Raw genomic sequence first — 55,053 nt, forward strand, 5'->3', positions numbered from 1 at the left:
TCAATTTCATCGACAGCTATTTCCGCACCGGGCTCTATCCGCTGCCCGAGCCGGCGATTCCCGGCGTCGAGGGCTGCGGCATTGTCGAGGCCGTGGGGGACGGCGTGTCGGGCTTTGCCATTGGCCAGCGCGTCGCCTATTGCGCCCAGCCCGGAGGGTTTGCGACGCAGCGGCTGCTGCCGGCATGGCGGGCGCTGCCGCTGCCCGATGCCATCGGCGCGGAGATCGCCGCCGCTTGGATGCTGCGCGGCATGACGGCGCATATGCTGCTGAGCCGGGTGTATCGGGTAGGGCCGCAAAGCACCGTGCTGATCCAGGCGGCGGCGGGCGGGCTCGGCGGGTTGCTGACGCAATGGGCAAAGGCGCTCGGCGCGACGGTGATCGGCACCGTGAGCACGCCCGAGAAGGCCGAGATCGCGACGCGGCTGGGGGCGGATCACGTCATAACCGGGCGCGATACGGCGCTGGAGCCGGAGATCGAGGCGCTCACCGGCGGTGCGGGGGTGGATTTCGCCATCGACGGGGTCGGCGGCGACCGTCTGCGCCAGAGCATCGCCTGCACCCGCGCGGACGGCACGGTGGCGAGCATCGGCCAGGCGGCGGGCGAGAGCCCGGCCCTCACCGTTGCCGAGATCGCGCCGAGGCGCATGATCCGCTTTGCCCGGCCCAGCATCATGGCCTTCGCCGCCGACCCGGAGGCCTATCGCGCGGCGGGCGCGGCGGTGTTCGAGATGATCGACCGCGGCATCGCGGTGGCGCCGGCGCGGATCTACCCGTTCGCCGAAGCCGCAGAGGCGCTGGCAGCGCTGGAAAGCGGCCAGGGCACCGGGGCGAGCATCCTGACCACCTGAGTGGCGGCGTGAGCCGGGCGCGGCCCCGCCGCCCGGCTCATCCGAAGGATTTCAGCCGTTTGATGAGGCTCGAGGTGTCCCAGCGGCCGCCGCCCATGGCCTGCACATCCTTGTAGAACTGATCGACCAGCGCGGTGACCGGCAGCGCAGCGCCGGTTTCCTCGGCGGTGGCGAGGCAGATCGCCAGATCCTTGCGCATCCAGTCCACCGCGAAACCGTGCTCGAACTTGTCGTCGAGCATGGTCTCGTAGCGGTTGACCATCTGCCACGACCCCGCCGCGCCGCCGCCGATCACCTCGACCACCGCGCGCCCGTCGATGCCCGCCTTTTCGGCAAAGGCCAGCCCTTCGGAGAGCCCCTGCACCAGCCCGGCGATGCAGATCTGGTTGACCATCTTGCATTTCTGCCCGGCGCCGCTGTCGCCGATGCGCTTGCAGAGCTTGGCATAGGCGTCGATCACCGGCTCGGCCATGGCGTAATCGGGCGCATCGCCGCCGCACATCACCACGAGCTGACCGTTTTCCGCCCCCGCCTGCCCGCCCGAGACCGGCGCATCGACAAAGCCGACGCCGTTCTTCTTGGCGACCGCATAAAGCTCCTGCGTGACCATCGAGCTAACCGTGGTGTGATCGACGAAGATCGCGCTCTCGGTCATGCCGGAAAACGCGCCGCTGGCGCCGAGGCAGACCGCGCGCAGATCGTCGTCATTGCCGACGCAGGCCATGACGAACTCCGCGCCCTCGGCGGCCTCGCGCGGGGTCGGCGCCATCTTGCCGCCATGCTCGGCGACCCATTTCTCCGCCTTGGCGGCGGTGCGGTTGTAGACCGTGACCTCATGGCCCGCCGCAGCCATATGGCCCGCCATCGGATAGCCCATCACGCCGAGCCCCAGAAACGCGCATTTCGCCATGGTTCAACCTCCCGTTATCGCTGACGTCCAACCCGTTGTCGCGTCTGCCCCGCCCCTTGGCAAGGGGGCGGCGGCGCGCTAAGCCCCGGAAAACCGGAAACCGCGGAGCATTCTTGATGGCGACACTCTTCCGATGGCTTCTCAGGCTCGCCTCGGCGGCGATCTTTCTGACCGTCATCGTAGTGGCGCTGGTCTATTACCTCGCCTCGCGCTCGCTGCCCGATTACGACAAGGAGCTGGCGGTGGACGGCATCGGCGCCGGGGTCGAGATCGTGCGCGACAATTCCGCGGTGCCGCATATCTTTGCCGAAACCGATGCAGATGCGTTTTTCGGGCTGGGCTATGCCCATGCGCAGGACCGGCTCTGGCAGATGGTGCTGATGCGGCGCACGGTGCAGGGACGCCTGTCGGAGATCTTCGGACGGCGCACGCTCGACACCGACCTGCTGCTGCGCCGGCTCGATCTCTACCCGCTGGCCGTGCGTTCGGTGGCGGCGCAGGATCCGCAGGCGCTGGCGGCGCTGCGCGCCTATGCCGCCGGGGTCAATGCGCGCATCGACGAGATCAATGCCGAGAGCCTCGGGCGCGGTGCGCCGGAGTTTTTCCTGTTCAACGCGCCGGTGGCGCCCTGGCAGCCCGCCGACAGCATCGCGCTGGTCAAGCTCATGGCGCTGCAACTCTCCGGCCAGTTCCGCGACGAAATCCTGCGCGCCCGCACCTCGCTGCTGCTGCCCGATCCGAACCGGCTGGCCGATATCCTGCCCGACGCGCCGGGCAGCGGCACCGCCGCCCTGCCCGACTACGCCAGCCTCTTTCCCGGCAAGACCCTGCCGCGCTACGCCGGCACGCCGCATCCGGAGGGCCCGCTCTCGCCGGTTCCCGAACGCGGCTTTGCCGGCGCCTCCAACGCCTGGGCGGCAGCGCCCGCGCGTTCGGCGGGCGGCGGCACGCTCATGGCCAACGACCCGCATCTGGGCTTTACCGCGCCCTCGACCTGGTATCTGGCGCGGCTGCAACTGGCCCAGGGCGGTGTGATCGGCGGCACCATTCCCGGCGTGCCGGCGGTGATGCTGGGCCGCTCGCAGCGGCTGGCCTGGGGGATCACCTCGTCTTATCTGGACGACCAGGATCTCTATATCGAGGAGCTGAACCCCGACAATCCGCAGGAATATCGCACACCCGACGGCTGGAAGCGCTTCGAGACCCGCCGCACCATCGTCGAGATCAAGGACGAGGCGCCGGTCACCGTCACCCTGCGCTGGACCGACAACGGCCCCGTGCTGCCGAAAAGCCGCTTCGATCTGGAGGCGATCACCCCGCCCGGCCATGTGGTCAGCATGAGCTGGACGGCGCTTTCGGGCGAGGATACGTCCCTCAGCGGCGCGCTGCGGTTGATGCGGGCGGGCAGCGTGGACGAGGCGCTGGACGCGGCACCGCTCTACGTAGCGCCTTCGCAGATGCTGACGGTGATCGACCGCGAGCATATCGGGCTGAAGCTGGTAGGCGCCATGCCGCGCCGCGATGCCGCGCATCAGAGCCAGGGCCGCCTGCCCTCGCCCGGCTGGATCGAGACCAACCGCTGGCAGGGCATGCTGCCCGACGCCTCCAACCCGGTCTGGACCGACCCGGCGGGCGGCATCGTCGGCAACACCAACAACAAGATCATCGACCGGCCCTTCCCGCTGCATGTGAGCTATGACTGGGGCGACAGCCAGCGGGTGATGCGCTGGACCCAGCTCATGCAGGGCCGGCAGGTGCACACCCGCGACAGTTTCATCGAAGCCCAGCTCGACACCGTCTCGCCCGCCGCGCGCACGCTCTTGCCGCTGATCGGGCGCGATCTGTGGTATACCGGAGAGGCCGCCCCCGCCGGCACGCCGGAGCGTCAGCGCCAGCGCGCGCTGGAGCTGCTGGCGAACTGGAACGGCGAGATGAACGAGCATCTGCCCGAGCCGCTGATTTATGCCGCCTGGCTGCGCGCGCTTCAGGAGCGGCTGATCCGCGACGAGCTGGGGCCGCTGGCCGATGCCTTCGACCATGTGGAGCCGCTGTTCATCGAGCGGGTCTATCGCAATGTGGACGGCGCCGGGGTCTGGTGCGACGTGATCCGCTCGGTCGCGGTGGAAAGCTGCTCGGACATCTCGCGCATGGCGCTCGACGACGCGCTGGTCTGGATCGGCGAGCAGTATGGCACGGCGCTGGAAAGCCTGCGCTGGGGCGATGCGCATCAGGCGATGCACAAGCATACGGTGCTGGGCGATATCCCGCTGCTGCGCTATTTCGTCAATATCCGCCAGAGCAGTTCGGGCGGCGATTTCACCCTTGAGCGCGGGCGCACCTCGGGCCGCGATCCCGAGCCCTTCCTCAGCGTGCATGGCGCCACCTATCGCGGCGTCTACGATTTCGCCGATCCCGACAGCTCGGTCTTTATCAATTCCACCGGGCAATCGGGGCATTTCCTGTCGCGCCATTACGACGATCTCGGCACGCTCTGGCGGCGCGGCGAGTATATCCCGATGTCGCTCGATGCCGGGCTGGCGCGGGCGGCCTCGATCGGGGTGACGCAACTGGTTCCGGTCGCGCAATGACCGGCCCTGCCGGCGCCACGCATCTCGACAAGCCCGAGGCGCGGGCGCTCGCCCGCGCGGCGCTGGCGGAGCGGCGGCCCGGGCGCGATTACGGGCTGGGCTGTCTCAAGAACATCGACAAGCCGCTGCGCGCACAGGTCTTTTGCGCGGCCCATCCCGAAGAGCGGCTGACGGTCAAGGTCTTCGCCCCCGCCGGGGCCGAGAAGGCGCGCGCGCAGACGGCGCGGCAGGCAGCTGTGGCCGGCGCCCTGCCCGGTCAGGCGCCGGAGGTGCTGTTCTTCGATGAGGCGCGGCTGGTGCTGGGCATGGCCTATGCGGACGGGCCGAGCCTCGCCGCGCTCTGGCCGCATCTGAGCGCCGATGAGGCCGAGCGGCGGCTGGAAGACGCCGGGCGCTGGCTGGCGGCGCTGCATGATTTGAGCGCCGAGGCGCATCCGTTCCGGCCCAAGGGCCAGATCGCCTGGCTACACCGGCTGCTCGGCTGGCATGCGGAGGGCAAGCGCGCCATCCCCGAGATCGCGGCGTTTCGTGACGCGGTGGCCGCGCTGGAGGCGATGGCCTTGGAACTGCGCGGCAAGCCGGCACGGCGCGCGGTGACCCATCGCGATCTGCACCTGTCGAATCTTGTCGCGACGGACACCGGGCTGGTCGGGCTCGATTTCGAGAATGACAGGCCGGACGAGCCGCTGCGCGATCTGGTGGCGCTGCTCGTCGATGCCATGGCGCAGCCCGGCGCGGCGGGCGATCTCCACCGCAGCGCAAGGGCCCTGAGGCGCGGCTATGGCGAGACCGGAACCGATCAGCAGGTGTCGCTTGTGCTGCAACGGCTCTTTGCGCTGGGGATCTGGGCGGCGACGCCGGACGCACCATCGTTACGACAGAGCGCGCGCCACCTTGCCGCGCGCGCGATCCTGGCCGCCGAAGCGCCGCTCTTCGCCTGAGGCGCCACAAATTCCTTCCAAGGAATTTGCAAGCGTTTTCAAAAACGCTTAGCCTCGCTCAGAGCGTTTCGAACTGTGCCCGATCCTTCGCCGACCAGCGTACCGTGAGGTGGAACCCGTCCTCCTCTTGACGCTCGTCCTGCACCAGCCCCTTGCCGAAGAGCCAGGACCGCCGGCGCCCGTCGTCGAAGCCCAGCACAAGCGCCTCTTCCACGGTCTCGCCCTGAAGCCACCCGGTCACCGCCTGCAACATCGGATCGAGCCCGTCGCCGGTCAGCGCCGAGACGGCAAAGACCGTCTCCTCGCGCTCGGCCCGCGTTGCGACCGCCGCGCGCGCCTCCGGTTCCAGCCGGTCGGTCTTGTTCCAGATCTCCAGCAGCGGCACCTCCTCGCGCACGCCCAGAGAGCTCAGGATCGCCGCGACATCGCGCGCCTGCTCCTCGGTATTGGGATGCGAGATATCGCGCACATGCAGGATGATATCGGCCGCCAGCACCTCTTCGAGCGTGGCGCGGAAGGCGGCCACCAGCTCGGTCGGCAGGTCGGAGATGAAGCCCACCGTGTCCGACAGGATCACCTCGATTCCCGTGGGCAGCCGCACCGCCCGCATGGTCGGGTCGAGCGTGGCAAAGAGCATGTCCTTGGCCATCACCTCGGCGCCGGTCAGCCGGTTGAACAGCGTGGATTTTCCCGCGTTGGTATAGCCCACCAGCGCAACGATGGGGTACGGCACCTTGGCGCGCGCCTTGCGGTGCAGATCGCGGGTCTTGACCACCCTATCGAGCTGCCGGCGCAGCCGCACGAGCTGTTCGTCGATGGCACGCCGGTCCGCCTCGATCTGCGTCTCGCCGGGGCCGCCGACAAAGCCCAGCCCCCCGCGCTGACGCTCAAGGTGGGTCCAGGCCCGCACCAGCCGCGTGCGCTGATAGGAAAGCGCCGCCATCTCGACCTGCAACACGCCCTCGCGCGTTGCCGCCCGGTCGGAGAAGATCTCTAGGATCAGCCCGGTCCGGTCGAGCAGCTTGACGCCCCATTCCTTTTCCAGATTGCGCTGCTGCACCGGCGTCACCGGCCCGTCGACCAGCACCAGCTCGATCTCGTCCTCTTCGAGCTGCGTCTTCAGCTCGGCGATCTTGCCGGAGCCGAAGAGCGTGCCCGGGTGCGGATCGCGCAACGGCACGACAACGCCCCCCGCGACCTCCAGGTCGGGGAGTGCGGCAGCCAGCGCCATCGCCTCTTCCAGAGCCATCTCGGCATCGCGCCGGTCGCGATCCGAGCGGATGTCAGGATGCAGGACCCAGGCGCGGGTCACATGCGTGGCGTGTTCCTTCAATCGTTGCCGTCGCCGTCATACAGGTTGATCGGCTGCGACGGCATGATCGTCGAAATCGCATGCTTGTAGACGAGCTGCGACTGGCCGTCGCGGCGCAGAAGCACGCAGAAATTGTCGAACCAGGTGATGACACCCTGCAATTTCACGCCGTTGATGAGGAATACAGTGACCGGAACCTTGGTTTTGCGGACATGGTTGAGAAACGCGTCCTGAAGGTTTTGTCTGTCCGAAGCCATTGAAATTGCCTTTGTTCTTGCCTTTTGCCGCTTTGCGGCTTTCCCTCTTCCGGGCGAGTATGTATCGCGGGTTCCGGAACTTCCAGTGCAAAAATCCCGTCGCTGCCCAAAAGCCGGGCGGCGTGCCGCTCACTGCCCGCCGGGCAGGCAGGGCGGCGCGGAGCGCGCTAGCCCGCTGCCGGCGTGCGCGCCTTCCAGTCGCTATGCCAGGCCCGTACCGCCTCACGCGACTCCCAAGTGTAGCGAGGATCCTCCTGCACCCGCGCCGACCAGAGCCGGCCCTGCCCCAGACGCCAGGGATCGAGGATCAGCCCCTGCTCCCAGCTCTGGCCGCGCGCGGTGACCACCACGGTCGCGTGTTCGAGGCTGAGATTGCGGGCATTGGCGATGGCCCGGTGCAGCTCCAGCGTGCGGAAGCCTTCCGCATGCAACGCGATCTCCAGCGCATCGGCCCAGTCCTGGCAGACGCCCTTGTCGCGGAACCCGTTCACCACCTTGAAATTATGCACGAGCGGCGGATCGACCACGCGCCAGTCTCGCGCCCAGTCGAGCGGCTTCAGCACCGCGATGCGCGCCGCGCGTTCCGCCTCTGCCGGATCGACCCCCGGCCCCAGCGCCCGCAGCTCCGCCGCGACCTCGGCGATCCGCGCCTCCTGCGCGCTGGCGCTCGCGCTTGTCTCGGAGGCCTGGGTCGAGACCACCGGCGCCGAACATCCCGCCAGCGCCGCGACCAGCATGCTCAGCGCAACTCCGCGCAGATGCCGCCCCTCACCCCGCCTGCTGAACATGATCCTCGTCCACATAAGCGATGCGCCCGCCGGATTTCGAGCCGGTCACCACGCCCAGCGATTTCAGCTTGCGGTGCAGCGCCGAGCGCTCCATGCCGACAAAGGCCGCGGTGCGCGAGATATTGCCGCCGAACCGGTTGATCTGGGTGAGCAGATATTCCCGCTCGAAGGCCTCGCGCGCCTCGCGCAGCGGCAGGGTCGCCAGCGTGCCCGAAAGCACCACGCGCCCCTCTTCGTCGCCGCTCACAGGCGCCTCCTGCGGCAGCTCGCGCGCCTCGATGGGGCCGGTGCCTTCGCCCAGGATCAGCACGCGCTCCACCAGGTTCTTGAGCTGGCGCACATTGCCCGGCCAGATCATCGTCTGCATCAGCGCAATCGCATCCTCGGAAAGCGGCCGCACCGGCAGGCCCTGAGACTTGTTGCAGGCCTCGATGAAATAGCCGGCGAGCAGCGGGATATCCTCGCGGCGGTCCTCCAGCGAGGGCACCGCGATCGGCACCACGTTGAGCCGGTGATAAAGCTCCTGACGGAAGCGGCCCGCGGCGATTTCCTCGTCGAGATCGCGATTGGTCGAGGAGATCACCCGCAGATCGACCCGCACCTTGTCGGCGCCGCCGACGCGGGTAAAGCTCTGGTCGACCAGCACGCGCAGGATCTTCGACTGGGTGCCGAGCGGCATGTCGGCGACCTCGTCGAAATAGACCACGCCGCCATGCGCCTGCTCCAGCAGCCCCGGCTCGATGCCACGTTCTGGGGTCTCGCGGCCGAACAGCACCTCTTCCATGGTCTCGGGCGCGACGCCGGCGCAGTTCACCGTCACGAACGGCCCCTGCGCACGGCCGGAATGGGCATGGATGTAGCGCGCCGCCACCTCCTTGCCGCTGCCCGCAGGCCCGGTGAGCATCACGCGTCCATTGGATTTCGTCACCTTGTCGAGCTGGCTGACCAGCGCGCGGAAGGCGGCGCTTTCGCCCACCATCTGCGCCACTTCGGTTTCGCGCCGCTTGAGCTGACTGTTCTCGCGCCGCAGCTGCGAGGTCTCCATCGCGCGCCGGATCACCACCAGCAACTGGTCGATATTGAAGGGCTTTTCGATGAAGTCATAGGCGCCCTGCTTGATCGCCGCGACGGCGATCTCGATATTGCCGTGACCCGAGATGATGATGATCGGGATATCGGGATTGTCGCGCTTGACGGTCTTGAGGATGTCTATCCCGTCCATCTTGCTGTCCTTCAGCCAGATGTCGAGGATCAGCAGCCCGGGGGGTTCTGCATTGACCTCCGTCATCGCCTCGGTCGAATTCGCCGCCAGCCGCGTGGTGTAGCCCTCGTCCTCGAGGATGTCCCCGATCAGCTCGCGAATGTCGCGCTCGTCGTCCACGATCAGGATATCGCTCATGTCTGCCCCTCTAATTCTGAAATCACTCTGGTCATATGGGCCGGACGCGCCGGCGCGAGCCCGAGCGGCAGGCGGATCACCGCCATCGCCCCGGCATGGGTGGCGCCGTCGAATAGCGGCGCATCCTCAAGGGCAAGGCTGCCGCCATGCTCCTCGATGATCTTCTTCACGATGGGCAGGCCGAGCCCGGTGCCCTTGTCGCGGGTGGTCACGTAAGGCTCGAAGAGCCGAGCGCGGTCCTCCGGCAGGCCGATGCCATTGTCCATGATGCGGATCAGCGCCCGCCCGTCCTCTTCGACGAGGCTCACGCGGATCTCCGGAACATAGCCCTCTGGCACGCCCTTTTCCTGAAGAGATTCAATGGCCTCTCCGGCGTTCTTGATGAGATTCGTCAACGCCTGGCCGATCATGGTGGCGTCGAGCTCGGCGGGCATCTCCATCGCCGGCAGGTCGATGACGAAACGCACATCCGGCTGCCCGGTCTCCTGCAACAGCGCCGCGCCGCGCAACAGCGCCACCACGTCCTCGGGCCGGCGTTCGGGCTCGGGCATGCGGGCGAACTTGCTGAACTCGTCGACGATGCGGCGCAGATCCTCGGTCTGGCGCACGATGACCTCGGTCATCTGCCCCAGCTTCTCGGCATCTTCGCCCTCGACCATGCGGCCGAACTTGCGCTTGATGCGCTCCGCCGAGAGCCGGATCGGCGTCAGCGGGTTCTTGATCTCATGCGCAATGCGGCGCGCCACGTCGCCCCAGGCCGCCATGCGCTGCGCGCTGACCAGATCGGTCACGTCGTCGAAGGCGATCACATAGCCCTCGAGCGAGCCGTCCTGACGGCGGCGCACCGAAAGACGCACCAGCAGGTGCTCCAGCCGGCCCTCGCGGCTGACTTTCACCTCTTCCTGCGCCGTCTCCTGCCCGCTGCCGCGCAGCTTGTCGAAAAGCGCGCCGAATTCCGGCACCGCGACGGTGATCGGCAGCTCGGATTTGGTCTCGTGCCAGCCCAGCAACCGCTCGGCGGAGCGGTTCACGAAGGTCACGCGCCCGCTATCGTCGAGCCCCACCACCCCGGAAGTGACCGAGGACAGCACGGAATCGAACAGCCGCTGCCGGCGCTCGATCTGGCGGGTGTTCTCCAGCAGCGTCTCGCGCTGCGCCTTGAGCTGCCGGGTCATCTGGTTGAAATAGCGCCCGAGCATGGAAATCTCGTCGTCGCCCTCGTCCTCGATGACCTGCACGTCGAGATCGCCGCCGCCGACCCGCTGCGCCGCGCCGGTGAGGCGCCCGACCGGGCGCGCGAGACGTTCGGCGAACCACAGGCCGAGCCAGGTGGCGGCGAGGATCAGCAGCACCGCAAAGCCCAGATAGAGCAGCGCGAAATCGAAAAGCCGCCGGCCCCGTTCGCTTTCCTGCTGCTGGTAGAACTGCGCGGTCGCCTGCGTTTCATCCAGCAAATTCAGTAGGTTGCCATCCACTTCTCGACTGACGTACAAGAAGCGGTCGGCAAAGGCGTCGAGCGGCACCAGCGCGCGCAGCTCGTGATTGTCCCAGTCGGGGATCAGCACGAGCCCCTGTTCGCCGGCCTGCGCGATCTGCGCGATGTTCGGCTGTTCGTAATCGAAGAGATAGGAGCGCTCGCCCCGGGCGCGGATCTCGCCCGCGCCGTCGATCACATAGGCCTCGCGCAGCCCGCGCTGGATCTGCCCCTGCCCTTGTTGAAGAATCTGCCGTATGTCCCCGTCATCCAAGGCGAAATTCGCCCGACGTGCAGCATCGAGAAAGCGCCCGAGCGCCTCTACGTCCTCACTCAGTCCGCGACGCTGCTCGGCCTCATAGGCCTCGGCGGCGGCGAGCGAGGCGCCCACCACATTCTGCACGCGGCTGGAGAACCAGGTTTCCAGACCGATATTGATGGTGAGCACGGCAAAGACAGCGACGGTCACCGTGGGCAGCAGCGCCATCAGCGCGAACACGCCTGTGAGCCGCAGGTGCAGGCGCGACCCCGCCGACTGCGCCCGCCGGTCCGAGATCATTCGCGCCACGCGGAAGAGCACCAGCGCCGCCAGCAGCAGCACATAGACCAGATCTGCCAGCAGCACGAGCCGCAGGCTCATCTCCGTGCCCTTGCCGCTGTCGAGCGGGCCCAGCACCATGAAGGTGGCAAAGGCCAGAACCGGCCCCAGCAGCACGAGCCCCAGCGTCGCCACGTTCTGCACCCGCCGCTGACGGCGCAGACGGCTCAGCCGGGTCCACGTCATGCTACGCGCCACAGATTTCCGTGCCCGAGTGGCCACAGAGATACCTCGCCAGGATGTGCTGCTCGAAGCAGCGGACCGCCATATTCTGTGGCTTCTTCGCAACTCCATCCGAAAACGAAGCAGCGCGGCCACATCTATGTGACCCTTTTACATCAGTTTGCGGCGGCGTGTCACGCGAATATCCAGATCGGTGATCTTCTTGCGCAAAGTATTGCGATTGATTCCCAGCAGATCGGCGCATTTCGCCTGATTGCCGCCGGTGGCCTCCAGCGCGATCTCGATCAGCGGCGCCTCGACCTCCTTGAGGATGCGGGCATAGAGCCCCGGCGGCGGCAGCATATTGCCGTGCAGATCGAAATAGCGGCGCAGGTGGCGGGCCACCGAGGTGCCGAGCTTCTCCGCATCGCCACCGCGCAGGATCGGGCCGGTATCGGGCTGATTGCCCAGCACCGCCTCGACCTCGGACCGGCTGATCTCCTCGGCGCGCGAGGTCAGGCTGAGCCGGCGCACGGAATTTTCCAGCTGCCGCACATTGCCCGGCCAGCTATAGGCGCGGAAAAGCTCGGCGGCGTCCTTGGAGAGCCAGCGCTTGGGCGCGCCCTCGCGCTCGGAGCGGGCGAGGAAATGCTCGGTCAGCAGGGCGATATCCTCGACCCGTTCGCGCAGGCTGGGCACGTTGATCGTGGCGCCGGAGAGCCGGTAATAAAGATCCTGCCGGACATGGCCCTCCTCCATCGCCTGGGCCAGATCGCCCTGCGAGGTGGCCATGAAGCGCGGCACATGCTCGCCCGGGATATCCATCATGCGTACCACGCGCGCCTGGATCTCGTCGGGGATGTCGGTGATCTCGTCGATCAGAAGCGTGCCGCCCTTGACCCGTGCCAGCACCCGCGCCGGGCCTTCGAGATCGGACAGGTCGGCGCCGGTCACGGTGATGAAGGGCAGCGTGCGGCGGTCGGAGAAATCATGCACCGCGCGGGCGATCAGCGATTTGCCCGTGCCGCTCTCACCCGAAATCAGCACCGGCAGATCGGTGTTCATCACCCGCGCCACGAGGCGGTAAAGCGCCTGCATCGCCGGGGTCTTGCCCACCAGCGGCAGCTCGTCCGGCCCGTCGGCACCGATCGTCGCCACCTCGTCGCGCTTCGGCGCGCGGTTGCGGTTGTCGAGCGCCTTGGCGGTGCGCTTCATCAGGTCCGGCAGATCGAAGGGCTTGGGCAGGTAGTCGTAGGCCTCGGCCTCGGCCGCCTGGATCGCCGTCATGATGGTGTTCTGCGCCGAGATCACGATCACCGGCAGGTCGGGCCGGTCCTGGTGGATCTTGGGCAGCATCTCCAGCCCGTTGCCGTCGGGCATGACCACGTCGGAAATCACCACGTCGCCCTTGCCCTCGCCGACCCAGCGCATCAGCGTGGTCAGCGAACTGGTGGCATGCACCTTGCAGCCCGCGCGGGTCAGCGCCTGGGTCAGAACCGTCCGGATCGTGCGGTCGTCGTCTGCGACTAGAACCGTGCCGTCCATTATCTCTTCTCCTCTGTCTCGCGCGGGGCGCGCGGAAGCGAAATGCGAAAGACCGTGCGGCCGGGAACGGAATCCACGGAAATCCAGCCGTCATGGTCCGAGATGATCTTGGAGACCAGCGCCAGCCCCAGCCCGGTGCCGTTCTCCTTCCCCGAAACGAAGGGGTCGAACACATCGCCCTTGATGTCGTCGGGCAGACCGGGGCCGTCGTCGATCACCTCGACCTGAAGGGGCAGCTTCTGCGTGGTGCCGTCGGCGCGGCGCATCCGGAAGGAATGTTCATAGAACGTGTGCAGCCGGATCGTTCCGCCCTCTTTCGGGTCGGCGGCTTCTGCCGCGTTCTTCAGGAGGTTCAGCACCACCTGCAACAGCTGGTCGGGATCGCCGAAGGCCAGCGGCAGCGAGGGGTCGTAATCCTCGATGAATTTCATATGCGCGCCGACGCCGAGCTGGGTCGAGCGGCGGGCACGGTCGAGCACGTCATGGATGTTGACGGGCTTCTTCTCGGGTGCCGAGAGATTGCCGAACTGCTCGACCTGTTCGAGCAGTTTCACGATGCGGCGGGTCTCGGCGACGATGAGGTCGGTGAGCTCGAGATCGTCTTTCGACAGGTTCATGCTCAGCAGCTGCGCCGCGCCGGTGATGCCGGCGAGCGGGTTCTTGATCTCATGCGCCAGCATTTCGGCCATGCCGATGGCGGATTTCGCGGCGGATTTCACCGAATGGCTCTGGGTCATGCGCCCCGCCAGCTCGCGCGGGGAAATCAGCATGATGAACCAGCCGGGATAGTTCTGCACCGGCGCGATCTGGAGGTTGCAGACCAGCGGCGGGCGCGATCCGGTGCCCACATCGACATCGTTGACGAAAAGCGGCGTGCCGTGTTCGCGGGCCCGCGCCAGGCTTTCCTCCAGCGGCGCGTCGACCGCCAGCCGGTCCCAGATCGGCTGGCCGATCAGCCATTTCGCCGAGTTGTTCATAAACCCCTCGGCCGCCGGATTCATGTCGGCGATACGCTCCTCGGCATCCAGCAGGATGGCCGGCACCGGCAGCGAGGACCAGAGCTGCATCTGAAGCTCGCTGTTCATGCCGCCTCCGCCAACGCGTCTTCGAGCGCCACGCGCAGCCGCGCCCTGACCTGCGCGGGGTCGCGCTCGGTCAGGATCTCGCGACGCATTTGCGGCTCCGTGCCGGCGGCATCCATGTACCAGCCCAGATGTTTGCGGGCGCATCTCGCACCCAGGTCGGCGCCGTAAAACGCGATCATCGCTTCATAATGCTCCAGCACGATTTCCGTCAGATCCGCGCCGCGCGGCACCACCGGCGCCGGGGCGCCGTAAAGCGCATGCGCGATCTCGGCCAGCCGCCAGGGCGCGCCCTGCGCGCCGCGACCGACCATCACCCCGTCGGCGCCCGAGAGCCGCAGCGCCTCGCGGGCGCTGGCGGCGTCCACGATGTCGCCATTGGCCACCACCGGCACCGAGACCGCCTCTTTCACCGCGCGGATCGCCGCCCAGTCGGCGCGGCCCTTGTAGAACTGGCAGCGCGTGCGACCGTGGATCACAATCATCCGCACGCCTGCCGACTCGGCCCGGCGCGCCAGATCGGCGGCGTTGCGGGTGCCGTCGTCCCAGCCGAGCCGCGTCTTCAGCGTCACCGGCACGTCGACCGCCCCCACCACCGCCTCGATCAGCCGCAGCGCGTGGTCGGGCTCGCGCATCAGCGCCGAGCCGGAGTAGCCGCCGGTGACCTTCTTCGCCGGGCAGCCCATATTGATGTCGATGACGCGCGCGCCCATATCGGCCACCATGCGCGCGGCCTCGGCCATCGGCTCGGGCGCGCGGCCCGCGATCTGGACGGAGGTGTTCTCGATTCCCGCCCCCAGCTCGGCCTTTTCGCGCGTGCCGGGGCGCGCGGTGAGAAACTCGCCGCTTGCGATCATCTCGGAGACCACGAGCCCCGCGCCCCAGCGCGCCACCAGAGAGCGGAACGGCAGGTCTGTAATGCCCGCCAGCGGGGCCAGCAGGACAGGAGGGGAGATCGACCGGTCGCCCAGAGGGAGTTTCAAGCGCCTATTCCTTGTGCAGATGCTTGGGAGGTAACCTGAGGCCCGAGTACATTCAATTGTTTGGGCACCGCCCCGCCCCATCACAATGCAGTTTGCCTATTTTTTGAGCGCGGCGCCAGAGCGCATTGCGCAGCCCCGGGGCAATGCCTAGAGAAGCCGGGAAGGAGCGAGGCCCATGGACACAGCCGTCATCATCGTTGCCGCCGGGCGTGGCACCCGCGCCGGGGGCGCTCTGCCCAAGCAGTGGCGCGAGATCGCCGGCAAGCCGGTGGCGCGCTGGACGCTGGAGGCCTTTGCCCATCTGCCGCGCCTCGTGCTGGTGATTCACCCCGACGACCGCGCACTGGCAGAGGCGGTCGCCGCCGGGCTGCCGGTGACGCTTGTCGACGGCGCGGAGGATCGCGCGGGCTCGGTGCGCGCGGGGCTCGCGGCGCTGGCCGATGCGCCGCCAGAGCGCGTGCTGATCCACGATGTCGCCCGCCCCTGCGTCAGCCGCGCCAGCATCGACGCGGTTGTCGCCGCGCTGGCCACCCATCCCGGCGCCGCGCCGGCGCTGGCGGTGACCGATGCGCTCTGGATCGGCGAAAACGGCCAGGTCACAGGCACCCGCGACCGCGCCGGGCTCTACCGCGCGCAAACGCCGCAGGGCTTCCGCTATGACGCCATTGCCGCCGCCCATGCGACGCAGACCGGAGCCGCCGCCGACGATGTGCAGGTCGCCCGCGCCGCGGGGCTGGACGTTGCCATCGTTCCGGGCGAGGAACGCAATCTCAAGATCACCGGCCCGGAGGATTTCGCCCGGGCCGAAACGCTGCTGAAGGGAGACGCGATGGATATCCGTCTGGGCAATGGCTATGACGTTCACCGCTTCGGCGCGGGTGATCACGTTGTGCTCTGCGGGATCAAGGTTCCGCACGGGCGCGGGCTTCAGGGTCATTCCGACGCCGATGTCGGCATGCATGCGGTGACGGATGCGCTTTACGGCGCCATGGCCGAGGGCGATATCGGCCGGCATTTCCCGCCCTCCGACCCGCAATGGAAAGGCGCCGCCTCCGAGATCTTCCTGCGTCACGCGGTAGAGCTGGCGGGCTCGAAGGGCTTCGCGATCTCCAATATCGACCTGACGCTGATCTGCGAACGCCCCAAGATCGGCCCGCATGCCGCTGAGATGACAGCGGAAATGGCGCGCATCACCGGGCTTGCCTCGGACCGCATCTCGATCAAGGCGACCACTTCGGAACGGCTGGGCTTCACCGGTCGCGAGGAAGGTATCGCCGCCATTGCAACCGCAACGCTGGTGAAACCATGAAAGCCATCGCCTCCTTCCTCTATATCGGCTTCCTGAAGCCCGCCCCGGGCACCTGGGGCTCGCTCGCCGCCCTGCCCGTCGCCTATGCGCTGCTGCTCGCCGGCGGGTTCTGGCTGCTGCTGATCGCCACGGCTCTGGCCTATGCGCTGGGTCTGGTGGCCACCCGCGCGCTGACCCAGAGCGGCGATCACGACCCGTCCTGGATCGTCATCGACGAAGTGGTCGGCCAGTGGATCGCGCTCTTCCCAGTGGGCTACGGCGCGGCGATGATGGGGGTGGAGCTCTGGCGGCTCTATCCCGGCTGGATCTCGGCCTTTGTGTTCTTCCGGCTCTTCGACATCTGGAAGCCCTGGCTGGTGGGCATGGCCGACCGGCGCGGCGATGCGCTGGGGGTGATGCTGGATGACGTGATTGCCGGCGTGTTTTCTGCTATTGTCACGATCATACTCGCCGCCCTTGCCCATGGAGTCCTGATGTGACCGAAGTCATCGCCCGCGATATCCTGATGCGCGCCCGCGAACGTGGCGTCACCGTCACCACCGCCGAAAGCTGCACCGGCGGCATGGTCTCGGCGGCGCTGACCGATGTGGCCGGCTCGTCGGACATCTTCCATCGTGGCGTGGTGACCTATTCCAACGCCGCCAAGCAGGAGATGCTGGGCGTGCATGCGGAGACCCTGAATGTGCACGGCGCGGTCTCCGAAGAGGTGGTGCGCGAGATGGCCGAAGGCGCGCGGCGCGCGGCGGAGGCCGATTTCGCGGTGGCGATCTCGGGCGTGGCGGGCCCCGGCGGATCGGAGCAAAAGCCCGAGGGCATGGTGTGTTTCGCGCTCGCCCGCGACGGCGAGACGCTGACCGAGACGGTAGAGTTCGGTGCGCTCGGCCGCGCCAATGTGCGCGCGGCCGCCACCCACCACGCCCTGGAACTTCTGCGCGACGCGCTGGCGGAAGATTAGGGATCGGTGGGCAGAATTGCCCACCCTACGGGATCCGCCCCGGACCTGATCCGGGGCCTCTGCGCGGGCTTCCTTGCAGGCCCATGCTCTTGCTGATCACCGATTGCCCCGGCACCTCTGGCCGGGCCTGCGGTTGCTGGATCGTCTTGCGCCGGACAAGCGCCTCGCCGGGCCGCGTGGCTACTCCATCGCCCCTCCGTCCGGCAGCGCCTTGAGGTAGGCCGCCACCGCTGCGCGGTCTTCCGGCGCGAGGCTGGCGAAATTCTCCACCACCTCGACCATATGCCCACCGACACTGTCGAACTCCGGTGTGAATCCGGTTTCGAGATAGTAGGCGATGTCGCTCGCCTCCCAGCTCAGGTGATCCGGTGTCAGCCCCGGGATCGTACCACGCCCGTTGGGGTTGGGCGCCCCGGTCAGCCAGCGCCCGGTGTCGAGCCCGCCGAGCGCGTCGCGCGGGGTGTGACACTCGGCGCAATGGGCCAGCGCCTCGACCAGATAGCGGCCGCGCACCAGCTCCTGGCCCTCGGCCTCCTCCATCACCCAGCCATCATCGAAATAGAGCAGTTTCCACAGACCCAGGCCCCGGCGGATATTGAACGGAAAGCCCAGCTCATGCGGCTGGCTCGGCGTATCCGAGGCGGGCAATGTCTGCATATACGCCCAGAGATCCACCAGATCGCGGTCGTCCATGCGCGCATAGGCGGTATAGGGGAAGGCCGGGTAGAGATGCGCGCCACCGGGCGAGACGCCGCGCATCACCGCATTGGCGAAAGCTTCCTGGCTCCAGCCGCCGATGCCCTGCTCGGGGTCGGGCGAGATATTGGGGGCGAGGAAGGTGCCGAAATCGGAGGCGAAGCGCTGCCCGCCCGCCAGCACGAGCTTGGCCTCGCCGTCGGCATCCGGCGCGTGATGACACGACGCGCAACCGGCGGCTGTGAACACAAGCTCGCCGCGCACGGCGTCGCCCTCAACACCGGCAAAGCTGCCCTCGGGCAACCGGTCGGGCGCCGTGACGATCCAGCCGATCCCGGCGGCGACGAGCCCCGCCAGGACGAGACCCGCGATCAGTCTGCGCATAGGCTCAGGATTCCGGCGCGCGATAGGTGTCGTGGCAGGCCTTGCAGGCGCCGCCCAGTTGCCCCAGCGCCGGCCCCAGCGCCTCCTGTCCGGTGCCTGCGGCGGCCTGCATGTTCAGCGCGGCCTCGCCGAGCCCGGACCATTTGGCGCCGAAATCGTCGAAATTGTCCCAGATCTCCGCTTTTGCGCGGGTGCCGTCGACGCCCATTTCCGAGCTGCCCTCGGGCCAGAGCGGGCCCTGATGGATCATCGACACCGCAACGACGGAATCGGCCGCCATCTGCGCGGCCTCGGCATCGTAGTCGATCTTGCCCTGAGCCATGCCGCCCAGCGTGCCGAGATTGATCGCCAGAATACGGAACTGGCCCTGCCGCGCCTTGAGCTGCGCGCTGTAATCCTGGGCATAGGCTGCGCCGGCGGTGCAAAGGGAAAGGGCCGCGAGGCCGGTCAGGAAACGGTTCATGCAAATCCTCCAGTGGCAAAAGCTGGCGCCGGTATGGCGACATAGCGAAGCTGCGGAAGAGTGTGCCGCTCTGCGACGATCTGACAACACCCTCTTGTGAGGAACGGCGGCGAGGGGCCGACTGACGTTAGGGCATCACCCTGACGGCCCAGGCAGGTCTCGGAGAGGGTTTTGTCACGGAATACAGACAGTTGAGCAACGTTTCCCTTGATTGAATAGACTTTCCGATACGCACTTTATACGGGCATACATGACATTCTCCTCGCGCATATGTGAAGGCGCGTCAGGGCGAAACGCGGTTCGGAACGCGCAGCCGTTCGGGGCTCAGCGCGTCGGGCCAGCCGACCCAGCGCTCGACCGCATAAAGCGCGAGGCAGAACGCGATCACCGCCAGCACCAGTTTCACACGTCCCGAAGAGGGCGGGTTGCGCGCCCATTTCGCCATGCGGAGCAACCAGAGCGGGTTCATGTCAGCCCTCCGGGAAGCGCACCTTGCCGATGAAGGGCAGGTTACGGTTGCGTTGCGCGTAATCGATGCCATAGCCGACCACGAACTCGTCGGGGATCTCGAAGCCCGTCCAGTCGGCCTTGAGCGCCACCTCGCGCCGCGCCGGCTTGTCGAGCAGCGCGATGGTGCGCAGCTTGCGCGGGCTGCGCGAGGCCAGCAGTTTCAATACGTGATGCAGGGTAAAGCCGGTGTCGACGATATCCTCGACCACCAGCACGTCGCGCCCCTCGATGGGCGAGCGCAGATCCTTGAGAATGCGCACCTCGCGGCTCGACTGCATGGCGTCGCCATAGGAGGAGGCTTCGAGGAAATCCACCTCCACCGGCAGGTCGAGCTCGCGCACCAGATCGGCGATGAAGACAAAGCTGCCGCGCAGCAGGCCCACGACGACCAGCTTGTCGGTGCCGCCGAAATCGCGACCGATCTCGCGCGCCAGCGCCTCGATCCGCGCGGCGATGGATTTGGCCGAGATCATCTCGTCTACGACATATGGCCGCTCTGTCATCCCGTCCCCCTTGCAAAGCCGCGCCCAGCATACGAAATGGGAACCCACTGTCACGCGATAAAGGGACGCCGGACCAGCGACATGCCGACCCATTCCGAGACCAAGCACCTGCCTTACACGGCACAGCAGATGTACGACCTCGTGGCCGATGTGGCCCGCTACCCGGAATTCCTGCCCTGGACCGCCGCCGCGCGCATCCGCTCGCGCGAGGAACATGGCGATCACGAGGTGATGCTGGCGGATCTGGTGATCTCGTTCAAGGTGTTCCGCGAACGTTTCGGCAGCCGGGTGACGCTCTATCCGCAGGAAAACCGGATCGACACGGAATATCTCGACGGGCCGTTCCGCCACATGATTTCGAAATGGCAGTTCGAGGACAAGGCGGAGGGCGGCGTCGACGTGCATTTCTTCGTCGATTTCGAATTCAAGAACCGCATTCTCCAGGGCGCGGCAGGGATGTTCTTTTACGAGGCGATGCAGCGCATCGTGCGCGCCTTCGAACGCCGCGCAGCGGATCTCTACGGCACTGCCTGAGGTTTTATGCCCCCCGGACCTGATCCGGGCAGAACGCGCGGTATTTCCAGAGCGTCTCAATCCTGCCATCGGGTGGCCAAATCCCTGCCCTTCTGGCGCAGAGCCAACGTGCTGCGTGCCGCGGCGCCCGCACTTCCGCCGCTTTCCCCCTTAACACCGCTCCTCCGATCCCCTATCTGCCCCGTCATGACACAGAGATTGCATATCGTCGGCGGCGGCATGGCCGGATCCGAAGCGGCCTGGCAGGCGGCGCAGATGGGCGTGAACGTGGTGATCCACGAAATGCGCCCCAAGGTGGAGACCTTCGCCCACCGCACCGGCAAGCTGGCTGAGATGGTCTGTTCCAACTCCTTCCGCTCGGACGATCACGAACAGAACGCCGTGGGCCTGCTGCATTGGGAGATGCTGCAAGCGAACGGGCTGGTGATGCGTCAGGCCTATGCCAATCGCCTGCCCGCCGGCGGCGCGCTGGCGGTCGACCGCGAGGCGTTCTCGCAATCGGTGACGGATGCGCTGGCCGCGCATCCGGGTATCGAGGTCTCGGGCGAGGAGATCTCCGAACTGCCCGAGGACGGCCAGTGGATCTTTGCCACCGGCCCGCTGACCTCGGACGCTTTGGGGCGCGCCATCGCCGCCGAGACCGGCGCCGAGAGCCTCGCCTTCTTCGATGCCATCGCCCCCATCGTCTATGCCGAGAGCATCGACATGGATGTCGCCTGGCTGCAATCGCGCTATGACAAGGGCGAGACCGAGGAAGAGCAGAAGGCCTATATCAACTGCCCGATGACGAAGGCCCAGTACGAGGCCTTCATCGACGCCCTGCTCGCCGCCGACAAGACCGAGTTCCACGAGGGCGAAACCGCCGGCTATTTCGACGGCTGCCTGCCCATCGAGGTCATGGCCGAGCGCGGTCGCGAGACCCTGCGCCACGGCCCGATGAAGCCCGTGGGCCTCACCAATCCGCACAAGCCCGAGGAAAAGGCCTATGCGGTGGTGCAACTGCGCCGCGACAATGCGCTCGGGACGCTGTTCAATATCGTCGGCTTTCAGACCAAGATGAAATACGGTGCCCAGACGGATGTGTTCCGGATGATCCCGGGGCTGGAGAATGCCAGCTTTGCCCGGCTCGGCGGCATTCACCGCAACACCTTCCTCAACTCGCCGACGCTGCTGGATGCGCAGATGCGCCTGCGCTCGCGCCCCAATATCCGCTTTGCCGGGCAGATCACCGGGGTCGAGGGCTATGTGGAAAGCTCTGCCATGGGGCTGGCCGCCGGTCGCATGGCCGCTGCCGAGCTCCTCGGCCACCCGCTGCCGCAGATCCCGCAGGACACCGCCCATGGCGCGCTGATCCACCACATCACCGGCGGCGCCGAGGCCAAGACCTTCCAGCCGATGAACGTGAATTTCGGCCTGTTCCGCCCGGTCGAGGGGCTCAAGGGCGGGCGCCGGGGCCGGCGCGACCGCTACAAGGCCTATACCGACCGCGCCAAGGAGGCCTGGTCGGGCTGGCTGGCCACGCAGGAGGTGCCCGCATGAACTATGTGCTCGCGCTCTTCCTGCCGCCGCTATCGATCCTGCTGACGGGCCGACCGATCCTGTCGATCGTGGTCTTCGTGATCTGGATCCCGGCGATCATCTTTTCCGGCGGGCTGACACATCCGATGTTCATCCTGCTGGCCTGGGTGCTGATCTATCAATCCGGCGAGGAACGCCGCACCCGCCGTATCGAGCGCAGCTACCGCGACGAGTGATGCGCAGCCGCTTTGCGCCCTCGCCCACCGGCCCGCTGCATCTGGGCCATGCCTATTCGGCACTGCTGGCCTCGGACATGACGCGGGCGGCGGGCGGCGCATTTCTGCTGCGCATCGACGATCTTGACCAAAGCCGCGCACGCCCGGAATGGGAGGTGCAGCTCAAGGAGGATCTGCACTGGCTGGGACTCGACTGGCCAGAGCCCTGCCGGCGGGAATCCGAGCATCTCGGCGAATACGAAGCGGCGCTGGACAGGCTCTGGCAGATGGGCCTGCTCTACCCCTGCACCTGCACCCGCCGCGACATCCGCGAGGCGCTCTCTGCCCCGCAGGAAGGCGCCCCGCTCACCGGGCCGGACGGGCTGATCTATCCCGGCACCTGCCGCCCGGATACGCCGCCCGCCGGCCCGCGCCCGAAGGATGTGACTCTGCGGCTCGACATGGCGCGCGCCTGCGCAAAGCTCACGGCGCCGCTCACCTTCGCCGAAACCGGCGCCGGACCCGATGGCCAGAGCGGCACGATCTCCGCCTCGGATGACGAGATGATCCGCGACATCGGCGATGTGGTGGTGGCGCGCAAGGATATGGGCGCCTCTTATCACCTCGCTGTGGTGGTGGACGATGCGGCGCAGGCGATCACCCATGTGATCCGGGGCCGCGATCTCTTCGAGGCCACGCGCATCCACGCGCTGCTGCAACGCCTGCTGGATCTGCCCACGCCGGTCTATCACCACCACCGGCTGATCCGCGACGAGCATGGCAAGCGGCTGGCGAAACGCGACGACGCCCGCGCCATCGCGCTCTACCGATCCGAGGGCAAGAGCCCGCAGGAAATCCGCGCCATGGTCGGTCTCTGACCGGCGCGGGCGCTCACGTTCAGCGGGTCTTTTCCTTTTTCCGCGCCCAGCCGATGAACAGCCCCGCCGCGCCGATAAAGGCGGTGAAATAGCCCACGGGCATCAGCCACCAGGGCGCATCGGCAACCTGTGTCGCGTCCACCGGCGCGGTGCCGAAGACAGGACCGAGCAGCGGATAGACCGCCACGATCGCCAGGCCGAGGATGAGAACGGCGGATGAAAGTCGCATGATAGGCATGATAAACCTCCCGGGTTTCTCCAGAGGAAACGCGCCCGCGCGCGATGGTGTTCCGCCCCTCGCGCAGCCGTGAGGCCTATGCCATCGGCGTCATGATCTCGACCTCGTCGCCCTCGCGCAGCGCCGTGTAGAAACACGAGCGCCGGTTGGTGTGACAGGCCGGCCCGGTCTGGTTCACCAGCGCCAGCAGGCAATCGCGGTCGCAATCCACCCGCAGCTCGACCAGCTCCTGCACATGGCCCGAGCTCTCGCCCTTCACCCAGAAGGATTTGCGCGAGCGCGACCAGTAGGTCACCCGCCCGGTCTCCAGCGTCTTTGCCACCGACTCGGCATTCATCCAGGCCATCATCAGCACCTCGCCGGTCTCCGCCGCCTGCGCGATGCAGGGGATGAGGCCGTTCGCATCATAGACCAAAGTGGCGGGATCGAAGCTCATTGCGCAAAAACCCTTTTGCAGTCTCGAAAACGCCCCCTATCTATGGGAGACGATCCGAAAGGGAAAGCCATGTCCGCCGAGACCGACCTGATCAAGCTCTACTCCCAGCGCATCCTCGCACTGGCCGCCGATATCCCGCGCACAGGCCGGCTGGAGGCGCCCGATGCCAGCGTCAAGAAACGCTCGCCGCTTTGCGGATCGACGGTCACCGTTGATCTGCGCATGCAGGACGGCAAGGTCGCCGATTACGCGCAGGACGTGAAGGCCTGCGCGCTGGGTCAGGCCTCCGCCTCGGTGGTGGGCTCGTCGATTGTCGGCTGCACCCCCGAAGAGATCTCGGCAGCGCGCGACGCGCTGCGCGCCATGCTGAAGGAAGACGGCCCCACCCCGCCCGCACCCTTCGACGGGCTCGAAGTGCTGCGCCCGGCACAGGCCTACAAGAACCGCCACGCCTCGATCCTGCTGGCGCTCGACGCCGCCAGCGAGGCGGCGGAAGAGGCGCGTCAGGCGCAGAGCGCTTAAGCTCATATTGAGGTTTTGCGGTTTATGCCGGTGCTGCAACAGCGCAGGGCCAGCATGCAACACGATCCCTCACTTGGCGCGCCGGGCGCGGCGCGGGAACTGACCAGCCTGACCCGGGGCGCCACCGCGCTCGGGCGCGAGGTTGTCGATATCTCGGGCTTTCTCCAGGCGCTCGACGCGCGCAGCCTCAGCCAGCTCTCCACCCTGACCGAGGTCGGCAAGGCGACAGAGAATGTCGCCGCCGCCAATGCCCGGGTCTCCGCCGATATCCGCGACGTGGCGCGGGGCGCCGACGAGGCCAGCGCGCAGGTCGAGGCCTCCATCGGCACGCTGGCGCGCTCAGGCACCGCCGCGCGCGAACTGGCACGCTGGGTGAAATCGGTACATGCGGAAAACGACGCGGTCGAGGAAATGCTGGGCGCGGTGAAAACCTCCAACAGCCAGATCGCCTCCATCGCCAGCCAGGTGAACATCCTCGCCGTCAATGCCAAGATCGAGGCGGCGCGCGCCGGCGATGCCGGGCGCGGCTTCGCCATCGTCGCCGAGGCGATCAACGAGCTCAGCCAGCAGACCGGCGCGGCGGTGCAGGCGATCTCCGCCACCGTGGCGCGCATGTCCGACTGGATCGAGGCGCTGAATTCCGGTGCGCTGCACACCTCTCAGGAGGCGGAGACCGTGCTTTCGGGCGCCGAGGCCGCCGATGCCGCCTTGTCGGAGATCCGCGAGCGCATGGGCACGCTGCAAAGCGCCACCGCCCGCATCGCCATGGATATGGACCGCGCGAGCAGCGCCGTGGAGGAGCTGCGCCCCACGGTCACCGGGCTGCAAGGCTCGGTCGGCGAGGTGACGCGCGGGGTCGACGAGGCCTCGCGCCGCTGCGAGCGGCTGGTCGACGGATCAGAGGCGATCCTGCAACATGCGGTGGCCATCGGCGGCACCGGCGAGGATGCGGCGATGATCGCGCAGGTCAAGGAGCTGGCGCTCCGCGTCTCGCAAAGCTTCGAGGCGGCGCTGGAGGCGGGCCGGATCTCGGGCGCGGCGCTTTTCGACAGCGATTACAAGCCGGTGCCCGGCACCGATCCGCAGCAGGCGCTGACCGCCTTCACCACGCTCACCGACACGCTGCTGCCGCCGATCCAGGAGCCGGTACTGTCGCAGGATCCGCGCATCGTGTTCTGCGCCGCGGTCGACCGGAACGGCTATCTGCCGACGCATAACCGCAAATTCTCCCAGCCCCAGGGCAGCGATCCGGTCTGGAACGCCGCCAACAGCCGCAACCGCCGGATTTTTGACGACCGGGTCGGGCTCAAGGCCGGGCGCAACACCAGACCCTTCCTGCTTCAGGTCTATCGCCGCGACATGGGCGGCGGCAATTTCGTCATGATGAAGGATCTCTCCGCCCCGATCACCGTGCGCGGCAAGCACTGGGGCGGCTTGCGGCTCGCCTACCGGTTCTGAGCGCGGCCCCACAAGAAAAAGCCGCCGCGCTCCGGGGGAGGAGGCGGCGGCGAGTGGCGTGTCTTTTTGGGGAAACGGACCGGTGCGTGCCGCCGGGTTTCAGGCAGGCCGGGGGCACATCAGCGGGGACAGTCGCCTTGCATCGGGACAGTGATGCGGGACCGGTCCGGGAAAAGACCGCAGGCAGAAACGGAAAACCTTTCAGAAGCTGGGCAGGTGCAACGCCCCCAGAAGAATGACCACCAAAGACACGCCGCCGATCATATCCTGAAGAAGGGTGGATTCGGCGCGGGTCAGAACCTTGCGAAGCGTGTCGATCATGGTGGCATTCCCTGTCTGGCGTTTTGTTACCCTTTTGTTCTCATACGCTTTACGATCTGTAAAGAACTTTTTGAGAACATTTGAGAACAAAACAGGTTTCAGCAGAGGCGCGCGCGGCTAACCCACTGAAATCAAACGGATCGCCTCGTCCTGCCGCATCAGCCAGAGCAGCACGCGCGCCGCCTGCCCGCGCTCGCTTTGCAGCGTCGGATCCTCGGCCAGCAGCTTGCGCGCATCGCTCTGCGCCATCGCCATCAGCCCCGCCTGATGCTCCAGATCCGCCACGCGAAAGCGCGGCAGCCCCGATTGCGCCGTGCCGATCAGATCGCCGGCGCCGCGCATCTCCAGATCGACCTCGGAGATGCGGAACCCGTCCTCCGTCTCGCGCAGGGTGGTCAGGCGTTTCATACCCGCCTCGCCCAGCGGCGGCTGATACATCAGCAAACAGGTGCTTTCCGCCTCGCCCCGCCCGACGCGCCCGCGCAGCTGGTGCAGCTGCGCCAGCCCGAACCACTCGGCGCGCTCGATCACCATGATCGAGGCATTGGGCACGTTCACCCCGACCTCGATCACCGTGGTCGCCACCAGCACCTTGGTCTCGCCGGCCACAAACCGCGCCATGGCGGCATCCTTTTCGGCGGGCGGCATCTGGCCATGCACCAGCCCCACGACGCCCTCGCCCAGCACCGCGCGCAGATGCTTGAAGCGCTCCTCGGACGCCGTCAGATCGACCGCCTCGCTCTCCTCGACCAGCGGGCAGACCCAATAGGCCTGCCGCCCCTCGGCCACCGCCTTGCGCAGATGGGCAACCACCTCCTCCATGCGCTCGGAGGAGATCAGCGCGGTGCGGATCGGCTTGCGCCCGGGCGGTTTCTCGTCGAGCAGCGAGACGTCCATGTCGCCATATTGCGCCAGCGCCAGGCTGCGCGGGATCGGCGTGGCGGTCATCACCAGCACATCCGCCGCCGCCCCCTTGCGCCCCAGCTCCAGCCGCTGGCGCACGCCGAAACGGTGCTGCTCGTCGACAATCGCCAGCCGCAGATCGGCGAATTCCACATCCGCCTGAAACACCGCATGGGTGCCCACCAGGATCTGGATATCGCCGCGCACCAGCGCCGCCAGCTTGGCGCGACGCTCGGCGCCCTTGTCGCGACCGGTGAGCAGCTCCAGCACCACACCGGCGCTTTCGGCAAAGGGTTTCAGCCCGTCGAGATGCTGCCGCGCGAGGATCTCGGTCGGCGCCATCATCACCCCCTGCCCGCCGGCCTCGACCGCGATAAGCAGCGCCATGAAGGCGACCAGCGTCTTGCCGGCGCCGACATCGCCCTGCAACAGTCGGTTCATGCGCTCGGGCCTGGCCATGTCGGCGGCGATCTCGTCCATCGCCCGGGCCTGCGCGCCGGTCGGGCGAAACGGCAACGATGCCAGCACCTTGCGGCGCAGCGCCCCGTCACCCATGGTCTCCCGCCCCTTGCCCTTGCGGCGGTGCACGCGGGCCAGCGCCAGGGTCAGCTGATGCGCCATCAGCTCGTCATAGGCGAGCCGCGCCCGGGCCGGCGCCGTGGGGGTCAGATCGCCCGCGCCCTGCGGCGCATGCGCCGACGCGAGCGCCGCCCGCCAGTCGGGCCAGCCCTCGCGCGCCTTCAGCGGCCCGTCGATCCATTCCTCGAATGCCGGCGCGCGCGACAGCGCATCCGCGACCGCCCGCGTCATCAGCTTTTGCGTCACGCCATGGGTGAGCGGATAGACCGGCTCATACTCCGGCAGGGTTGCGGCCTCCTCGGGGGGCAGCATATGGTCGGGATGCACCATCTGCGCCATGCCGTCGAAAAGCTCCACCCGGCCCGAGACCAGCCGCCGCGCGCCCTCGGGCAGCAACCGCGTGAGGTAATCCTCGCGCCCGTGGAAAAACACGAGCTGAAAGCCGATCTGCGCATCCTCCACATGGATGCGGTAGGGCCGGCCGCGCTGCACCGGTTTCATGTGGCGGCCCACCGTCACCTCGACGGTCACCACCCCGGGCAGATCGGCGCCCTGCACCGTGGCGCGCGGGCGGCGGTCGATCACCGAATGCGGCAGGGTAAACAGCAGATCGCGCGGCGCGACGATCTCCAGCCCTTCGAGCGCCTGCGCGGTCTTGGGGCCCACCCCGTCGAGCGTCTTCAGCTCGGCAAAGAGCGGCCAGAGCGCCTCGGGCCGCTGGGTCATGCCCCGATCAGCGCCAGCCAGGCGTCTTCGTCCATGATCTCCACCCCCAGCTCGCGCGCCTTGGTCTCCTTCGAGCCGGCGCCCGGCCCGGCCACGACGATATCGGTCTTCTTGCTGACCGAGCCCGAGACCTTGGCCCCCAGCGCCTCGGCCCGCGCCTTGGCCTCGGCGCGGGTCATCTTTTCCAGAGACCCGGTGAAGACCACGGTCTTGCCGGCCACCGGCGAGCCCTCGGTGGCCGGGCGCTCGGCCTCCTGGATGTCGAGATGGGCGGCGAGCCGGTCGATCGAGGCGCGCTCGGCCTCCTGCCCGAAGGAGGTGACCAGCGCCACCGCCACGGTCATGCCGATGCCGTCGACGCCGACCAGATCCTCCCAGGCGGCGCGGGCCTCGGGCGCGACCTGCGGCGCCTCGGACCAGACCGCATCGCGGGTTTCCTTGATGCGGGCGCGGCGCTCTTCGGCGGCGGCGGTCTTGCGCTCGGCCTCCACCGCGGCCTCGGCCTGGCGGTGGCGCGCGGCGGCGGGGCCGGCGGCATCGACGGCGGCGATCAGCGCGTCCCAGCGCAGGTAGTGCCGTGCCAGATCGTTCGCGACCACCTCGCCCACATGGCGAATGCCGAGCGCAAAGATCACCCGGCCGAGCGCGATTTTGCGGCGCTCGTCGATTGCGTCGAACAGGTTCGCCGCGCTCTTCTCGCCCCAGCCCTCGCGGTTCTTGAGCTGCTGCATGCCGGCGCCGTAGCGCGCCTTCAGCGTGAAGATATCGGCGGGTTCCCTGATCCAGCCGTCGCGGTAGAACTGTTCCACCTGCTTGGCGCCCAGCCCCTCGATGTCGAAAGCGGCGCGCGAGACGAAATGCTTCAGCTTTTCAACCGCCTGCGCCGGGCAGATCAGCCCGCCGGTGCAGCGGCGCACGGCGTCGCCCTCCTCGCGGATCGCCTCGGAGCCGCATTCCGGGCAGATGGCGGGGAAGGTGTAGGGCTGCGCATCTTCGGGGCGTTTCGACAGGTCGACATCGGCCACTTTCGGGATCACGTCGCCGGCGCGATAGACCTGCACCCAGTCGCCGATGCGGATATCCTTGCCGTCGCGGATCGGGTTGCCGGAGGCGTCGCGCCCGGCGATGTAATCCTCGTTATGCAGCGTGGCATTGGAGACCACGACGCCGCCCACGGTGACCGGCGTCAGCCGCGCGACGGGCGAGAGCGCGCCGGTGCGACCGACCTGGATGTCGATGGCTTCGAGCCGGGTCCAGGCAAGCTCGGCGGGGAATTTATGCGCGATGGCCCAGCGGGGGGTGGTCGAGCGGAAGCCCAGCCGCGCCTGAAGCGCGAGGTCGTTCACCTTGTAGACCACGCCGTCGATATCGTAGCCGAGCGTCGCGCGCTGCGCCTCGATCTCGGCGTAATGGGAGAGCATTTCCTCCGGCCCGTCGCAGAGACGGGTCAGGTCGTTGGTCTGGAAACCGAGCGCCTGCAACCGGTCAATGGCGCCTTTCTGGGTCTCGGCCAGCGGGGCCGAGAGCTCGCCCCAGCCATAGGCGAAGAATTTCAGCGGGCGGGCGCGGGTGATCTCCGAATCGAGCTGGCGCAGGGAGCCGGCGGCGGCGTTGCGCGGATTGGCGAAGCGTTTGCCGCCCTGCGCCTCTTGCCGCTCGTTGAGCGCCGCGAAATCCTCGTGGCTCATATAGACCTCGCCGCGCACCTCCAGCAGCGCCGGGGCGCCGTCGAGCCGTTCGGGGATGTCCTCGATGGTGCGGGCATTGGCGGTGACGTTCTCGCCCTCGCTGCCATCGCCGCGCGTTGCGGCCTGCATCAGCACGCCGTCCTCATAGCGCAGCGACAGCGACAGCCCGTCGATCTTGGGCTCGGCGGTGAAAGCCAGCGCTGCGCCATCGGTGAGACCGAGATAGCGACGGATGCGGGCGTCGAACTCGCGCACCTCCCCGGCGTCGAAGGCATTGCCCAGCGACATCATGCGCTGCGCGTGGCGGACCTTGGCGAATCCCTCCGCCAGCGGCGCGCCGATCTGTTCGGAGGGGCTGTCTTCACGTTTCAGATCGGGAAAGCGCGCCTCGATCGCGGCATTGCGCCGTTTCAGCGAATCGTATTCCGCATCGCTGATCTCGGGCGCGTCCTCGGTGTGATAGGCGCGATTGGCCTGCGCCAGCAGGTCGGCGAGCCGCGCCAGCTCGTCGCGCGCCTGCGCCTCTGTCAGCGCCTCGACCGCAAGTTCCGCTATTGCCTCATCCGCCATGGAAGCGCCCCCGTATCACGCCGTCTGGGGCAAGTGATAGGGCGCGGGGGCGGCGGCGTCCAGCCGCTCAGCCGTTGGCGGCGATGGCGGGCGGCTCGTCCGAGCGCGGCTCCGGATCGCGCAGCACATAGCCGCGGCCCCAGACCGTCTCGATGTAATTTTCGTCGCCCGTCGCCTCGGAAAGTTTTTTCCGCAATTTGCAGATAAACACGTCGATGATTTTCAATTCCGGCTCGTCCATGCCGCCATAAAGGTGATTGAGGAACATTTCCTTTGTCAAAGTCGTGCCTTTCCGCAGACTTAGCAATTCCAGCATCTGATATTCCTTGCCGGTCAGATGCACCGGCTTTCCGCCCACTTCCACGGTTTTGGCATCGAGATTGACCGAGATTTTCCCGGTACGGATCACCGATTGCGAATGGCCCTTGGAGCGGCGGATGATCGCGTGAATGCGCGCCACCAGCTCGTCGCGATGGAAGGGTTTCGTCAGGTAATCGTCGGCACCGAAGCCGAAGCCCTTGATTTTATTCTCAGTATCGTCGGCGCCCGAGAGGATCAGGATGGGCGTGTTGATCCGTGACAGGCGCAGCTGTCGCAGCACCTCATGCCCATGAATATCGGGCAGGTTGAGATCGAGAAGGATCAGATCGTAGTCGTATAACCTCGCGAGATCTATGCCTTCTTCGCCGAGGTCGGTGGCATAAACATTGAGATTGGCATGCGTCAGCATCAGCTCGATGCTTTTCGATGTGGTCGGGTCGTCTTCCACCAGAAGGATGCGCATAAGCTGTTCTCCGCTTGTTCTGTCCCTTATGCCGACCCTGTCGGAAATAGGTTAATGCTTCTTTACTGTAGACAAACGCGGAGTCATTTCAATCGCAGGTTGCTTTCATCGGAAGTTAACCTTCGGTCACGCCCTGCCCCGGCGCGCGGAACCGCTGCACCAGCGTCGCCTTCAGCGCCTCCTCGCCATGGCAGGCGACGGCGCGCATCCATTCGCCCAGCTCCTCGGAGCTGAGGCCGTAGCGATCCAGCGCCTGTTTTTCAGATAACAGCCCGTAGCGCACCGCCCTGACCACCGCTGCCTTGCGCGAGGCCACCCAGCGTCGTGTTTCCGGCGGCGGCAGGTCGGCGCGGGTCATGATTGTGCCGTCCGGGAGGGTCACCGCGCGCGGGCCGTCGATTTTCTTCAAATACATTGTTCTTGTCCCAGTCGTTCCGGCTGAGACGTATTTGACCGCGCACGATTTAACGCTGTCTAAAACCGCCCCTTGAGAGTGCTTCGCATTTTCCTATATTCCGGCGGTATTCCCCAGGAGAGACCAATGCCCCTCGACGCCCAGACTCTGAACTCGCTCGGCCTGCCGAAACCGCCGTCGGAGACGCGCGTGGTCGTCGCCATGTCGGGCGGCGTCGACAGCTCGGTCGTGGCGGCAATGCTGGCCGAGGAAGGCTATGACGTGGTGGGCGTGACGCTCCAGCTCTACGATCATGGCGCGGCGCTGGCCAAGAAAGGCGCCTGCTGCGCCGGGATCGACATTCACGACGCGCGCCGCGTGGCCGAACAGATGGGCTTTCCGCATTACGTGCTGGATTACGAGAACATCTTCCGTGACGCGGTGATCGACGAGTTTGCCGAGAGCTATCTCGGCGGCGCCACGCCGGTGCCCTGCATCCGCTGCAACGAGCGGGTGAAGTTCAAGGATCTGCTGGGCACCGCCAAGGATCTCGACGCCGATTGCATGGCGACCGGCCATTACATCCAGCGCATGCTGGGCGATCACGGCGCCGAGTTGCATTCGGCGGCGGACGCCAATCGCGACCAGAGCTATTTCCTGTTCTCCACCACGCCAGAGCAGCTCGATTACCTGCGCTTCCCGCTCGGCCACCTGAAGAGCAAGGCCGAGACGCGGGCGCTGGCGGCGAAATACGGGCTGAGCGTGGCCGACAAGCCCGACAGCCAGGACATCTGTTTCGTGCCGGACGGCAATTATGCGTCGGTGATCGAAAAGCTGCGTCCGGGCGCCGCCGAGCCGGGCGAGATCGTGCATGCGGACGGGCGCGTTCTGGGCGAGCACCGGGGCGTCATCCATTACACCATCGGCCAGCGCCGCGGGCTCGGCATCGGCGGGCTGAGCGAGCCGCTCTATGTGGTCAAGCTCGATGTCGACAACAAGCGCGTGGTGGTGGGCCCGAAAGAGATGCTTGCGACCCGCAAGGTGCCGGTGCGCGAGATCAACTGGCTGGGCGACGCGCCCTTCACCTCGCAGGCGGAATGGCCGCTCTCGGTCAAGGTGCGCTCGACCCGCCCGCCCCGCGAGGCGGTGATCCGGCCGATCTCCGAGACCGAGGCAGAGGTCGAGCTGATCGTCGCCGAGGAAGGCGTGAGCCCGGGCCAGGCATGCGTGTTCTACGACCCGAACGGCAGCCGCATCTTTGGCGGCGGCTGGATCTGGCGGGGGTATTGAGCGGCGGTTGACGGGAGTGGTGGGCAGATTGCCCACCCTACGAGTGCCGGCCCAGACAGAGCCGCGCCATCGCCGGCCCGTGGGGTGGCGACCTCACCTCTGAGCTTCTCGATTTATCCCAGCCACATCCGAAAGACCTCGACACTTCGCGCTGACGTCACCAAATCGCCAGCCCGTCACGCCAAAGGCGTGCCGATTATAAACGGCGCACCTTTGGTGCGACGGGACGGGTCATGCCAGAGGCATGCCTTCAGCATGACGATGGCGCGGCGGCCTTCGGCCTTGTCCCGCGCCAGGGCAATGCTCCGCCGTAGGCAGGGCACTCTGCCTACCGTCCCCTCAGAACCCGCACTTGTCCCGCAAGAAGGCCAGCGCCACCGACAGCCCGTCGGGCGCGATGCCGTGGCCGGTGCCCTTCATGATATGGGCATAGACCTCTTTCCAACCCGCCTCCTGCAAGGCCTCCGCCGCGTCGGGCAGCGATTGCGGCGGCACCACATCGTCGGCATCGCCATGCACCAGCAGCACCGGCGGGCGGCTCACCACCTCGTCGGCCAGCAGCTCGGGCTGCAACAGGCGCCCGGAAAACCCGACCACGCCGGCAACCTCATCCTCGCGGCGCGGCGCCACATGCAGCGCCATCATCGTGCCCTGCGAAAACCCGACCAGCGCCACCTGTTCGGGCAGCAGATCCTCGTCGACCATCAGGGCGTCGAGAAAGGCATTGAGATCCTCCACCGCGCGCGCCATTCCGGATTCCTGCTCCTCCTCGGAGGAGCCGTCGAGCCAGGGGATCGGGAACCACTGATAGCCGAAGGGCGCCCCGGCGCAGCTCTCGGGCGCGTCGGGCGCCACAAAGAGCGTGTCGGGCAGATGCTCGCCCAGCGGATCGGCCAGCCCCAGAAGATCGGCCCCGTTGGCGCCATAGCCGTGCAGGAAGACCACGCAGGAGCGTTTCTCACCCGAGACGGGCTCCTTGCGGCCGGTTTGCAGAACGCGGGTCATACGATCCCCTCTCGCTGTTTCGCCACATGGTAGTAGGCCCAGAGCGCCCGTGCTGCAACCGATCTCCAGGGACTCCAGGCCTCGGCCATCTGGCGCAGCGCGCGCTCCTTGGGCCGCTCCGGCAGATCGAAGAGCAGCCGGGCGGATTCCTGCAAGGCCAGATCGCCGGGCGCAAAGACATCGGCGCGGCCGAGCGAGAACATGGCATAGATCTCGGCGGTCCAGATCCCGATGCCCTTCACCGCGACCAGCGTCTCGACCACTTCTCCCGTGGGCGCGTGGCGCAGCGCATCGAAGTCGATGCCGGCCTCGGCCAGCGCGCGGGCATAGCCGGCCTTCTGCCGCGAGAGACCGAGCGCGCGCAGCCCCTCCTCATCGGTCGCGAGAATCGCGTCGGGCGTGGTCATGCCCGCCGCCTCCAGCTTGGCCCAGATCGCCCGGGCCGAGGCGACGCTGACCTGCTGGCTGACAATGGCCGAGAGAAGCTGCCCGAACCCGTCCGGGCGCAGGCGCAGCGGCAGCGGGCCGGTGCGCTCCAACGCCCGGGCAAAGCGCGGCTCGGCCTCGGCAAGCCAGCTCGCGCCCTCGGCAACGCAGGCGTCGCCCTCGATTATGCGTCCAATCTCAGCCATCGCCCCGCCCAGTCCATTGCCTCGCGCACCGTTTCGACCCGCGCGCCCTCTGGGCGGCGCGGGCGGGCCAGCATCGCCACCGGCAGCCCCAGCGCCCGCGCGGCGGCGAGCTTTGGCCAGCCGCCGGCACCGCCCGCATTGTGGGGAATCAGCCAGCCGATTCCCAGCCGCCGGATCAGCGCCGCCTCGCCGCGCGGCGTGAACGGCCCCTGTCTCGGCAGAAAGCGTCCGCGCCGCAGCGGAAATCCGCCCATCGCCGGCGACAGGGTTCGGGCATAGACAAAGCCGTCGAAATTGCGCAGCCCGGCCAGCCGCCCGCGCCCCAGCGAGGCCAGCACCGTGGCGCCGCAAGGCACGCAGGCCGCCGCCTCGCTGGCATGGCGCAGCATCGCCCAGCGGTCGCCGCGCCCGGGGCGCCATTCCGGGCGCACCAGTTGCAGATGCGGCAGCCCCAGCGAGGCGCAGGCGTGCGCGGTGGCAAAGGCGGTGTCGTCATCGCAGGGATGCGCCGCCTCGATCACTGCGCCCACCCCCTGCGCCGCCAGCCAACCCGCCGTCACCGGCCCGTGGCTCACCGGCGCCGGCCAGGGGCGCGGCATCCGCTCGGGCGCGGAAAGCCGCACGGCGCAGCCCGGCAGGCGCGAGGCCAGCGCGCGGGCCTCGGCAGAGCCGCCGACGATCAGAACAGAGGCGTGAAAATCCTTCATCCTCTCCCTCTTAGCCGCCCTGACTGTGCGCTGCCAAACATATTCCCCCCTTGCGATAGGTCGCGCCGCATCCTACGGCTTGCCCCCATGGATACCGTTCAAGACTCCCGCGCCAAACGCAACGTCACCGTGCTGGTGGCCGCGCAGGCCCTTCTCGGCGCGCAGATGCCGATGATCTTCACCATCGGCGGGCTGGCGGGACAGTCGCTTGCCGGCAATCCCTGTTTCGCCACGCTGCCGATCTCGATGATCGTGCTGGGCTCGATGCTGGCGGCGACGCCGGTCTCGGCCTTCATGCAGCGCTTTGGCCGCCGCGCGGGATTCGCGCTCGGCACGCTGGGCGGCGCGCTTGGTGGCGCAGTGGGCGCCTGGGGGCTCTATACCGCCTCCTTCCCGATCTTCCTGCTGGGCAGCCTGCTGACCGGCATCTACATGTCGGCGCAGGGCTTTTACCGCTTTGCCGCCGCCGACACCGCGTCGGAGGCGTTCCGGCCCAAGGCGATCTCCTACGTGATGGCGGGCGGGCTGCTGGCGGCGGTGATCGGGCCGCAGCTTGTGAAACTCACGGCCAATGCCTTCGTCATCCCCTTCCTCGGCACCTATGCGGCGGTGATCGCCGTGAACCTCGTGGGCTCTGTGATGTTCCTCTTCCTCGACATCCCCAAGCCGCCGGTGCCCGCCCATGACGCCCCCAAGGGCCGCAGCCGCTGGGAGCTGCTGACCACGCCGCGCATCGCCGTGGCGGTGATCTGCGCCATGGTGAGCTATGCGCTGATGAACCTGGTGATGACCTCGACGCCGCTGGCGGTGGTGGGCTGCGGGTTCGAGACCGGCGACGCCGCCAATATCGTCACCGCGCACGTTCTGGCGATGTATGTGCCCTCCTTCTTCACCGGCCACATGATCGGTCGCTTCGGGGTGGAAAAGGTCGTCGCCCTGGGGCTCTTCATCCTTGCCTGCGCCGGTGGCGTGGCGCTGATGGGCGTCGAGCTGGAGCAGTTCTTCCTGGCGCTGGTGCTGCTGGGCATCGGCTGGAATTTCGGCTTCATCGGCGCCACCACCATGCTGGCCGGCGCGCATGAGGCGCATGAGCGCGGCCGCATGCAGGGGCTAAACGACCTGCTGGTCTTTGGCGGCGTGACCATGGCCTCGCTGGCCTCGGGCGGGCTGATGAACTGCTCAGGCGGCACCGCGCAGGAGGGCTGGACGGCGGTCAACATGGCCATGGCGCCCTTCCTGATGCTCGCCGGCGGCGCGCTGATCTGGCTGGTGCTGCGCCCGCAGGAACAGGCGGCGGAGTAACCCGCCGCCGCGCTACCGTCCCTCGAAGCTCGGCGGACGCTTTTCGAGGAAGGCCACCACGCCCTCCTTGAAATCGCGGCTCTTGCCGCATTCGCCCTGAAGCCGCGACTCGAGCTCCACCTGGGTGTCGAGATCGTTCTCGAAGGCGCCGCGCAGCGCGGTCTTGATGCGGGCATAGGTCTGGGTCGGCCCATTGGCCAGATGCGCCGCCCGGGCGCGCCACACCGCCTCGAATTCCGCATCCGGCACCGCCTCCCAGATCATCCCCCAGTCATCGGCCTGCCGCGCGCTGATGCGGTCGGCAAAGAGCGCCGCCCCCATCGCCTTGGCAAGCCCCATCTGGCGCGGCAGTGCCCAGGTGCCGCCGGCATCGGGGATAAGCCCGATACGTGCAAAGGCCTGCATGAAGAACGCGCTTTCCGTCGCGATCACCACGTCATGGGCCAGCGCCAGATTGGCCCCCGCGCCCGCCGCAGCCCCGTTCACCGCCGCGATGGTCGGCAGCGGGCAATCGACGATGGCATTCAGCATCGGCGCGTATTCGTCGCGCAGCACCCGCTCCAGGTCGATATTGGCCGCCGTCTCGCGGTCGCCGAGATCCTGACCCGAGCAGAAGGCCCGGCCTTCGCCGGTCATCACCAGCACCCGGGCCGTGCGCCCGGCCTGGCGCACCGCGTCGGCGATCTCGGCGCGCATCTGGGTATTGAGCGCGTTCATCACCTCGGGCCGGGACAGGGTGATCAGCGCCACCCCCTCCGCCTCCTCCAGTTTGATCGTGTCGTAAATCATGTCCCGCCTCGCTGTCGCATCGGGCGCATGGAACACGGAACCGACCGGTTTGGCAAAGGCAAACCCCGCCTCAGAGCCGCGCCGAAAGCGCCGCGATCAGCGCCCGCGCCTCGGGCGGCGGCGCCTGCTCGCGGCGCAGATAGACCGCACCGTCCACGGTGCGCGTCACCAGCCCGGCCTCGACCATCGACCGGCGGAGCTGCGCGGCATCGCGGAACCCGGTCAGCGCGTCGATACGGACACTGATCTGGCGCTCGCTCATCTCCTGCCGCGCGGGAAGCTGCGCCCAGAGCGGCCAGAGGCAGAGCCATTGCATCCGCGTGCGCCCGGGAAAGCGCATCAGCCGCCCCTGCCCGTCGAAATGCCGCAGCGCGCGCTCGACCCGCTTGCGATCCGCCTGAGGCGCGGGCGCATGGCTGGCACGCAGATGCTGGTAATTGCGGTAGCCCGCCGCGCGGGCGATCTGCCCCAGCATCTCCAGATGCGAAGGCGGGCTGGCGAGCCCTGCGCGCAGGCTGCGGGCGAAATGCGACAGATCGTCGATCGTCAGGGATATCACGTCACGGGTCATCAGATCCTCCGGAACCGATACCGCGCCCCTCTCGGGGTGGAGATCCGCCCTTGTCCATCGGGTATCGCCGGGGAAAGGAAAAGCGATGAAGATGCAGGTTTAGCGACTGGCGGAGACTGGGTGAACTGCCGACCCTGCCCGTGCTTTAGCAGGCTCAGCCCTGCTCGTCCAGAATCTGCCGCAGCCGCGCGCGCTCTTCGTCGGAAAGCCCTGCCTCGCTCGCCGGCGTCGCGGTGGCGCGACCGCGCAGGTAGAACCCCGCCGTGATCAGCGCCAGCACAAAGAGGATCGGCCCCGCCGCCCAGAGCAGCCAATTCCAGCCGCCGGAGGTGGGTTTCAGCAGCACGAACTCGCCATAGCGATCGACGAGATACTCGACGACCTCTTCGTTGCTGTCGCCCTCGACCAGCCGCTCGCGCACCAGAAGGCGCAGGTCGCGTGCCAGAGAGGCGTTGGAATCGTCGATATTCTCGTTCTGACAGACCAGGCAGCGCAGCCCCTTGGAGATCTCACGCGCCCGCGCCTCCAGCGCCGGATCGTCGAGCATCTCGTCGGGCTGCACGGCGGCGGCGAGATTGGCCACCAGCAGGAACGCGAGCGTCAGCAGCGCCGGGGATCTGCCCAGCCAGACAATCAGCCGTCTCATTCCGCCGGCACCCCCTGCCGCAGCTTTGCGCTCTTGCGCGCACCGGCGGCGACGCGGAACCGCCGGTCCGACAGGCTCAGCGCGCCGCCGAGCGCCATGAGGATCGCGCCCGCCCAGATCCAGTTGGCCAGCGGCTTGATATAGACCCGCATGGTCCAGCCGCCGCCCTGCTGCGCGTCACCGATCACCACATAGACATCGCGCAGGAAACGGTAGTCGATGGCGGCCTCGGTGGTGGGCATCTGCGCCACTGGATAGGTGCGTTTCTCCGGGTAGAGATGGGCGATCTCCCTGCCCTCCTCGCGCACCGCGACCTCACCCATATCCGAGATGTAGTTCGGCCCCTGCACACGTTCGACGCCCAGCAGCTCGATCTCGAAACGGTCGACCGTGAAGGGCTCGTTCAGCTGCGCGACGCGGATATCCTCCTGCTCCCAGGCCATGAGCCCGGCAATGCCGGCCATGCAGACGCCCAGCCCCGCATGCGCCACCGCCTTGCCCCAGTCGGCGCGCGGCAGGCGCAGCAGCCGGCCGAAATCGCGGCTCTTGCCGAGGCGGCTGAGGATATCGGTGAGCGACCCGGCGATCAGCCAGGTGCCGAGGAACATGCCGATCGGCCCGAGCAGACTGCGCCCGGTCTGCATCGCCCAGAACAGCCCCGCCACGGCCAGTGCCAGGACAAAGGCCGGCGCCAGCTGGCGCATCACCCGCCCCGGCTTGCCGCGCTTCCAGCTCAGCATGGCGCCGATGGGCAGGATCGCCCCCAGCACCACCATGAAGGGGGTGAAGGCCATGTTGAAGAACGGCGCCCCGACGCTCAGCTTGCGGTCGAACAGCATCTCGGCCACCAGCGGCCAGAGCGTGCCGGTGAAGACCACGAAACAGGCCACCGCCAGCAGGATATTGTTCACCACCAGCGCGGATTCGCGGCTGACGATGCCGAACACCCCCTTGGCCTGCATCACATTGGCCCGCGCCGCAAAGAGCGTCAGCGCGCCGCCGGTGAAGAAGACCAGGATCCCCAGGATGAACACGCCGCGCTCGGGATCTGTGGCAAAGGCATGCACCGAGGTCAGCACGCCCGAGCGCACGATAAAGGTGCCGATGAGCGAGAATCCGAAGGCGAGGATCGCCAGCAGCACCGTCCAGCTCTTCAGCGCCTCGCGCTTCTCCACCACGATGGCGGAATGCAGCAGGGCGGCGGCCAGCAGCCAGGGCATGAAGCTGGCGTTCTCCACCGGATCCCAGAACCAGAACCCGCCCCAGCCGAGCTCGTAATAGGCCCACCACGACCCCAGCGCGATGCCGATGGTCAGGAACACCCAGGAGAGCAGCGTCCAAGGCCGTACCCAGCGCCCCCAGGCGGCATCCACGCGGCCCTCGATCAGCGCGGCGACGGCAAAGCTGAAACAGATGCTGAGCCCGACATAGCCGAGATAGAGGAAGGGCGGGTGAAAGGCCAAACCCGGATCCTGCAGCAGCGGGTTCAGATCCTGCCCGTCGAAGGGCGGCACCGCCATGCGCAGAAACGGGTTCGAGGTGAAGAGGATAAAGGCGAAAAACGCCACCCCCACCATCGCCTGCACCCCCAGCACCCGGGCGCGCAGCGTCGGCGGCAGATTGCCCCCGAACCAGGCCGCCAGCGCCCCGAAAAGCGACAGGATCAGCACCCAGAGCAGCATGGAGCCCTCGTGATTCCCCCACACGCCCGAGATCTTGTAGAGCATCGGCTTGGCGGAATGGCTGTTCTGCACCACCACCCGCAGCGAGAAATCCGAGGTGATGAAGGCATGGGTCAGCGCCGCGAAACTGAGCGCTGTCAGCAGGAACTGCGCGGTTGCGGCGGGCTCGGCCACGGCCATCCAGCCGGGCCAGCGTTTCTGCGCGCCCACCATCGGCACCACCGCCTGCACGCAGGCGACGAGGAAGGCGAGGATCAGGGCGAAATGTCCAAGTTCGGTAACCATGCCCTTGTGTATATTGAACCGCCCCCGCCCGGCCAACGGAAATCGCGGAACGGCCCTGTTCACATTGTCGCAATCCGATATGGCGACGGGGCGGCCCTGAAACCGCCCCGCCCCTTCATCTTTCTCTCAAATACTCACAAACCGCCCCGGCGGCCGGGACCCGCGCTCAGGACCGCGCGGCGCGCCACTCCGCCAGCGCCGGATTCGGCGCCGTCTCTTCCCGCTCCTCCGGCTCCGTCTGCGCGCGCAGCGCCTCGAGCCCGCGCAACTGCCCCATGACCTCGGGCACCGCCGCCACCGTCGCCGCCATCTCGCGGCGGAACTGTTGGCCCTTGGTCTGGTGCCGCGCGCCGAAATAGAACCCCACGATGACCGCCAGCAGCCACCAGAGCGGCTCCGGCACCAGCGCGATGCCGGTCATGCGCTCGGCGAACCACACCGGATCGACCATGGCCGAAACGAAAAGCCCCAGCGTTCCCAAAGCCATGGCCGGGCGCGGCACGCGGTTGAGCGCATCCATCAACCGGTCGAAGCGCGATGGCCGCTGGCCGAGGAACTCCGCCGCGAACTGCTCCAGCGCCTTGCCCTGAAGCCCCGCCTCGCGCGCCGCCTGCGCCTCGGCGTTGACGCGGAACACCTCCGCCGTGTCGCGGAGAACAGTGCCGCCGCCGCCAAAGAGCAGCCCCATGGTGCGGTCGATCATCCCCATGCCGCCACCCGGGCGCGGAACTGCGCCTCCGTCAGATGAAAGCGCGGCGAGATGAAATCCTCGGCCCGGCGGATCCAGCCGCCCTTGCCGCCGGCGCGGGTGCGGGCGTATTTGCGGCTCGCCGGGCGGGCATCGGCCAGGGCGAAATAATAATTCCGCCGCGCGATACCATAGGCGTCGGCCAGGTGATCCGGCGCGCCGGCATAGGCGCGCGCGGCGGCGGCGATGGTCTGCGGCCCGATGGCGCCGTCAACCACCACCCGCTCGCCCATCCGGTTGAGCAGCCGTTGCAGGATCTTCACCGCATTGCCGCCGGCATTCACATACATGTCGAACACCGTGGCATGCAGCACCTCGGGCAGATCGCCGATGCGCGGGCGGTCGAAATAATGCCGGATAAAGATCTCCACCGCCTGCGCCCGGCTCAGCCGCTGCACATCCCGCGCGTCGACATCGCCGTCCCCATCCAGATCCAGCCCCAGCCGGCGCATGGTGTGGATCGTCACCCCGTATTTCGTCGCCCCGCCGGGATCGTCGGGGTCGTTCACATAGCCGCCCTCGCGGGCGAGGATCTCTTCGGCGATCCGCCGTACCTCTGTTTCTGCGGTCATCTCTGGTCTCTCGCGCCTCTTTGCCTCAGGGTCGGGGGACAGCCCCCTTCCCGAAGCTCGCCAGAAACTGGTTAACCAAGCTTCAGACCACCGCACGGAGACCGCCATGACCCCGCCCCTCACCGCCGAGGAGATCATCACCCTGCTGGAGCTTTCGCCGCATCCCGAGGGCGGGTATTACCGGCAGACCTGGGTGGCCGAGGCGCCCGAGGGCGCGCGGCCGGCGGGGACCTGCATCTATTTCCTGCTGAAGGCGGGTGAGCGCAGCCACTGGCACCGGGTGGATGCCGCCGAAATCTGGCTCTGGCATGCCGGCGCGCCGCTGGTGCTGTCGATGGCGCCGGACGCGGACGGCCCGCGCCGCGACCTGATGCTCGGCCCCGATCTGGCAAGCGGCGCGCGGCCGCAGCTCGTGGTACCGGTCCATCACTGGCAGGCGGCGCGCAGCACCGGCGAGTGGACGCTAGTGAGCTGCACTGTCTCGCCGGGCTTCCGCTTTGACGGTTTCACCCTTGCCGAGCCGGGTTTCGACATTTCGTGAAACCCCGTACTAGCCTGCAATAAAATATCTTTTTCACAAAAAAAGACCGGGGCAGTGCTGCCCCGGCCTCTCATCCTGCGGCGATGTGCCGGATCAGTTCATGGCCGACTCATCGACATTTTCCATGTCCATCAGCTCTTGCTTGGTGAAGTTCGTCACCACGGCGTAACGGTCGTTATCCACCGGCACCAGCTTCACGTCGCTCATCGTGAGGTGGACATGCTTGTCGCCGATGTCGAGGAAGCCGCCGACCTCGGCCACGATACCCTCAAAGGAGCCGTCGGAGGTCAGCACGATATCTTCGATTTCACCGACATTGTCCCACTGGTCGGACACGGCGTCATAACCCATCGAGTCGTCCCAGTCGGTCATCTCGCCATCGGCGTCGATCGCATAGACGGTGCCGCCGGTGATATCGCGGGTGCGGATCATGCCGTCCGCGTCACCTTCGAAGAGCGCTTTCGCGTCGCTCGCGACGTTGCGCATGGCATCGCCGGTCTCGTCGGCTGCGGTCTGCATCGCGTCACCGGTCGCCTCGACACCGTCTTCGATAGCCTGACCGGCCGCGTCGGCAGTGTTCGAGATCGCGTCGCCGGTCTCTTCCAGAGCGTCTTCGCCTTCGGCCATTGCAGCGTCGGCGTTGTTCTCCATCGATTCCATGGCCCCGGTTTCCTGCTTGGGCATGGTCTTGGTTTCGTCGGTCTCGGCACTCTGCGCATAGGCGGTGCCGGCGGTCAGTGCGATGGCAGCAACGGTTGCGGTAAGGCGTTTCATGGTCTTTCCTCCGTGTGTTGTCTTCGTGACTTGATACAGCCACAACACGCCGGTGCCGGACACGTTCCACCCGGGCAAAAACCCGCTCATGACATTAATGTCAGGGAACAATTCCAGAGAAACCGGAATGCGATGACCGAGAGGAAACGGTGGGCAGATTGCCCACCCTACGGAACTCGGCGGTAGGGTGGGCAATCTGCCCACCGCCCGCTCAGCAGTTCCTGTGCACGAAGTCCAGAAGCTGCCGGGTCGAGCCGTCCTTGCCATCGGACGGCTCGTCGCCCGTCACCATCGGCCCCAGCGCCGTGGCCAGCTCCTTGCCGAGCTCGACGCCCCACTGGTCGAAGGAGTTGATGTCGAGGATCACGCCTTCGACAAAGACCCGATGCTCATAGAGCGCCACGATGCGTCCCAGCGTCTCGGGATCGAGCTGCGGATAGATCAGCGTGGTGGAGGGCCGGTTGCCCGGGAACACCCGGTGCCGCGCCTGCCGTTCGAGCTCCTCGCCCTCGAACGCACCCGCCACCTTGTCGCGCGCCTCGTCGAGCGAGCGCCCGCGCATCAGCGCCTCGGACTGCGCCAGACAATTGGCGATGAGCAGCGCGTGGTGATGCGCCAGGTCGGGCTCGTGGCCCTTTGCCGCCACCATGAACTCACAGGGCACCACCCGGGTGCCCTGGTGGATGAGCTGGTAAAACGCATGCTGGCCATTGGTGCCGGGCTCGCCCCAGACCACCGGGCCGGAATTCTGCGCCAGATCGGCGCCGTCCATGCTCACGCTCTTGCCGTTGCTCTCCATTTCCAGCTGCTGAAGATAGGCCGGCAGCCGCGCCAGGCGGTTGTCATAGGGCAGCACAGCGCGGGTGGCATGGCCGAGGATCTGATTGTGCCAGATCCCCACCAGCGCCAGCATCACCGGCATGTTTTGTGCCAGCGGCGTCTCGCGGAAATGCCTGTCCATCGCCTGCCCGCCGCGCAGGAAGGCGCGGAAATCCTCCGGGCCGATGGCGATCATCAGCGAGAGCCCGATGGGCCCCCACATGGAATAGCGCCCGCCGACCCAGTCCTCGAAGCCGAAAACGCGGCTTTCCGGTATGCCCCATTCCGCCGCCTTCTCCAGGTTGGAGGACAGCGCCACGAACTTGCCGTCGGTGCCCACGCCCTGCGCATCGAGCCAGTCCCAGGCGGTTTTCGCGTTGGTCATGGTTTCGATGGTGGTGAAGGTCTTCGACGCGATGATGAAGAGCGTGCTCTCGGGCGGGCAGCGTTTCAGCGTGTCGGCGATATCGGCGCCATCGACATTGGAGACGAAATGACAGCGCGGCCCGTCATGGAAGGGCGCCAGCGCAATCGCCCCCATCTTGGGGCCAAGGTCGCTGCCTCCGATGCCGATATTCACCACATCGGTGATGCCTGAGCTGCGGATCTCCGCAGCCAACGCCTCCATTCGCGTGAGCGTCTCCAGCACTTCCGGCATGACGTCCTCGCCATCCACCAGCACCGGCGCGCCGTCGAGATTGCGCAGCGCGGTATGCAGCACCGCGCGGCCTTCGGTCTCGTTGATCTTCTGGCCCGCAAACATCGCGTCGCGCCGCGCGGCGACCTCCGCGCCCTCGGCCAGCGCCACCAGCGCGGCGCTCACCTCACCGTCGATCTGCGTCTTGGAGAAATCGAAGAGCACCCCGTCGCTGGCGATGGAGAATGCCTGCGCGCGTCCCGGATCCTCGGCAAAAAGCGCGTCGATACGGCGCCCGTCGCGCGCGGCGGCGAGGCTCGTCAGCTCATCCCACATGATCAAATCCCATTTTCGCTTTATTCGGCCCAGTGCACGGTGGCCTCGTCGAGCACCGCGTTCACCGGTGCCTCGGCAGGCGGCATTCCCCGCGCGTTTTCCAGCGCATCGCGTTTTTCCTGACCGAAAATAAGCACATGCTTTTTCAAGGCGCCATCGAGAACCGGCGCGCTCAGCGTAATACGCGGCTCCGGTGCGCCCGGTGCCCGCATCGGCAGCAGGATCGGCGCATCTTCGTCCAGCGCATCCTTCAGCCGGTCGGCGCCGGGAAAGATGGAGGCGGTGTGCAGGTCGGCACCCATGCCGAGCAGCACCGCCGCCAGCGGCAGCGCCGGTTCGATGGCCGCGCAGAGATCGTCCATGGCATCTTCGGGCCGTTCCGCGTCGGCGTAAAGCGGCAGGTAGCGGGCGGCGGCCGCGCGCTCGATCAGCAGGCGCTCGCGCAGCAGCTTCGTGTTCGAGCGCTCCGAGCTTTCCGGCACCCAGCGCTCGTCGGTGAGCAGCACATCGACGCGCGACCAGTCGAGATCGGCGGCGCAGAGCACGTCGAAAACCGGCCCCGGCGAGGTGCCGCCCGGCACCGCCAGCGCCGCGCGCTCCTGATGGCCGAGCGCCGCGCGCAGCTCGCCGGCGATCTGGTTGGCAAGATCCATCGCCAGCATTTCGCGGTCGGGATAGACGCGGAACTCGTAGGTCACGTCTGTATCCTCCTCCATCGGCGACCGTCGCGGTTGATCAGGAAGGCCGCATCGTCCGGCCCGCCGCTGCCGGCGTCATAGGGTTTGGGCGAGTCGCCGCGCCGTTCCCAGCCCTCGATCAGCGGATCGGTCCAGGCCCAGGCGGCCTCGACCTCGTCGCCGCGCATGAACAGCGTCTGGTTGCCCCGGATCACATCCATGATCAGCCGTTCATAGGCATCGGCGGCCTCTTCGGCCTCCGGCCCCAGCGCCTCAGCAAAGGACATGTCGAGCGGCACGTCCACCAGCCGCATGCCGCCCGGCCCCGGCTCCTTGATGGTCACACCCAGCGTCATGCCCTCATTGGGCTGAAGCCGGATCGACAGCACATTGCGATGCCGCCCCGCGTCGATGCCAAAGATCGAATGCGGCGCGTCCTTGAACACCACGGCGATCTCCGAGGCCTGCGCGTTCAGCCGCTTGCCGGTGCGCAGATAGAAGGGCGTGTTGGCCCACCGCCAGTTGGAGATATAGCATTTCAGCGCGATATAGCTCTCGGTCTTGGAGGTCGGGTTCTCCGCATCCTCGCGATAGGAGGGCATCTGCCCGTCCGAGGTATATTGCCCGCGCACGATCTGGTCCGGGTCCACCGGATCGAGCGCCCGGATCACCTTGAGCTTTTCGTCGCGCACCGCGTCGGCCTCGAACCGCGCCGGCGGCTCCATGGCGATCAGGCACAGAAGCTGCATCAGGTGGTTCTGCACCATGTCCCGCATGGCGCCGGCGTTGTCGTAATAGGAACCACGACCGCCCACGCCCACCGTCTCGGAGACGGTGATCTGGATGTGATCCACGTATTGCGCGTTCCACAGCGGCTCGAACAGCATATTGCCAAAGCGCACCGCCATCAGGTTCTGCACCGTCTCCTTTCCGAGGTAATGGTCGATGCGATAGATCTGATCCTCGTGGAAATGCTTGGCCAGCTCCTCGTTGAGCTCGCGCGCGCTTTCGAGATCGTGGCCAAAGGGTTTCTCGACCACGATGCGCACGTCGCGGTGGCTGAGCCCGTTGACCTGGAGCCCCTCCGCGAGATCGCTGAAGAGGCTCGGCCCGACGGAGAAATAGAACGCGCGCACCACGTCGTCGTCATCGCGCAGGCGCTCCTTCAACTCTTTCCAGCCGCCCTCGCCCTTGGCATCGACCGGCACATAGTAAAGATGCTTGAGGAAGGCCTTCACCGCCTTCTTGTCGCGCCCCTTCTTGCGGCCGAACTCCTCGATCGCCTCGCGGGCGAGTTCGCGATAGCCGTCATCGTCCATCTCGGAGCGGGCGGCAGCGATGATGCGGCTGTTTTCGGGGATCTGTCCGGCGCAGAACCGCCGGAACAGCCCGGGCAGGATCTTGCGCCGCGCCAGATCGCCGGTGCCGCCGAAAATAACGAGGTCGAACGGATCGACCGGGATGACGCGGGAAACCATTTCTGGCGTATCTCCGATTCTCTGCATGCTCAGATGTTAGCGCTAATTGCGCCCTTCCCTAACCCTAACTGCCTGACGAGTCTAACACCCCGTGACAGGTCGGCAATGACAAGCGGCAGGAAAAGCGCGATGATGCTGTGATTTGCCTCTGGCCGGGCTTGGCGCTTGAACACCGCCAGCCTGCATGCCACCCCTGTCAGGTACTTAGTAAGGAAATATCATGGCGCAGCGCATCATCATCGATACAGACCCCGGCCAGGACGACGCGGTCGCCATTCTTCTGGCGCTTGCCTCGCCGGAAGAGCTTGAGGTTCTCGGCATCACCGCCGTTGCGGGCAACGTGCCCCTGGCGCTGACCGAACGCAACGCGCGCATCGTCTGCGAACTCGCCGGCCGCCCGGATATCAAGGTCTTTGCCGGCTGCGACAAACCGCTGAGCCGCGCGCTGGTGACCGCCGAGCATGTGCACGGCTCCACCGGTCTCGACGGCCCCGTCCTGCCCGCCCCTACCATGCCCCTGCAATCGCGGAATGGGGTGGATTTCATCATCGACACGCTTCGTCAGGAACCCGAAGGCACCGTGACGCTCTGCCCGCTCGGACCGCTGACCAACATCGCCGCCGCGTTTCAGCGGGCGCCGGATATCGTCGGCCGGGTCAAGCAGATCGTGCTGATGGGCGGCGCCTATTTCGAGGTCGGCAACATCACCCCCGCCGCCGAGTTCAATATCTATGTCGATCCTGAAGCGGCGGATATCGTCTTCCACTCGGGCGTGCCGCTCACCGTCATGCCGCTCGATGTCACGCATAAGGCGCTGGTGACCAAACCGCGCAACGATGCCTTCCGCGCGCTCGGCACACCGGTCGGCGAGGCGGTGGCCGAGATGACCGATTTCTTCGAACGCTTCGACCGCGACAAATACGGCTGGGACGGCGCGCCGTTGCATGACCCGTGCGTCACCGCCTGGCTGCTCGCGCCCGATCTCTTCACCGGCCGCTTCATCAATGTCGAGATCGAGACGGTCTCCGAGCTGACCCGCGGCATGACCGTCGCAGACTGGTGGGGGGTGACCGACCGTCCGAAGAATGCCACCTATATCGGCGACCTCGACTCGGATGGGTTCTTTGCCCTGCTGACGGACCGGCTGGCGCGGCTATGAAATCGCTGCATCTCGCCGGATCCGAGGACATCGACAGGCTCATGCCGCTGGTCTCGGCTTTTCACGCAGAAGAGAGTTACGGCACGGACGAGGCCCATATCCGCGCCGCGCTGGCCCCCATTCTCGACGGGCTGCCGCACGGGGCTATATGGCTCATAGGACCGCGCAAGGCGCCGGTCGGCTATATACTGGTGAGCTTCGGCTGGAGCCTGGAATTCGGCGGGCTCGACGCCGTGCTCGACGAGATCTTCATCCGCCCCGCCGTGCGCGGGCGCGGCATGGGCGGCGAAGCGCTGCACCAGCTGGTCACCGGGCTGCGCGACGCGGGTGTGAAGGCGGTGCATCTCGAAGCCGACCGCACCGACGAACCGTTGCAGCGCTTTTACGGGCGCAACCGCTTTCAGCTGCGCGAGGGCTACGCTCTGATGAGCCGCGTCCTCTAGACCCCAGGCCTCACGGCAGCGGAATGAACTCTGCGTCGTCGCCCGGCGGCAGGTGAAAGCGGCCGTTTTCCCAGTCGCCCCGGCGCCAGGCCTCCTTGGCCTCCTCTATGCGCTCCTTCGATGAGGCGACGAAGTTCCACCAGATATAGCGCGGCCCCTCCAGCGTCGCGCCGCCGAGCAGCATCACCCGCGCGCCCTGCGGCCCGGCTTTCAGCGACACCCGGTCGCCGGGGCGGAACACCATCATCTGCCCGGCCTCATAGCTGGTGCCGGCCTGCGAGACACTGCCCTCGACCACATAGACGCCCCGGTCCTCGTGATTGTCCGGCAGCGGGATCGCGGCGCCAGCCTCCAGCACCGCATCGGCATAGAACATCTCCGAGTCGGTCTCGACCGGCGCCCGCGCGCCCCAGGCATCGCCCAGCACCAGCCGCACCTGTTTGCCCTCGCCTTCGAGAAACGGCAGTTCGTCGGCGGCGGCATGCTGAAAGAGCGGCGCGCGGTCCTCGTGATCCTTTGGCAGAGCAACCCAGGTCTGGATGCCGAAGAAGGGCATCGGGTCGACCTGCGTCTTGTCGTCGGTGCGTTCGGAATGGGTGATGCCCTCTCCGGCCACCATCCAGTTCACCGCGCCGGGCTCGATCCAGGCATCGGTGCCCAGCGAATCCCGGTGATGCATGCGCCCCCGGAACAGGTAAGAGATCGTGGCGAGCCCGATATGCGGGTGCGGGCGCACATCCATGCCCCGCGTCGGCAGGAATTCCGCCGGGCCCATCTGGTCGAAGAAGATGAACGGGCCGACCATCTGCCGCTTCGGCGCGGGCAGCGCGCGGCGCACCTCGAACCCGCCGAGATCGCGGGCGCGCGGCAGGATCAGCGTGTCGATGGCATCCACCTCGTCTCCGGTGGGGCAATGCGGGTCAAGCGCAGGGTTCCAGCTCATATCGGCCTCCTCGTTCTCGGGCTATGACCTGAAGATAGCGCAATCGGCGCATGCGCAAACCGCCGGGTTTCGCGCGGGATATGCGCGTTTTTGCACAGGACAGTGACCGCCCCCGATTGGACGCCAAGGGAAATGCGGGTATCCTGAGGGCAAAGCCTCACCCTTCCCTTCGCGCCACGCATGATTATCTGAGTGCCATGACCCTGCACATCCCCTTCGACAACAGCTATGCCCGCCTGCCCGGCTATTTCTACACACGGCTGAAGCCCACCCCCGTGAGCGCGCCCAGGCTCATCGCCTTCAACGAGGCGCTTGCCGAGGAGCTGGGCATCACCGGCACCGAAGATCCGCGCCTCGGACCGGTCTTTGCCGGCAATGTGCTGCCCGAGGGCGCCGACCCGCTGGCGCAGCTCTATGCTGGGCACCAGTTCGGCGGCTTCTCGCCGCAGCTCGGCGACGGGCGCGCGCATCTGCTGGGCGAGGTGGTGGGTCGCGACGGCATCCGCCGCGACATCCAGCTCAAGGGCTCCGGCCCCACCCCCTATTCCCGGCGCGGCGACGGGCGCGCCTGGCTGGGGCCGGTGCTGCGCGAATATGTGGTGAGCGAGGCGATGCACGCGCTCGGCGTGCCGACATCCCGGGCGCTGGCCGCCGTGCGCACCGGCGAGGACATCTATCGCGAGCGTCCGCTGCCCGGCGCCATCCTCACCCGCGTGGCGCAGAGCCATATCCGTGTCGGCACCTTCCAGTTCTTCTCCTCGCGCGGGCAGTATGAGGATCTGCAAACCCTCTTCGACTACACCGCCGCGCGCCACTATCCCGGCGCCACCAGCCCCGATGCGCTGCTCCAGCAGGTCTGCGACCGGCAGGCGGCGCTGGTCATGCAGTGGATGAGCTTCGGCTTCATCCACGGGGTGATGAACACCGACAATTGCACGCTCTCGGGCGAGACCATCGATTACGGCCCCTGCGCCTTTATGGACAGCTACGACCCGGGCCAGGTCTATTCCTCGATCGACCGGCACGGGCGTTACGCCTATGCGGCGCAGGCGGATATCATCATCTGGAACATGGCGCAGCTCGCCACCGCGCTGGTGCCGCTGATGCCCGATGCCGACGCCGCGGTCGAACGCTTTACCGAGATCGTGCACGGCATGGCCGACACGCTGCGCCGCGAATGGCTGACGCGCTTTGCCGCCAAGATCGGCATCTCCGCGCCGACGCCCGACGACGGCGCGCTGATCGGCGAGCTGCTCGACCTGATGCACAAGGGGCAGGCGGATTTCACCAATACCTTCCGCGCGCTTGCCGATGGCGGCGCGCGCGACCAGTTCACCGACCCCACGGCCTTTGACGCCTGGGAGACGCGCTGGCGCGCCCGGATCGAGGGCGAGGACGACCCGCAGGCGCTGATGCGGCGCAGCAACCCCGCCTTTATCCCGCGCAACCACCGGATCGAACAGATGATCTCGGCGGCGGTGGAGGGCGACGAGCGCGCCTTTCACCACATGCGCGGTGTGCTCGCCCATCCCTTTGACGACCAGCCCGAGGCTGAGGAGCTGCGCCGCCCGCCGCTGCCCGCCGAGGTCGTTCCCGCCACCTTCTGCGGCACCTGACCGGCGAAGCCCGCGTCGGCGCGGGGAAATTTCCCTTCACGCGGGGGGCGGCTTTCTGCCAGAGTGGCGGCAAGATGCTCGATCACCGATGACGGGAGGAACCGGAAAATGGGTCTTATGGGAACGCTGGCGAAGGTCGCCATCGGCTATGCCGCGGCGCGCGGCGTCGACAAGATGTCCGGCGGTCAGGGCCTGGGCGCCCTGCTCGGCGGCGGTGCGCAGGTCAAGGGCAGCGAGCCCGGCACCGCGCAGCAGGCGCAGCTCGGCCAGATGCTGGGCGGCGGCCAGTTTCAGGAGATGATGGAGAAGATGCAGCAGGGCGGGCTTGGCGCGATGATGGCCGGAGCCGGGCTCGGCGGCACCGGCAGTGGCAGCGGCGACAAGGGCGGGCTGCTCTCGGCGCTCGGCGGTCAGGGCGGTGCCGGCATGGCCGGGCTGTTTGCCATGATGGGCGGCGCGGCGGCAACCGGCGGCAAGGGGGTCGGCGGCATGCTCGACCAGATGGGCGCGGCCGGCGCCCCGCCCGAAGCCGAGGAGGCCGCCGGCCTGATGCTGCGCGCGATGATCCAGGCGGCCAAGGCCGATGGCGGCATCGACAAGGCGGAACAGGCCAAGATCCTCGAAACCGTCGGCGACGATGCCACGCCCGAGGACATCGCCTTCGTCAAGGCGCAGCTCGCGGCGCCGGTCGATGTGGCCGGGCTCGCCGCCGACACGCCCGAGGCGCAGAAACCGCAGGTCTATGCCGCCTCGCTGATGACCATCCGCGTCGACACCCAGCAGGAGGCCGATTACCTCGACACGCTGGCCAAGGCGATGGGGCTCTCCGAGGTGGTGGTCAATCAGCTCCATATGCAGATGGGGATGCAGCCGCTCTATTCCTGAGCGCATCCCCTGCCCTTTTGCCCCCGCCCGGACGGTTTCGGGCGGGGCTTTTTGTGTTCCCCCCCCAGGAGACCGCCCATGTCCCGCTCCCCCTATTTCGGCCTCGCGCTCGCGGCGTTCGGCGCGCTGGCGCTGACGCCCGATGCGCTGCTCATGCGGCTTTCGGGCATGCATGGCTGGCAGATGCTGGGCTGGCGCGGGCTCTGCGTCGGCGCGGTGTTCTGGAGCGGCTGGCTATTGAGCCGGCGGACGCCGGGCGCGCTGCGCCCGCTGCTGAGCCGCGCCGGGCTGGTGCTGATCCTGGCGCAGTTCTGCAACGCGACGCTGTTCCCGCTGGGCATCGCGGCGGCGCCGGTGGCGGTGGTGCTGCTGGCGGTGGCAACGGGGCCGGTCTGGGCGGCGCTGCTGTCGCGGCTGCTGCTGGGCGAGCCCACCAGCCGCGCCACCTGGGCCGCCATCGCCGCCGTGCTGGCGGGCATCGCGCTGGCGGTCTCGGGCAAGGGCGATGTGGCGGTGAACCGCACAGCCCTCACCGGGGCGCTCTGCGGGCTGGGCGTGGCGCTGAGCCTTGCCAGCACCTTTGTCACCCTGCGCCGCGCGCCGGCGCTGCCGCTGCTGCCGGCGCTCGGCACCGGCGCGGCGCTGGCCGGGCTGACCGGGGTCGCGCTCACCGGCCCCGCAGCGATGACAGAGGGCAATGTCGCGGCGATCCTTGTCACCGGGCTCGCCATCCTGCCGGTCTCGTTCTTTTCGCTGTCCTCCGCCTCGCGCCACACGCAGGCGGCCAATGTCAGCCTGCTGATGCTGCTCGAAACGGTGCTGGGGCCGCTCTGGGTCTGGATTGGCCTCGGCGAGGCGCCGAGCCTGCGCATGCTCGCCGGCGGCGCCATCGTGATCGCGGCGCTACTGCTCTATATCCTCGCGCCGCGCCGGCGGGTCACCGCGCCTCGCGTCGGGTGAGGACGGTGTGCAGCCCCGCCGCCGCCACGGTCAGCAGAATGATCACCGTGCCCACCGCATTGATCACCGGCGGGTGGCCGTTGGGGTTGCGCGCCATGGCACCGATCTCGGTGGCAAAGGTGCAGGCGCCGCCTTTGGCGAACATCGTGGTGTTGTAATTCTCCATGCTGGCCATGAAGGCGATCACCGCCGCCGAGGCCAGCGCCGGCGCCAGATAGGGCAGCGTCAGCCGGCGGAACACCCGGAACGGCGTGGCGCCGAGATCCAGCGCCGCCTCCTCCAGCTCCACCGGCTGGCGTTGCAGCCGCGCCATCAGGATCAGCATCGGATAGCCGGCGATAAAGGTGGTCTGCGCCATGACGATGGTGAAGAGCCCCGCATCCACGCCGAGCCGTCCCCAGAACACCAGCGCCGAGAGCCCCAGCACGATCCCCGGCGCCAGCATCGGCGACAGCAGCACCCACCAGAGCACGCCATTGGCGCGCGACCGCCAGCGGGTCAGCAGCACCGCGCCGGCCAGCCCCAGCATCAGCGACAGCGGCACCACGAGCGCGGCCACCAGTACCGAATTGCCGAAACAGCCGACAAAGCGGTCGCGGTCGAGCGCGCGCAGCACCGGGTCTGCCCGCAGCGCCTCCTCGGGCATCCAGAAGAACGCGTACCATTTGCCGGTGATGCCCCGCCAGTCGGTCACCGAGGGCGGCGAGACATCGTTGAATGACGACAGCACCATGAGCAGCAGCGGCAGGAACATGAAGGCGAGGAACGCCCAGGTGTATAGCGTCAGCAGCCCGTCGGCGCTGATGAGGCGCGGCAGGCGAAACACCGGCGCGCCGCTGCGTGTATCGGCAAGATCGCTCATTGCACCCTCGCGAAATCCTTGAGACGCGTCCGCATCAGCCACATGAAGAGCGCCACCAGCGCGAAGCAGACCAGCGTATAGGCAAAGCTGTAGGCGGCGCCGGTATTGGCGTTCGGGCTCTCGAAGAACTTGTTGTAGATCGTCTGGCTGAACCATTCGGCCTGAAGGCCGCGGCTGATAATGCGCGGCACCGAAAACGCCCCCGCCGCCAGCATGAAAGTGGCGATGGTGCCCACGGCAATGCCGGGTTTGGAATGCGGAATGATGATGCGGCGATGCACCCGCCAGGGCGAAGCGCCAAGATCGCGCGCCGCCTCGATCTGGTTGCGGTCGAGCGTGCTCATGACGTTATAGATCGGGAACACCATGAACAGCACATAGGTGTAGACGATCACCAGAAAGACCGTGCCGGGGAAGCGCTTGAACTGGATCGGCTCGGCGATCAGGCCCAGCCATTGCAGCAGCCCGTTCAGCAGCCCCGCATTGTCGATGATCGTGGTCCAGGCATAGATCCGCATCAGCTCGACAATGGCATAGGGGATCACCAGCCCGAGGAAGAGCCAGACCGCCCGGCGCGGCGGCGTGGCCAGCGCCACCTTGTAGGCGATGGGATAGCAGAGCAGCAGCGCCAGCGCCGTGGCGATCACCGCCTGCACCAGCGTGCGGGTCAGCGTCACCAGACCGATGCGTTCATAGGTCTGACCGTCGGCCTCAAAGCGCAGCCCGATCAGTGCCAGCAGCCTGTTGGAGAGCTTCGCATTCTCCTCCGCCCGCCGCGCGTCGGATTGCGGGATCAGCCTTGCGCTCGCGAGCGTGGCGAAATTCTCGAGCGTGTAGAGGTTGGCCTTGGCCTCGCGCTCTTTCAGCTCGCCGTAAAGGTTCAGCGCCAGCGCGCCGATTTCCTCGGCGGTGGCTTTCTGCTCGGCGATGGGCGCGCTGTCGGAAACGCTGAGCAGCGGTAGACCGTAGGTCTCGTCGAGCCAGGCGCGCGGCTCGCCGGCGGAGCGCACCAGCGCGGTATGGGTGGTGGCGCGGTCGCATTGCAGAATATAGGGACGCGCGGTTGTCTCCGCGCCGCTTACCGAGGGCAGCGCCAGGCCGGAGGTGGGTGCCGCCGGGCCGGAGAGCGAGGGGATGGCCAGCCCGCCGGAGGGCCTGGCCGCGTCGGGCGCATAGCTCTCCAGCACCGAGATACAGGTGCGAGCGTCGCGCATCAGCAT

55 protein-coding genes (2 of these 55 running past the window's edge) are annotated in these 55,053 nt (G+C 67.4%); 20 read left to right on the forward strand and 35 right to left on the reverse strand.

All coding sequences use genetic code 11. The annotated features are described in order from the left end of the window. Positions 1–851 carry the 3' portion of a quinone oxidoreductase family protein gene (locus I6N89_RS17140; protein WP_207019742.1) on the forward strand. Its footprint begins 118 nt before the window's first position, so only the last 851 of its 969 coding nucleotides appear in the window; its start codon lies beyond the left edge, outside the window; the stop codon is at positions 849–851. 37 nt (positions 852–888) lie between these two features. Here the strand turns inward: I6N89_RS17140 and I6N89_RS17145 are convergent, their stop codons facing one another. Next, entirely contained in the window at positions 889–1,761 is an 873-nt protein-coding gene (locus tag I6N89_RS17145; protein WP_076703779.1) for an NAD(P)-dependent oxidoreductase, read from the reverse strand. 116 nt (positions 1,762–1,877) lie between these two features. Here I6N89_RS17145 and I6N89_RS17150 point away from each other — a divergent pair, with 116 nt between their 5' ends. Next, complete coding sequence (locus I6N89_RS17150; RefSeq protein ID WP_207019744.1) at positions 1,878–4,349, forward strand: penicillin acylase family protein; 2,472 nt, start codon at positions 1,878–1,880, stop codon at positions 4,347–4,349. After that, positions 4,346–5,290, forward strand: a complete 945-nt coding sequence (locus tag I6N89_RS17155) for a phosphotransferase family protein (protein ID WP_207019746.1) — start codon at positions 4,346–4,348, stop codon at positions 5,288–5,290. The genes I6N89_RS17150 and I6N89_RS17155 overlap by 4 nt, the downstream gene beginning before the upstream one ends. A 58-nt stretch (positions 5,291–5,348) precedes the next feature. On the opposite strand, the gene hflX is transcribed toward I6N89_RS17155, so the two are convergent. From hflX to dusB, 8 genes are all read right to left on the reverse strand, one after another. Next, positions 5,349–6,602: a GTPase HflX gene (hflX, locus tag I6N89_RS17160; RefSeq protein WP_207019837.1), complete on the reverse strand. Its 1,254-nt coding sequence runs from the start codon at positions 6,600–6,602 to the stop codon at positions 5,349–5,351. A 17-nt stretch (positions 6,603–6,619) separates the two neighbouring features. After that, positions 6,620–6,859, reverse strand: a complete 240-nt coding sequence (gene hfq / locus I6N89_RS17165; RefSeq protein ID WP_007800966.1) for an RNA chaperone Hfq — start codon at positions 6,857–6,859, stop codon at positions 6,620–6,622. 167 nt (positions 6,860–7,026) lie between these two features. After that, positions 7,027–7,647, reverse strand: coding sequence for a hypothetical protein (locus I6N89_RS17170; RefSeq protein ID WP_236016698.1), 621 nt, complete (start codon positions 7,645–7,647; stop codon positions 7,027–7,029). Continuing rightward, entirely contained in the window at positions 7,628–9,046 is a 1,419-nt protein-coding gene (locus I6N89_RS17175; RefSeq protein ID WP_207019748.1) for a sigma-54-dependent transcriptional regulator, read from the reverse strand. Before I6N89_RS17175 ends, I6N89_RS17170 begins: the two co-directional genes overlap by 20 nt. After that, positions 9,043–11,304 carry a sensor histidine kinase gene (locus I6N89_RS17180; RefSeq protein ID WP_207019750.1) on the reverse strand — a complete coding sequence of 754 codons (2,262 nt, stop codon included), beginning with the start codon at positions 11,302–11,304 and terminating at the stop codon, positions 9,043–9,045. The genes I6N89_RS17175 and I6N89_RS17180 overlap by 4 nt, the downstream gene beginning before the upstream one ends. 147 nt (positions 11,305–11,451) lie before the next feature. Continuing rightward, entirely contained in the window at positions 11,452–12,825 is a 1,374-nt protein-coding gene (locus I6N89_RS17185) for a response regulator (protein ID WP_207019752.1), read from the reverse strand. Further along, entirely contained in the window at positions 12,825–13,910 is a 1,086-nt protein-coding gene (locus tag I6N89_RS17190; protein ID WP_207019753.1) for a two-component system sensor histidine kinase NtrB, read from the reverse strand. The genes I6N89_RS17185 and I6N89_RS17190 overlap by 1 nt, the downstream gene beginning before the upstream one ends. After that, a complete protein-coding gene (gene dusB / locus I6N89_RS17195) occupies positions 13,907–14,890 on the reverse strand; it encodes a tRNA dihydrouridine synthase DusB (protein WP_236016699.1) in 984 nt (327 codons plus the stop codon). The genes I6N89_RS17190 and dusB overlap by 4 nt, the downstream gene beginning before the upstream one ends. Before the next feature lie 175 nt (positions 14,891–15,065). Between dusB and I6N89_RS17200 the strand changes: the two genes are divergently transcribed. From I6N89_RS17200 to I6N89_RS17210, 3 genes are read left to right on the forward strand one after another with little or no spacing between them, the layout of a single operon-like run. Next, entirely contained in the window at positions 15,066–16,199 is a 1,134-nt protein-coding gene (locus I6N89_RS17200) for a bifunctional 2-C-methyl-D-erythritol 4-phosphate cytidylyltransferase/2-C-methyl-D-erythritol 2,4-cyclodiphosphate synthase (protein WP_207019754.1), read from the forward strand. Continuing rightward, positions 16,196–16,678 (forward strand): phosphatidylglycerophosphatase A, encoded by a 483-nt coding sequence (locus I6N89_RS17205; protein ID WP_207019755.1) that lies wholly within the window; start codon positions 16,196–16,198, stop codon positions 16,676–16,678. Before I6N89_RS17200 ends, I6N89_RS17205 begins: the two co-directional genes overlap by 4 nt. Further along, the gene (locus tag I6N89_RS17210) at positions 16,675–17,154 is read left to right on the forward strand and encodes a CinA family protein (RefSeq protein WP_207019756.1); all 480 of its coding nucleotides are present in this window, start codon (positions 16,675–16,677) and stop codon (positions 17,152–17,154) included. Before I6N89_RS17205 ends, I6N89_RS17210 begins: the two co-directional genes overlap by 4 nt. Positions 17,155–17,334: 180 nt before the next feature. Here the strand turns inward: I6N89_RS17210 and I6N89_RS17215 are convergent, their stop codons facing one another. The 4 genes from I6N89_RS17215 to hpt all read right to left on the reverse strand — a co-directional run bounded on the left by I6N89_RS17215 (position 17,335) and on the right by hpt (position 19,710). Next, the gene (locus I6N89_RS17215; RefSeq protein ID WP_207019757.1) at positions 17,335–18,234 is read right to left on the reverse strand and encodes a c-type cytochrome; all 900 of its coding nucleotides are present in this window, start codon (positions 18,232–18,234) and stop codon (positions 17,335–17,337) included. A 4-nt stretch (positions 18,235–18,238) separates the two neighbouring features. Continuing rightward, entirely contained in the window at positions 18,239–18,697 is a 459-nt protein-coding gene (locus tag I6N89_RS17220) for a c-type cytochrome (protein WP_207019758.1), read from the reverse strand. Positions 18,698–18,980: 283 nt separating this feature from the next. Next, positions 18,981–19,166 carry a hypothetical protein gene (locus I6N89_RS17225; RefSeq protein ID WP_207019759.1) on the reverse strand — a complete coding sequence of 62 codons (186 nt, stop codon included), beginning with the start codon at positions 19,164–19,166 and terminating at the stop codon, positions 18,981–18,983. A gap of 1 nt (position 19,167) precedes the next feature. Then, complete coding sequence (gene hpt / locus I6N89_RS17230; protein WP_076703754.1) at positions 19,168–19,710, reverse strand: hypoxanthine phosphoribosyltransferase; 543 nt, start codon at positions 19,708–19,710, stop codon at positions 19,168–19,170. An 81-nt stretch (positions 19,711–19,791) separates the two neighbouring features. Here hpt and I6N89_RS17235 point away from each other — a divergent pair, with 81 nt between their 5' ends. The 4 genes from I6N89_RS17235 (at position 19,792) to gluQRS (ending at position 22,855) form a co-directional block, all read left to right on the forward strand. After that, positions 19,792–20,244, forward strand: coding sequence for a type II toxin-antitoxin system RatA family toxin (locus tag I6N89_RS17235; protein ID WP_207019760.1), 453 nt, complete (start codon positions 19,792–19,794; stop codon positions 20,242–20,244). Between the two features lie 186 nt (positions 20,245–20,430). Beyond that, complete coding sequence (trmFO, locus tag I6N89_RS17240) at positions 20,431–21,783, forward strand: methylenetetrahydrofolate--tRNA-(uracil(54)-C(5))-methyltransferase (FADH(2)-oxidizing) TrmFO (RefSeq protein ID WP_207019762.1); 1,353 nt, start codon at positions 20,431–20,433, stop codon at positions 21,781–21,783. Continuing rightward, a complete protein-coding gene (locus tag I6N89_RS17245) occupies positions 21,780–21,998 on the forward strand; it encodes a hypothetical protein (protein ID WP_076703748.1) in 219 nt (72 codons plus the stop codon). The genes trmFO and I6N89_RS17245 overlap by 4 nt, the downstream gene beginning before the upstream one ends. After that, entirely contained in the window at positions 21,998–22,855 is an 858-nt protein-coding gene (gluQRS, locus tag I6N89_RS17250) for a tRNA glutamyl-Q(34) synthetase GluQRS (RefSeq protein WP_207019763.1), read from the forward strand. Before I6N89_RS17245 ends, gluQRS begins: the two co-directional genes overlap by 1 nt. Before the next feature lie 19 nt (positions 22,856–22,874). Here gluQRS and I6N89_RS17255 read toward each other — a convergent pair whose 3' ends face one another. Both I6N89_RS17255 and hisI read right to left on the reverse strand, forming a co-directional pair. Further along, positions 22,875–23,093 carry a hypothetical protein gene (locus tag I6N89_RS17255; RefSeq protein WP_207019766.1) on the reverse strand — a complete coding sequence of 73 codons (219 nt, stop codon included), beginning with the start codon at positions 23,091–23,093 and terminating at the stop codon, positions 22,875–22,877. 76 nt (positions 23,094–23,169) lie between these two features. Next, a complete protein-coding gene (gene hisI / locus I6N89_RS17260; RefSeq protein ID WP_207019767.1) occupies positions 23,170–23,529 on the reverse strand; it encodes a phosphoribosyl-AMP cyclohydrolase in 360 nt (119 codons plus the stop codon). A 69-nt stretch (positions 23,530–23,598) separates the two neighbouring features. Here hisI and I6N89_RS17265 point away from each other — a divergent pair, with 69 nt between their 5' ends. Both I6N89_RS17265 and I6N89_RS17270 read left to right on the forward strand, forming a co-directional pair. Beyond that, positions 23,599–24,051, forward strand: a complete 453-nt coding sequence (locus tag I6N89_RS17265) for an iron-sulfur cluster assembly scaffold protein (RefSeq protein ID WP_207019768.1) — start codon at positions 23,599–23,601, stop codon at positions 24,049–24,051. A 54-nt stretch (positions 24,052–24,105) separates the two neighbouring features. Continuing rightward, positions 24,106–25,509 (forward strand): methyl-accepting chemotaxis protein, encoded by a 1,404-nt coding sequence (locus tag I6N89_RS17270; RefSeq protein WP_207019769.1) that lies wholly within the window; start codon positions 24,106–24,108, stop codon positions 25,507–25,509. Between the two features lie 438 nt (positions 25,510–25,947). Here I6N89_RS17270 and recG read toward each other — a convergent pair whose 3' ends face one another. The 4 genes from recG to I6N89_RS17290 form a co-directional block, all read right to left on the reverse strand. Then, positions 25,948–28,038, reverse strand: coding sequence for an ATP-dependent DNA helicase RecG (recG, locus tag I6N89_RS17275; RefSeq protein WP_207019770.1), 2,091 nt, complete (start codon positions 28,036–28,038; stop codon positions 25,948–25,950). Continuing rightward, positions 28,035–30,296 carry an NAD-dependent DNA ligase LigA gene (gene ligA / locus I6N89_RS17280; RefSeq protein WP_207019771.1) on the reverse strand — a complete coding sequence of 754 codons (2,262 nt, stop codon included), beginning with the start codon at positions 30,294–30,296 and terminating at the stop codon, positions 28,035–28,037. The genes recG and ligA overlap by 4 nt, the downstream gene beginning before the upstream one ends. Before the next feature lie 67 nt (positions 30,297–30,363). Further along, a complete protein-coding gene (gene ctrA, locus I6N89_RS17285) occupies positions 30,364–31,080 on the reverse strand; it encodes a response regulator transcription factor CtrA (protein ID WP_076703734.1) in 717 nt (238 codons plus the stop codon). A 115-nt stretch (positions 31,081–31,195) separates the two neighbouring features. Then, positions 31,196–31,495, reverse strand: coding sequence for a DUF1153 domain-containing protein (locus tag I6N89_RS17290; RefSeq protein ID WP_207019772.1), 300 nt, complete (start codon positions 31,493–31,495; stop codon positions 31,196–31,198). Positions 31,496–31,621: 126 nt separating this feature from the next. Here I6N89_RS17290 and mnmA point away from each other — a divergent pair, with 126 nt between their 5' ends. Then, complete coding sequence (mnmA, locus tag I6N89_RS17295; RefSeq protein WP_207019773.1) at positions 31,622–32,764, forward strand: tRNA 2-thiouridine(34) synthase MnmA; 1,143 nt, start codon at positions 31,622–31,624, stop codon at positions 32,762–32,764. Between the two features lie 339 nt (positions 32,765–33,103). Here mnmA and I6N89_RS17300 read toward each other — a convergent pair whose 3' ends face one another. The 3 genes from I6N89_RS17300 to I6N89_RS17310 are packed head-to-tail and all read right to left on the reverse strand — an operon-like array spanning position 33,104 to position 35,108. Then, positions 33,104–33,769, reverse strand: a complete 666-nt coding sequence (locus I6N89_RS17300) for an alpha/beta hydrolase (RefSeq protein ID WP_207019774.1) — start codon at positions 33,767–33,769, stop codon at positions 33,104–33,106. Continuing rightward, a complete protein-coding gene (locus I6N89_RS17305; protein ID WP_207019775.1) occupies positions 33,766–34,401 on the reverse strand; it encodes a DNA-3-methyladenine glycosylase family protein in 636 nt (211 codons plus the stop codon). Before I6N89_RS17305 ends, I6N89_RS17300 begins: the two co-directional genes overlap by 4 nt. After that, positions 34,380–35,108 (reverse strand): precorrin-6A/cobalt-precorrin-6A reductase, encoded by a 729-nt coding sequence (locus I6N89_RS17310; RefSeq protein WP_207019776.1) that lies wholly within the window; start codon positions 35,106–35,108, stop codon positions 34,380–34,382. Before I6N89_RS17310 ends, I6N89_RS17305 begins: the two co-directional genes overlap by 22 nt. Before the next feature lie 87 nt (positions 35,109–35,195). On the opposite strand from I6N89_RS17310, the gene I6N89_RS17315 reads away from it, so the two are divergent. Continuing rightward, positions 35,196–36,410 (forward strand): MFS transporter, encoded by a 1,215-nt coding sequence (locus I6N89_RS17315; RefSeq protein ID WP_207019777.1) that lies wholly within the window; start codon positions 35,196–35,198, stop codon positions 36,408–36,410. 12 nt (positions 36,411–36,422) lie between these two features. On the opposite strand, the gene I6N89_RS17320 is transcribed toward I6N89_RS17315, so the two are convergent. The 6 genes from I6N89_RS17320 to I6N89_RS17345 form a co-directional block, all read right to left on the reverse strand. Next, a complete protein-coding gene (locus I6N89_RS17320; RefSeq protein ID WP_076703721.1) occupies positions 36,423–37,199 on the reverse strand; it encodes an enoyl-CoA hydratase-related protein in 777 nt (258 codons plus the stop codon). Between the two features lie 70 nt (positions 37,200–37,269). Further along, positions 37,270–37,770 carry a DUF2087 domain-containing protein gene (locus I6N89_RS17325; protein WP_207019778.1) on the reverse strand — a complete coding sequence of 167 codons (501 nt, stop codon included), beginning with the start codon at positions 37,768–37,770 and terminating at the stop codon, positions 37,270–37,272. 154 nt (positions 37,771–37,924) lie between these two features. Next, complete coding sequence (locus I6N89_RS17330) at positions 37,925–38,416, reverse strand: cytochrome c-type biogenesis protein (protein ID WP_076703717.1); 492 nt, start codon at positions 38,414–38,416, stop codon at positions 37,925–37,927. Then, positions 38,413–40,383, reverse strand: coding sequence for a heme lyase CcmF/NrfE family subunit (locus I6N89_RS17335; protein ID WP_207019779.1), 1,971 nt, complete (start codon positions 40,381–40,383; stop codon positions 38,413–38,415). Before I6N89_RS17335 ends, I6N89_RS17330 begins: the two co-directional genes overlap by 4 nt. A 166-nt stretch (positions 40,384–40,549) precedes the next feature. Further along, positions 40,550–41,092, reverse strand: a complete 543-nt coding sequence (locus I6N89_RS17340; RefSeq protein WP_207019780.1) for a holin family protein — start codon at positions 41,090–41,092, stop codon at positions 40,550–40,552. Then, on the reverse strand, positions 41,083–41,703 hold the full coding sequence (locus tag I6N89_RS17345) for a holin-associated N-acetylmuramidase (protein WP_207019781.1): 621 nt from the start codon (positions 41,701–41,703) through the stop codon (positions 41,083–41,085). The genes I6N89_RS17340 and I6N89_RS17345 overlap by 10 nt, the downstream gene beginning before the upstream one ends. Before the next feature lie 106 nt (positions 41,704–41,809). Here I6N89_RS17345 and I6N89_RS17350 point away from each other — a divergent pair, with 106 nt between their 5' ends. Then, entirely contained in the window at positions 41,810–42,244 is a 435-nt protein-coding gene (locus I6N89_RS17350; protein WP_207019782.1) for a cupin domain-containing protein, read from the forward strand. 93 nt (positions 42,245–42,337) lie between these two features. Here the strand turns inward: I6N89_RS17350 and I6N89_RS17355 are convergent, their stop codons facing one another. The 4 genes from I6N89_RS17355 to zwf form a co-directional block, all read right to left on the reverse strand. Then, positions 42,338–43,018, reverse strand: coding sequence for a PRC-barrel domain-containing protein (locus I6N89_RS17355; protein ID WP_207019783.1), 681 nt, complete (start codon positions 43,016–43,018; stop codon positions 42,338–42,340). A gap of 211 nt (positions 43,019–43,229) precedes the next feature. Beyond that, the gene (pgi, locus tag I6N89_RS17360; RefSeq protein ID WP_207019784.1) at positions 43,230–44,810 is read right to left on the reverse strand and encodes a glucose-6-phosphate isomerase; all 1,581 of its coding nucleotides are present in this window, start codon (positions 44,808–44,810) and stop codon (positions 43,230–43,232) included. Between the two features lie 20 nt (positions 44,811–44,830). Then, complete coding sequence (gene pgl / locus I6N89_RS17365; protein ID WP_328805897.1) at positions 44,831–45,508, reverse strand: 6-phosphogluconolactonase; 678 nt, start codon at positions 45,506–45,508, stop codon at positions 44,831–44,833. Beyond that, positions 45,505–46,965, reverse strand: coding sequence for a glucose-6-phosphate dehydrogenase (zwf, locus tag I6N89_RS17370; RefSeq protein ID WP_207019786.1), 1,461 nt, complete (start codon positions 46,963–46,965; stop codon positions 45,505–45,507). Before zwf ends, pgl begins: the two co-directional genes overlap by 4 nt. A 220-nt stretch (positions 46,966–47,185) precedes the next feature. Here zwf and I6N89_RS17375 point away from each other — a divergent pair, with 220 nt between their 5' ends. Further along, on the forward strand, positions 47,186–48,124 hold the full coding sequence (locus I6N89_RS17375; protein WP_207019787.1) for a nucleoside hydrolase: 939 nt from the start codon (positions 47,186–47,188) through the stop codon (positions 48,122–48,124). After that, on the forward strand, positions 48,121–48,567 hold the full coding sequence (locus tag I6N89_RS17380; RefSeq protein WP_207019788.1) for a GNAT family N-acetyltransferase: 447 nt from the start codon (positions 48,121–48,123) through the stop codon (positions 48,565–48,567). Before I6N89_RS17375 ends, I6N89_RS17380 begins: the two co-directional genes overlap by 4 nt. 10 nt (positions 48,568–48,577) lie before the next feature. Here the strand turns inward: I6N89_RS17380 and I6N89_RS17385 are convergent, their stop codons facing one another. Further along, positions 48,578–49,510, reverse strand: coding sequence for a pirin family protein (locus I6N89_RS17385; protein WP_207019789.1), 933 nt, complete (start codon positions 49,508–49,510; stop codon positions 48,578–48,580). 197 nt (positions 49,511–49,707) lie between these two features. Between I6N89_RS17385 and I6N89_RS17390 the strand changes: the two genes are divergently transcribed. The 3 genes from I6N89_RS17390 to I6N89_RS17400 all read left to right on the forward strand — a co-directional run bounded on the left by I6N89_RS17390 (position 49,708) and on the right by I6N89_RS17400 (position 52,971). Next, a complete protein-coding gene (locus I6N89_RS17390; RefSeq protein ID WP_207019790.1) occupies positions 49,708–51,126 on the forward strand; it encodes a protein adenylyltransferase SelO in 1,419 nt (472 codons plus the stop codon). Positions 51,127–51,234: 108 nt separating this feature from the next. Further along, positions 51,235–52,011 carry a DUF533 domain-containing protein gene (locus I6N89_RS17395; protein ID WP_207019791.1) on the forward strand — a complete coding sequence of 259 codons (777 nt, stop codon included), beginning with the start codon at positions 51,235–51,237 and terminating at the stop codon, positions 52,009–52,011. Between the two features lie 78 nt (positions 52,012–52,089). Further along, a complete protein-coding gene (locus tag I6N89_RS17400) occupies positions 52,090–52,971 on the forward strand; it encodes a DMT family transporter (RefSeq protein WP_207019792.1) in 882 nt (293 codons plus the stop codon). On the opposite strand, the gene I6N89_RS17405 is transcribed toward I6N89_RS17400, so the two are convergent. Further along, positions 52,949–53,833: an ABC transporter permease gene (locus I6N89_RS17405; RefSeq protein WP_207019793.1), complete on the reverse strand. Its 885-nt coding sequence runs from the start codon at positions 53,831–53,833 to the stop codon at positions 52,949–52,951. The two genes, I6N89_RS17400 and I6N89_RS17405, sit on opposite strands and share 23 nt — an antisense overlap. Beyond that, positions 53,830–55,053, reverse strand: partial view of an ABC transporter permease gene (locus I6N89_RS17410; RefSeq protein WP_207019794.1) — the 3' portion only. The gene runs 159 nt beyond the window's last position; the window shows 1,224 of its 1,383 coding nt (coding positions 160–1,383); the start codon falls outside the window, past its right edge — the gene reads right to left on this strand; the stop codon is at positions 53,830–53,832. The genes I6N89_RS17405 and I6N89_RS17410 overlap by 4 nt, the downstream gene beginning before the upstream one ends.

The organism is Salipiger abyssi (genome assembly GCF_017311415.1).
GTDB lineage: Bacteria > Pseudomonadota > Alphaproteobacteria > Rhodobacterales > Rhodobacteraceae > Salipiger > Salipiger abyssi_A.

What these genes read in the sequence shown, in the direction of transcription:
- I6N89_RS17245 (WP_076703748.1), top strand. Translation starts at nt 21,780, where the DNA reads ATGAACTATGTGCTCGCGCTCTTCCTGCCGCCGCTATCGATCCTGCTG.
- I6N89_RS17170 (WP_236016698.1), bottom strand. Translation starts at nt 7,647, where the DNA reads ATGTTCAGCAGGCGGGGTGAGGGGCGGCATCTGCGCGGAGTTGCGCTG.
- I6N89_RS17335 (WP_207019779.1), bottom strand. Translation starts at nt 40,383, where the DNA reads ATGGTTACCGAACTTGGACATTTCGCCCTGATCCTCGCCTTCCTCGTC.
- I6N89_RS17255 (WP_207019766.1), bottom strand. Translation starts at nt 23,093, where the DNA reads ATGCCTATCATGCGACTTTCATCCGCCGTTCTCATCCTCGGCCTGGCG.
- mnmA (WP_207019773.1), top strand. Translation starts at nt 31,622, where the DNA reads ATGCCCCTCGACGCCCAGACTCTGAACTCGCTCGGCCTGCCGAAACCG.
- ctrA (WP_076703734.1), bottom strand. Translation starts at nt 31,080, where the DNA reads ATGCGCATCCTTCTGGTGGAAGACGACCCGACCACATCGAAAAGCATC.
- I6N89_RS17405 (WP_207019793.1), bottom strand. Translation starts at nt 53,833, where the DNA reads ATGAGCGATCTTGCCGATACACGCAGCGGCGCGCCGGTGTTTCGCCTG.
- hpt (WP_076703754.1), bottom strand. Translation starts at nt 19,710, where the DNA reads ATGACAGAGCGGCCATATGTCGTAGACGAGATGATCTCGGCCAAATCC.
- ligA (WP_207019771.1), bottom strand. Translation starts at nt 30,296, where the DNA reads ATGGCGGATGAGGCAATAGCGGAACTTGCGGTCGAGGCGCTGACAGAG.
- I6N89_RS17235 (WP_207019760.1), top strand. Translation starts at nt 19,792, where the DNA reads ATGCCGACCCATTCCGAGACCAAGCACCTGCCTTACACGGCACAGCAG.
- I6N89_RS17265 (WP_207019768.1), top strand. Translation starts at nt 23,599, where the DNA reads ATGTCCGCCGAGACCGACCTGATCAAGCTCTACTCCCAGCGCATCCTC.
- I6N89_RS17390 (WP_207019790.1), top strand. Translation starts at nt 49,708, where the DNA reads ATGACCCTGCACATCCCCTTCGACAACAGCTATGCCCGCCTGCCCGGC.
- I6N89_RS17340 (WP_207019780.1), bottom strand. Translation starts at nt 41,092, where the DNA reads ATGGGGATGATCGACCGCACCATGGGGCTGCTCTTTGGCGGCGGCGGC.
- I6N89_RS17220 (WP_207019758.1), bottom strand. Translation starts at nt 18,697, where the DNA reads ATGAACCGTTTCCTGACCGGCCTCGCGGCCCTTTCCCTTTGCACCGCC.
- I6N89_RS17200 (WP_207019754.1), top strand. Translation starts at nt 15,066, where the DNA reads ATGGACACAGCCGTCATCATCGTTGCCGCCGGGCGTGGCACCCGCGCC.
- I6N89_RS17155 (WP_207019746.1), top strand. Translation starts at nt 4,346, where the DNA reads ATGACCGGCCCTGCCGGCGCCACGCATCTCGACAAGCCCGAGGCGCGG.
- I6N89_RS17300 (WP_207019774.1), bottom strand. Translation starts at nt 33,769, where the DNA reads ATGACCCGCGTTCTGCAAACCGGCCGCAAGGAGCCCGTCTCGGGTGAG.
- I6N89_RS17400 (WP_207019792.1), top strand. Translation starts at nt 52,090, where the DNA reads ATGTCCCGCTCCCCCTATTTCGGCCTCGCGCTCGCGGCGTTCGGCGCG.
- I6N89_RS17185 (WP_207019752.1), bottom strand. Translation starts at nt 12,825, where the DNA reads ATGGACGGCACGGTTCTAGTCGCAGACGACGACCGCACGATCCGGACG.
- I6N89_RS17325 (WP_207019778.1), bottom strand. Translation starts at nt 37,770, where the DNA reads ATGACCCGTGACGTGATATCCCTGACGATCGACGATCTGTCGCATTTC.
- I6N89_RS17205 (WP_207019755.1), top strand. Translation starts at nt 16,196, where the DNA reads ATGAAAGCCATCGCCTCCTTCCTCTATATCGGCTTCCTGAAGCCCGCC.
- I6N89_RS17225 (WP_207019759.1), bottom strand. Translation starts at nt 19,166, where the DNA reads ATGAACCCGCTCTGGTTGCTCCGCATGGCGAAATGGGCGCGCAACCCG.
- hisI (WP_207019767.1), bottom strand. Translation starts at nt 23,529, where the DNA reads ATGAGCTTCGATCCCGCCACTTTGGTCTATGATGCGAACGGCCTCATC.
- gluQRS (WP_207019763.1), top strand. Translation starts at nt 21,998, where the DNA reads ATGCGCAGCCGCTTTGCGCCCTCGCCCACCGGCCCGCTGCATCTGGGC.
- I6N89_RS17315 (WP_207019777.1), top strand. Translation starts at nt 35,196, where the DNA reads ATGGATACCGTTCAAGACTCCCGCGCCAAACGCAACGTCACCGTGCTG.
- I6N89_RS17385 (WP_207019789.1), bottom strand. Translation starts at nt 49,510, where the DNA reads ATGAGCTGGAACCCTGCGCTTGACCCGCATTGCCCCACCGGAGACGAG.
- I6N89_RS17375 (WP_207019787.1), top strand. Translation starts at nt 47,186, where the DNA reads ATGGCGCAGCGCATCATCATCGATACAGACCCCGGCCAGGACGACGCG.
- I6N89_RS17320 (WP_076703721.1), bottom strand. Translation starts at nt 37,199, where the DNA reads ATGATTTACGACACGATCAAACTGGAGGAGGCGGAGGGGGTGGCGCTG.
- I6N89_RS17145 (WP_076703779.1), bottom strand. Translation starts at nt 1,761, where the DNA reads ATGGCGAAATGCGCGTTTCTGGGGCTCGGCGTGATGGGCTATCCGATG.
- zwf (WP_207019786.1), bottom strand. Translation starts at nt 46,965, where the DNA reads ATGGTTTCCCGCGTCATCCCGGTCGATCCGTTCGACCTCGTTATTTTC.
- I6N89_RS17350 (WP_207019782.1), top strand. Translation starts at nt 41,810, where the DNA reads ATGACCCCGCCCCTCACCGCCGAGGAGATCATCACCCTGCTGGAGCTT.
- I6N89_RS17150 (WP_207019744.1), top strand. Translation starts at nt 1,878, where the DNA reads ATGGCGACACTCTTCCGATGGCTTCTCAGGCTCGCCTCGGCGGCGATC.
- I6N89_RS17310 (WP_207019776.1), bottom strand. Translation starts at nt 35,108, where the DNA reads ATGAAGGATTTTCACGCCTCTGTTCTGATCGTCGGCGGCTCTGCCGAG.
- I6N89_RS17190 (WP_207019753.1), bottom strand. Translation starts at nt 13,910, where the DNA reads ATGAACAGCGAGCTTCAGATGCAGCTCTGGTCCTCGCTGCCGGTGCCG.
- I6N89_RS17215 (WP_207019757.1), bottom strand. Translation starts at nt 18,234, where the DNA reads ATGCGCAGACTGATCGCGGGTCTCGTCCTGGCGGGGCTCGTCGCCGCC.
- I6N89_RS17175 (WP_207019748.1), bottom strand. Translation starts at nt 9,046, where the DNA reads ATGAGCGATATCCTGATCGTGGACGACGAGCGCGACATTCGCGAGCTG.
- I6N89_RS17395 (WP_207019791.1), top strand. Translation starts at nt 51,235, where the DNA reads ATGGGTCTTATGGGAACGCTGGCGAAGGTCGCCATCGGCTATGCCGCG.
- I6N89_RS17355 (WP_207019783.1), bottom strand. Translation starts at nt 43,018, where the DNA reads ATGAAACGCCTTACCGCAACCGTTGCTGCCATCGCACTGACCGCCGGC.
- I6N89_RS17270 (WP_207019769.1), top strand. Translation starts at nt 24,106, where the DNA reads ATGCAACACGATCCCTCACTTGGCGCGCCGGGCGCGGCGCGGGAACTG.
- recG (WP_207019770.1), bottom strand. Translation starts at nt 28,038, where the DNA reads ATGACCCAGCGGCCCGAGGCGCTCTGGCCGCTCTTTGCCGAGCTGAAG.
- I6N89_RS17305 (WP_207019775.1), bottom strand. Translation starts at nt 34,401, where the DNA reads ATGGCTGAGATTGGACGCATAATCGAGGGCGACGCCTGCGTTGCCGAG.
- trmFO (WP_207019762.1), top strand. Translation starts at nt 20,431, where the DNA reads ATGACACAGAGATTGCATATCGTCGGCGGCGGCATGGCCGGATCCGAA.
- hfq (WP_007800966.1), bottom strand. Translation starts at nt 6,859, where the DNA reads ATGGCTTCGGACAGACAAAACCTTCAGGACGCGTTTCTCAACCATGTC.
- I6N89_RS17290 (WP_207019772.1), bottom strand. Translation starts at nt 31,495, where the DNA reads ATGTATTTGAAGAAAATCGACGGCCCGCGCGCGGTGACCCTCCCGGAC.
- I6N89_RS17345 (WP_207019781.1), bottom strand. Translation starts at nt 41,703, where the DNA reads ATGACCGCAGAAACAGAGGTACGGCGGATCGCCGAAGAGATCCTCGCC.
- I6N89_RS17330 (WP_076703717.1), bottom strand. Translation starts at nt 38,416, where the DNA reads ATGAGACGGCTGATTGTCTGGCTGGGCAGATCCCCGGCGCTGCTGACG.
- I6N89_RS17380 (WP_207019788.1), top strand. Translation starts at nt 48,121, where the DNA reads ATGAAATCGCTGCATCTCGCCGGATCCGAGGACATCGACAGGCTCATG.
- pgi (WP_207019784.1), bottom strand. Translation starts at nt 44,810, where the DNA reads ATGTGGGATGAGCTGACGAGCCTCGCCGCCGCGCGCGACGGGCGCCGT.
- I6N89_RS17180 (WP_207019750.1), bottom strand. Translation starts at nt 11,304, where the DNA reads ATGACGTGGACCCGGCTGAGCCGTCTGCGCCGTCAGCGGCGGGTGCAG.